Annotated in this window: 52 protein-coding genes (2 of these 52 running past the window's edge); 16 read left to right on the top strand and 36 right to left on the bottom strand. The window is 67.7% G+C overall.

Annotated elements, in window-relative coordinates; all coding sequences use genetic code 11:
* Positions 1-2,560 carry the 3' portion of a tetratricopeptide repeat protein gene (locus IAI54_RS16060; protein WP_235679069.1) on the top strand. 14 nt of this gene lie to the left of the window's left edge, so the window shows 2,560 of its 2,574 coding nt (coding positions 15-2,574); the start codon falls outside the window, past its left edge; the stop codon is at positions 2,558-2,560.
* Positions 2,561-2,628: 68 nt separating this feature from the next.
* Here IAI54_RS16060 and IAI54_RS16055 read toward each other — a convergent pair whose 3' ends face one another.
* Positions 2,629-3,828, bottom strand: coding sequence for an amidase (locus tag IAI54_RS16055; RefSeq protein ID WP_187973188.1), 1,200 nt, complete (start codon positions 3,826-3,828; stop codon positions 2,629-2,631).
* Between the two features lie 1,426 nt (positions 3,829-5,254).
* Between IAI54_RS16055 and odc2 the strand changes: the two genes are divergently transcribed.
* Both odc2 and IAI54_RS16045 read left to right on the top strand, forming a co-directional pair.
* Complete coding sequence (gene odc2 / locus IAI54_RS16050) at positions 5,255-6,388, top strand: ornithine/lysine decarboxylase (RefSeq protein WP_187968157.1); 1,134 nt, start codon at positions 5,255-5,257, stop codon at positions 6,386-6,388.
* Positions 6,389-6,503: 115 nt separating this feature from the next.
* Positions 6,504-7,064 carry a GNAT family N-acetyltransferase gene (locus IAI54_RS16045; RefSeq protein ID WP_187968156.1) on the top strand — a complete coding sequence of 187 codons (561 nt, stop codon included), beginning with the start codon at positions 6,504-6,506 and terminating at the stop codon, positions 7,062-7,064.
* 294 nt (positions 7,065-7,358) lie between these two features.
* Here the strand turns inward: IAI54_RS16045 and IAI54_RS16040 are convergent, their stop codons facing one another.
* Together IAI54_RS16040 and IAI54_RS16035 are read right to left on the bottom strand one after the other, a co-directional pair.
* Positions 7,359-7,787 carry a hypothetical protein gene (locus IAI54_RS16040; protein ID WP_187968155.1) on the bottom strand — a complete coding sequence of 143 codons (429 nt, stop codon included), beginning with the start codon at positions 7,785-7,787 and terminating at the stop codon, positions 7,359-7,361.
* A 769-nt stretch (positions 7,788-8,556) separates the two neighbouring features.
* Entirely contained in the window at positions 8,557-8,838 is a 282-nt protein-coding gene (locus IAI54_RS16035) for an SCP2 sterol-binding domain-containing protein (RefSeq protein ID WP_187968154.1), read from the bottom strand.
* 225 nt (positions 8,839-9,063) lie between these two features.
* Between IAI54_RS16035 and IAI54_RS16030 the strand changes: the two genes are divergently transcribed.
* From IAI54_RS16030 to IAI54_RS16015, 4 genes are all read left to right on the top strand, one after another.
* On the top strand, positions 9,064-10,662 hold the full coding sequence (locus IAI54_RS16030) for an acyl-CoA carboxylase subunit beta (RefSeq protein ID WP_187968153.1): 1,599 nt from the start codon (positions 9,064-9,066) through the stop codon (positions 10,660-10,662).
* A gap of 221 nt (positions 10,663-10,883) precedes the next feature.
* Entirely contained in the window at positions 10,884-12,050 is a 1,167-nt protein-coding gene (locus IAI54_RS16025) for an acyl-CoA dehydrogenase family protein (RefSeq protein WP_187968152.1), read from the top strand.
* Positions 12,051-12,303: 253 nt separating this feature from the next.
* Entirely contained in the window at positions 12,304-14,298 is a 1,995-nt protein-coding gene (locus tag IAI54_RS16020; protein WP_187973187.1) for an acetyl/propionyl/methylcrotonyl-CoA carboxylase subunit alpha, read from the top strand.
* Positions 14,299-14,441: 143 nt separating this feature from the next.
* Entirely contained in the window at positions 14,442-15,506 is a 1,065-nt protein-coding gene (locus tag IAI54_RS16015) for a dipeptidase (protein ID WP_187968151.1), read from the top strand.
* A 548-nt stretch (positions 15,507-16,054) separates the two neighbouring features.
* On the opposite strand, the gene IAI54_RS16010 is transcribed toward IAI54_RS16015, so the two are convergent.
* Entirely contained in the window at positions 16,055-16,777 is a 723-nt protein-coding gene (locus tag IAI54_RS16010; RefSeq protein ID WP_187968150.1) for a gamma-glutamylcyclotransferase, read from the bottom strand.
* A gap of 231 nt (positions 16,778-17,008) precedes the next feature.
* Here IAI54_RS16010 and IAI54_RS16005 point away from each other — a divergent pair, with 231 nt between their 5' ends.
* From IAI54_RS16005 to IAI54_RS15970, 8 genes are all read left to right on the top strand, one after another.
* Entirely contained in the window at positions 17,009-18,283 is a 1,275-nt protein-coding gene (locus tag IAI54_RS16005; protein WP_187968149.1) for an aspartate kinase, read from the top strand.
* A gap of 76 nt (positions 18,284-18,359) precedes the next feature.
* Positions 18,360-20,630, top strand: a complete 2,271-nt coding sequence (gene ptsP, locus IAI54_RS16000; protein WP_187968148.1) for a phosphoenolpyruvate--protein phosphotransferase — start codon at positions 18,360-18,362, stop codon at positions 20,628-20,630.
* A gap of 325 nt (positions 20,631-20,955) precedes the next feature.
* Positions 20,956-21,867 (top strand): AbiU2 domain-containing protein, encoded by a 912-nt coding sequence (locus IAI54_RS15995; RefSeq protein ID WP_187968147.1) that lies wholly within the window; start codon positions 20,956-20,958, stop codon positions 21,865-21,867.
* A gap of 102 nt (positions 21,868-21,969) precedes the next feature.
* Positions 21,970-23,049 (top strand): peptide chain release factor 1, encoded by a 1,080-nt coding sequence (gene prfA, locus IAI54_RS15990; protein WP_187968146.1) that lies wholly within the window; start codon positions 21,970-21,972, stop codon positions 23,047-23,049.
* Positions 23,042-23,920 carry a peptide chain release factor N(5)-glutamine methyltransferase gene (gene prmC, locus IAI54_RS15985; RefSeq protein ID WP_187968145.1) on the top strand — a complete coding sequence of 293 codons (879 nt, stop codon included), beginning with the start codon at positions 23,042-23,044 and terminating at the stop codon, positions 23,918-23,920. The genes prfA and prmC overlap by 8 nt, the downstream gene beginning before the upstream one ends.
* Positions 23,921-24,229: 309 nt before the next feature.
* On the top strand, positions 24,230-25,252 hold the full coding sequence (locus tag IAI54_RS15980) for a DUF4167 domain-containing protein (protein ID WP_187968144.1): 1,023 nt from the start codon (positions 24,230-24,232) through the stop codon (positions 25,250-25,252).
* A gap of 265 nt (positions 25,253-25,517) precedes the next feature.
* Positions 25,518-27,380, top strand: a complete 1,863-nt coding sequence (locus tag IAI54_RS15975) for a feruloyl-CoA synthase (protein ID WP_187968143.1) — start codon at positions 25,518-25,520, stop codon at positions 27,378-27,380.
* Between the two features lie 36 nt (positions 27,381-27,416).
* The gene (locus IAI54_RS15970) at positions 27,417-27,839 is read left to right on the top strand and encodes an acyl-CoA thioesterase (RefSeq protein ID WP_187968142.1); all 423 of its coding nucleotides are present in this window, start codon (positions 27,417-27,419) and stop codon (positions 27,837-27,839) included.
* Positions 27,840-27,993: 154 nt separating this feature from the next.
* Here the strand turns inward: IAI54_RS15970 and IAI54_RS15965 are convergent, their stop codons facing one another.
* The 5 genes from IAI54_RS15965 to IAI54_RS15945 are packed head-to-tail and all read right to left on the bottom strand — an operon-like array spanning position 27,994 to position 31,896.
* Positions 27,994-28,521: a MarR family winged helix-turn-helix transcriptional regulator gene (locus IAI54_RS15965; protein WP_187968141.1), complete on the bottom strand. Its 528-nt coding sequence runs from the start codon at positions 28,519-28,521 to the stop codon at positions 27,994-27,996.
* On the bottom strand, positions 28,518-28,985 hold the full coding sequence (locus IAI54_RS15960) for a DUF3237 domain-containing protein (RefSeq protein WP_187968140.1): 468 nt from the start codon (positions 28,983-28,985) through the stop codon (positions 28,518-28,520). The genes IAI54_RS15965 and IAI54_RS15960 overlap by 4 nt, the downstream gene beginning before the upstream one ends.
* Before the next feature lie 6 nt (positions 28,986-28,991).
* The gene (locus tag IAI54_RS15955) at positions 28,992-30,287 is read right to left on the bottom strand and encodes a TRAP transporter large permease (protein ID WP_187968139.1); all 1,296 of its coding nucleotides are present in this window, start codon (positions 30,285-30,287) and stop codon (positions 28,992-28,994) included.
* On the bottom strand, positions 30,274-30,819 hold the full coding sequence (locus tag IAI54_RS15950; protein WP_187968138.1) for a TRAP transporter small permease subunit: 546 nt from the start codon (positions 30,817-30,819) through the stop codon (positions 30,274-30,276). Before IAI54_RS15950 ends, IAI54_RS15955 begins: the two co-directional genes overlap by 14 nt.
* A 60-nt stretch (positions 30,820-30,879) precedes the next feature.
* Entirely contained in the window at positions 30,880-31,896 is a 1,017-nt protein-coding gene (locus tag IAI54_RS15945; protein ID WP_187968137.1) for a TRAP transporter substrate-binding protein, read from the bottom strand.
* A 147-nt stretch (positions 31,897-32,043) separates the two neighbouring features.
* Here IAI54_RS15945 and IAI54_RS15940 point away from each other — a divergent pair, with 147 nt between their 5' ends.
* Complete coding sequence (locus IAI54_RS15940) at positions 32,044-32,838, top strand: crotonase/enoyl-CoA hydratase family protein (RefSeq protein WP_235679068.1); 795 nt, start codon at positions 32,044-32,046, stop codon at positions 32,836-32,838.
* A gap of 27 nt (positions 32,839-32,865) precedes the next feature.
* Here the strand turns inward: IAI54_RS15940 and IAI54_RS15935 are convergent, their stop codons facing one another.
* The 27 genes from IAI54_RS15935 to IAI54_RS15805 form a co-directional block, all read right to left on the bottom strand.
* Positions 32,866-33,405, bottom strand: a complete 540-nt coding sequence (locus tag IAI54_RS15935) for a hypothetical protein (RefSeq protein WP_187968136.1) — start codon at positions 33,403-33,405, stop codon at positions 32,866-32,868.
* On the bottom strand, positions 33,402-33,827 hold the full coding sequence (locus IAI54_RS15930) for a hypothetical protein (RefSeq protein WP_187968135.1): 426 nt from the start codon (positions 33,825-33,827) through the stop codon (positions 33,402-33,404). Before IAI54_RS15930 ends, IAI54_RS15935 begins: the two co-directional genes overlap by 4 nt.
* Before the next feature lie 20 nt (positions 33,828-33,847).
* Positions 33,848-34,411 carry a rod-binding protein gene (locus IAI54_RS15925; protein WP_235679067.1) on the bottom strand — a complete coding sequence of 188 codons (564 nt, stop codon included), beginning with the start codon at positions 34,409-34,411 and terminating at the stop codon, positions 33,848-33,850.
* A 61-nt stretch (positions 34,412-34,472) separates the two neighbouring features.
* The gene (locus IAI54_RS15920) at positions 34,473-34,880 is read right to left on the bottom strand and encodes a hypothetical protein (protein ID WP_187968134.1); all 408 of its coding nucleotides are present in this window, start codon (positions 34,878-34,880) and stop codon (positions 34,473-34,475) included.
* Between the two features lie 2 nt (positions 34,881-34,882).
* Positions 34,883-35,635: a flagellar biosynthetic protein FliR gene (fliR, locus tag IAI54_RS15915; protein ID WP_420838228.1), complete on the bottom strand. Its 753-nt coding sequence runs from the start codon at positions 35,633-35,635 to the stop codon at positions 34,883-34,885.
* Positions 35,632-37,722, bottom strand: a complete 2,091-nt coding sequence (gene flhA, locus IAI54_RS15910) for a flagellar biosynthesis protein FlhA (protein WP_187968133.1) — start codon at positions 37,720-37,722, stop codon at positions 35,632-35,634. The genes fliR and flhA overlap by 4 nt, the downstream gene beginning before the upstream one ends.
* Before the next feature lie 196 nt (positions 37,723-37,918).
* Positions 37,919-38,185, bottom strand: a complete 267-nt coding sequence (gene fliQ, locus IAI54_RS15905; RefSeq protein WP_187968132.1) for a flagellar biosynthesis protein FliQ — start codon at positions 38,183-38,185, stop codon at positions 37,919-37,921.
* A 36-nt stretch (positions 38,186-38,221) separates the two neighbouring features.
* Positions 38,222-38,614, bottom strand: coding sequence for a flagellar hook assembly protein FlgD (gene flgD / locus IAI54_RS15900; protein WP_187968131.1), 393 nt, complete (start codon positions 38,612-38,614; stop codon positions 38,222-38,224).
* Entirely contained in the window at positions 38,611-39,057 is a 447-nt protein-coding gene (flbT, locus tag IAI54_RS15895; RefSeq protein WP_187968130.1) for a flagellar biosynthesis repressor FlbT, read from the bottom strand. The genes flgD and flbT overlap by 4 nt, the downstream gene beginning before the upstream one ends.
* Complete coding sequence (gene flaF / locus IAI54_RS15890; protein ID WP_187968129.1) at positions 39,054-39,401, bottom strand: flagellar biosynthesis regulator FlaF; 348 nt, start codon at positions 39,399-39,401, stop codon at positions 39,054-39,056. Before flaF ends, flbT begins: the two co-directional genes overlap by 4 nt.
* A gap of 41 nt (positions 39,402-39,442) precedes the next feature.
* Positions 39,443-40,492: a flagellar hook-associated family protein gene (locus IAI54_RS15885; protein WP_187968128.1), complete on the bottom strand. Its 1,050-nt coding sequence runs from the start codon at positions 40,490-40,492 to the stop codon at positions 39,443-39,445.
* A gap of 7 nt (positions 40,493-40,499) precedes the next feature.
* Entirely contained in the window at positions 40,500-41,960 is a 1,461-nt protein-coding gene (gene flgK, locus IAI54_RS15880; RefSeq protein WP_187968127.1) for a flagellar hook-associated protein FlgK, read from the bottom strand.
* A 32-nt stretch (positions 41,961-41,992) separates the two neighbouring features.
* The gene (locus tag IAI54_RS15875; protein ID WP_187968126.1) at positions 41,993-43,252 is read right to left on the bottom strand and encodes a flagellar hook protein FlgE; all 1,260 of its coding nucleotides are present in this window, start codon (positions 43,250-43,252) and stop codon (positions 41,993-41,995) included.
* 141 nt (positions 43,253-43,393) lie between these two features.
* Positions 43,394-44,065, bottom strand: a complete 672-nt coding sequence (locus IAI54_RS15870; protein WP_187968125.1) for a response regulator transcription factor — start codon at positions 44,063-44,065, stop codon at positions 43,394-43,396.
* 184 nt (positions 44,066-44,249) lie between these two features.
* Complete coding sequence (locus IAI54_RS15865) at positions 44,250-44,807, bottom strand: transglycosylase SLT domain-containing protein (protein ID WP_187968124.1); 558 nt, start codon at positions 44,805-44,807, stop codon at positions 44,250-44,252.
* Positions 44,758-46,059 (bottom strand): flagellar hook-length control protein FliK, encoded by a 1,302-nt coding sequence (fliK, locus tag IAI54_RS15860; RefSeq protein WP_187968123.1) that lies wholly within the window; start codon positions 46,057-46,059, stop codon positions 44,758-44,760. Before fliK ends, IAI54_RS15865 begins: the two co-directional genes overlap by 50 nt.
* The gene (locus tag IAI54_RS15855) at positions 46,056-47,369 is read right to left on the bottom strand and encodes a chemotaxis protein MotC (protein WP_187968122.1); all 1,314 of its coding nucleotides are present in this window, start codon (positions 47,367-47,369) and stop codon (positions 46,056-46,058) included. Before IAI54_RS15855 ends, fliK begins: the two co-directional genes overlap by 4 nt.
* Positions 47,366-48,682 (bottom strand): MotB family protein, encoded by a 1,317-nt coding sequence (locus IAI54_RS15850; RefSeq protein WP_187968121.1) that lies wholly within the window; start codon positions 48,680-48,682, stop codon positions 47,366-47,368. The genes IAI54_RS15855 and IAI54_RS15850 overlap by 4 nt, the downstream gene beginning before the upstream one ends.
* Positions 48,679-49,416, bottom strand: coding sequence for a hypothetical protein (locus IAI54_RS15845; protein ID WP_187968120.1), 738 nt, complete (start codon positions 49,414-49,416; stop codon positions 48,679-48,681). The genes IAI54_RS15850 and IAI54_RS15845 overlap by 4 nt, the downstream gene beginning before the upstream one ends.
* Positions 49,416-51,107, bottom strand: a complete 1,692-nt coding sequence (gene fliF, locus IAI54_RS15840) for a flagellar basal-body MS-ring/collar protein FliF (RefSeq protein ID WP_187968119.1) — start codon at positions 51,105-51,107, stop codon at positions 49,416-49,418. Before fliF ends, IAI54_RS15845 begins: the two co-directional genes overlap by 1 nt.
* Positions 51,108-51,242: 135 nt before the next feature.
* Complete coding sequence (locus tag IAI54_RS15835; RefSeq protein WP_187968118.1) at positions 51,243-52,202, bottom strand: flagellin N-terminal helical domain-containing protein; 960 nt, start codon at positions 52,200-52,202, stop codon at positions 51,243-51,245.
* A 174-nt stretch (positions 52,203-52,376) separates the two neighbouring features.
* Positions 52,377-53,342, bottom strand: a complete 966-nt coding sequence (locus tag IAI54_RS15830) for a flagellin N-terminal helical domain-containing protein (protein WP_187968117.1) — start codon at positions 53,340-53,342, stop codon at positions 52,377-52,379.
* Positions 53,343-53,550: 208 nt separating this feature from the next.
* Positions 53,551-54,288 carry a flagellar type III secretion system pore protein FliP gene (gene fliP / locus IAI54_RS15825; protein ID WP_187968116.1) on the bottom strand — a complete coding sequence of 246 codons (738 nt, stop codon included), beginning with the start codon at positions 54,286-54,288 and terminating at the stop codon, positions 53,551-53,553.
* The gene (locus IAI54_RS15820) at positions 54,285-54,860 is read right to left on the bottom strand and encodes a flagellar basal body-associated FliL family protein (RefSeq protein ID WP_187968115.1); all 576 of its coding nucleotides are present in this window, start codon (positions 54,858-54,860) and stop codon (positions 54,285-54,287) included. The genes fliP and IAI54_RS15820 overlap by 4 nt, the downstream gene beginning before the upstream one ends.
* Positions 54,861-54,874: 14 nt before the next feature.
* Positions 54,875-55,579 carry a flagellar basal body L-ring protein FlgH gene (gene flgH, locus IAI54_RS15815; RefSeq protein ID WP_187968114.1) on the bottom strand — a complete coding sequence of 235 codons (705 nt, stop codon included), beginning with the start codon at positions 55,577-55,579 and terminating at the stop codon, positions 54,875-54,877.
* Positions 55,576-56,106: a MotE family protein gene (locus IAI54_RS15810; protein ID WP_187968113.1), complete on the bottom strand. Its 531-nt coding sequence runs from the start codon at positions 56,104-56,106 to the stop codon at positions 55,576-55,578. The genes flgH and IAI54_RS15810 overlap by 4 nt, the downstream gene beginning before the upstream one ends.
* 11 nt (positions 56,107-56,117) lie before the next feature.
* Positions 56,118-56,357, bottom strand: the end of a protein-coding gene (locus tag IAI54_RS15805; RefSeq protein WP_187968112.1) for a flagellar basal body P-ring protein FlgI. 981 nt of this gene lie beyond the right edge of the window; only the last 240 of its 1,221 coding nucleotides appear in the window; its start codon lies off the right edge, out of view — the gene reads right to left on this strand; the stop codon is at positions 56,118-56,120.

The raw sequence follows: 56,357 nt of genomic DNA, 5'->3' as shown, positions 1-56,357 counted from the left end.
CGACCGGCGCGGCGCGGCGGGCCAGCCGGTGCGGGCGATCCTCGCCCGCCAGCCCGAGCGGATCCGCACCCTCTATGCCCTGACCGGCGGCAACCCGCGCGTCCTGGCGCTGATCTACCAGGTGCTGGAGCGCAGCGAGACCGACACGATCTTCGCCGATCTGGAAGCGCTGCTCGATCAGGTCACGCCGTTCTACAAGGCGCGCGTGGAGGAATATGCCTCGGCCCAGCAGCGGGCCGTCATCGACGCGATCGCGCTCAACTGGGATCCGATCGGCTCGGGCGCGCTGGCCGAAGCGACGGGCATCGAGGTCACCACCATCTCCTCGCATCTCAGCCGCCTGAAGCGGAGCGGCTTCGTCGAGGAGGTCGCATCCTCCGGCGCGCGGTCGGGCTACCAGCTCGCCGAACGCTTCCTCAACATCTGGTATCTGATGCGCCACGGCACCCGCCGCACGCGCCACCGGCTGCGCTGGCTGACGCTGTTTCTGGCAAGGCTCTACAGTTCCGAGGAACTCGGCCGCATGGCGCTCGAAGCGGACGGCGACGGCCCGACGCGCCGCTGGCACCCGCATTTCCGCGCCGCGTTCGACGAGGCGCGGCGGGAGGTTGCGCTCTCGGGGATTGGGCGCGCGCCCGGAGATTTCGACATCGCAGCGCCGTCGGGGCAGGGAGGGATCGATGCGGAGATCGTCGCGCAGTTCGATATGGCTGCCGAACACATCGAGGCCGGACGGTTCGAGCAGGCTGTCACGGTCTATGGAGACATTGCAGTGCGCCTCGGTGCCTCGCCGGAGCCGCAACTGCGAGAACTGGTCGGGAAGGCGCTGGTGAACAAGGCATACTGCCTCATCGCGATTGGGCGAAGCGAGGAGGCGGTCGCGGTCTGTGACGAGGTCGTCTCGCGCTTCGCGGCGTCGCCGGAGCCCGGCTTGCGCAAACAGGTCGCGATGGCGCTGGTGAACAAAGGGAACGCGCTCGACCGAGCCGAAGAGGCGATCACGACCTATGGCGACGTCGTCTCGCGGTTCGCGGCATATCCGGATTTGCGCGAGGAGGTCGCGCGGGCGCTGGTGTACAAGGGCGTCAGGCTTTGGACGCTTGGGCGAAGCGAGGAGGCGATTGAAGTCTATGGCGACGTCGTCGCCCGCTTCGCGGCATCGCCTGGGTCCGCATTGCGTGAGCAGGTCGCGATAGCGTTGGTGAACAAGGGCATCACGCTCGGCGAACTCGGTCGGAGCGAAGAGGCGATTGCAGCCTATAGCGAGGTCGTCGCGCGCTTCGCGGAGTCGCGGGAATCGGCGCTTCTCGAACAGGTCGCGATGGCGCTGGTGAACAAGGGAGTTATGCTCGGCGCGCTCGATCAAACCCAAGAGACAATTGCAGTCTATGACGAGGTCGTCGCGCGCTTCGCCGAGTCGCAGGAACCAGCGCTTCTCAATCAGGTCGCGATGGCGCTGGTGAACAAGGGAGTTAGGTTCGGCGCGCTTGGGCGGAGCGAGGAGGCGATTGCGGTCTATGGCGACGTCGTTGCCCGCTTCGCAGCTTTGCCGGAGCAGACCCTACGCGAACCGGTTGCGCGGGCACTAGTGAACATGGGAGTTAGGCTCGGCGCACTTGGACGGAGTGAGGAGGCGATCACGGCTTTTGACGATGTGGTCGCGCGCTTCGAAGCATCGCCAGAGCCGGCACTGCGCGAAGCAGTCGCGCGGGCGCTGGTGAACAAGGGGATCACGCTCGGCGCGCTTGGGCGCAGCGCAGATGAAGTCGCGGCTTATGACGAGGTCGTGGCGCGCTTCGAAGCGTCTCCAGAGCTGGCGTTGCGCGGGCTAGTCGCGCGGGCGATGGTGAACAAGGGGTGCGCGCTTGGCGAACTCGGGCGCAGCGCGGAGGAAGTCGCGGTCTACGACGACGTCGTGGCACGCTTCGCGGAATCGCCGGAGCCGGCGCTACGCGAAGCAGTAGCGCGAGCACTGGTGAACAAGGGTAACCTTCATTTCGACGAAACCGGAGACATCCCGGAGGCCGAGGCGGCCTTTCGGCTGGCGTTGGCGCTCGATGGCGGATCGGTGCCCGCCAGCGCGAATCTCGCCTGGCTGCTGCTCGCGAAAGGCGAGGCGGAGGCTGCCCGGGCGGTCGTTGCCGGGCTGGATGGGATGCCCGAAACTGGCCAACAGCTGCTGTCGGCGGGGATCGAGCTGGTGTCCGGCAATCTCGGCAATGCCTTCGCCGGCCTCGGCAAGGTTCTCGACGAAGGGCTCGACGACGGCGGATGGAGCTTCTTCGACGACCTGATGCGCTTCCTGCGCATCGCCGCGGCGCGGGGGCATGGGGAGGCGGCGATCGCCTGGTTCGAGGCGAGCGGCCATGCCGACCGCTCCGCGCCGGTTCATGCGGCGCTGGTGGCCGTCGTGCGCGGCGAGGCTTTCCTGAACGATGTCAACCCCGAGATGCGGCCGGCGGCGCGGCAGCTGTTCGAGCGGCTGTCGCGGCCCGGCCGGGCGACGCCGCCGCCGCCCGCGCCGAAGGCGCGGCGCCGGTCGTCGCGCAAGGGACGCTGACCCGTAGCGCGGTCGGGTATCCCTCACTCCCCGTCGATGAAGGCGCGCATGCGGGTGAGGGTGTCCATTCAGGCGCTCCCGGTGCTGGCGAGGATGGTGCGGGCGAGGCGGAGGAGGGCGCGGTCGCTGCCAGCGGGCCCGAGAAGCGAGAGGCCGAAGGGTCCGCCGTCGATCGCGCCGAGCGGCAGGGTGATCTGCGGGACGCCGGCGAGGCCGGAGAGGCAGAGCAGCCGCAGGGCGCGCTCGCGGTAGGCCTGGATGGCGTCGAAGCCGGTGTCGGCCAGCGGTGCGGCGCCGGGCATGGTGGGGAGCACGAGGAGGCCGTCGTCGCCCAGCCGGTCGGCGAGCGCGGCGCGGAAGGCGTCGCGCAAGGCGGTCTCGCGCTGCACGGTGGCGGCGTCGATGGTGGCGCCGAATTCGAAGCGCTCCTTCACGCCCGGCCCGAGCCTGCGGTCGCCCGACGAGATGAACGGGCCGTGGACGGCCCAGGCCTCGGCGGCCTGGATGCGGCGGAAGGCCCAGTAGAGATCGTCGATCGACTGCGGCAGGGGCGCCGCCGCCTCCGGCGTGCCGATGACGCGTGCGGCGGCGGAGACCATCCGCTCGTATTCGTCGCGCTCGGCGGGGCCAAGGACGAGGTCGTCGAGGGTGGTGATTCGCAGTGGCCGCCACGAGCATTCCCCAGCCCTCGAGTCAGTGGGCAAAAGAACGTCGGCCACCCGCTCGTAGGTCGCGACGTCCTTCGCGAACCAGCCGAAGGTGTCGAGGGAGGGGGCGAGCGGCATGGCGCCCTTGAGCGACACCGCGCCGTGGGTCAATCGCAGGCCGATCAGGCCGCAGAAGCTCGCCGGGCCGCGGATCGAGCCGCCGGTGTCGGAGCCGAGCGCGATGTCGGCGAGCCCGCCGGCCACTGCCGCCGCCGATCCGGACGACGAGCCGCCGGTGACGCGCCCGGGGGCGGCCGGATTGACGGGGAAGGGGTAGTGGGCGTTCTGGCCCATCAGCGAGAAGGTCAGTTCGTCGGTCTGCGTGCGGCCGACGAAGCGCGCGCCGGCTTCGAGCAGCGCCTGCACGGCGGGAGCGGTGCGCTCCGCCGGCTGTGCTTCGGCGAGCTTCTGCGGATTGCCGCCGCCGGTGCGCTGGCCGGCGACGTCGTAGATGTCCTTCACCGCCAGCGTCAGGCCGACGAGCGGCCCGGACGGCGCGTGCGGCGGCAGGGGCTCGTCGCGGTCGAGGAAGGCGTGGAAGGGGTCGGGCATGCGGGTCATCGTCTCTGCCGGTGAAACGTCGGCGCGAGCATCGTTCAGCGGATACGATTGCGCAAGCGGGGCGGCGGCGGCGACCGTCGCTTCGGCCCTGTCCACCGCGTCGCGGCCGAGCGCCCACTCGAGCCGGTCGAGCCCGCTGAGCTTCGGCCCCTGCCGCCTCCGGGCGCGGCGCAGCCCGGTCCGCAGCCGCGCCCGGAAGCCGGCGTCGAGATGGCCTTGCTCGACGAGGATGGCGGCAATGTCGGCCGCGTTGTCGACGACGCCGTCGTCGGCATCGTCGAAGGCCGCGTCCAGACGGGCGATCGCGGCTTCGACCTGCGGGTGGCAGGCCTCCTCGAAGCGCAGCGGCAGGTCCGCGTCGGCCGGGTCGCGCCAGGAGCCGTCGAACAGCACGAGGTCCATGTCGAGCGCGACGATGCGCCAGTCGGGCTGGAGCGACCGGTGCTGCACGAAGCCGGCCACGCGTTCGGCGAAGCCCGGCCCCGCCAGCCGGCCGATCCGCACGAGATCGCGGCCCACGCGATTGGGATCGGCGACCGTCACGCAGGTCTCGAGCGCCGCCAGGATCCGCTCGGCCTCCGCCGCGGTGATTCGCCGCTCCGCGGGAGTTTCGACGGAAGGGACCTGCGGCGGGGGCGACCGGCCGTCCGCCGCTCCGCCGCCGTCCAGCGCCACCGCCGCGGCGATGCCGGAGGCGTCCGGCGGGTGGGCCGTTGCGCCGGTGGACCGGGTCGCCGGACCCTCGGCCTTCGCCTGCAGCCGGCGCCGGCGCATGGGACGGAAGGCGTCCCAGATCGCGTAGACGGGCAGGCCGACCAGCGTCAGCGTCGCGGCGATCAGCAATGGCAACGGGATCTGCACGGGGAGGGCCGCCTGCTGACGGGGACGCGTCGGGGACGGCCGAACGGCCTCCCGGGATCGCCTTACGCTACGCCAACGCGCGGCCGAAAAAAACGATTGATTGTGACAGGCCACGTCCCTATATCCGCGCTTGCCCAAAGTCGCACGTGCCTGTGGGTGTCCGCTGGTCCCTCGAATGGCGAGGATATCGGTAAGGTAACCGGAGCTAACCCCTCCGGTCGGTTCGACGGCCAACCGCCGATCCGAGGACACCTTGAAGCAACGACGGTGCGGGCCTTTCTGGTTCTCTTCCGGTCGTCCAAAGACCGGGGTTACTGAAGAGGCACACCATCATTGCCGGCAGTGCGGTTGGGATCTCCCATCCAAGCCAAGGCAGACAAAGCGGAGAACGGCCGGGCGGTCGTGATCCATCGCCGCGAGACGGCATTGCGTGGTTCCGGGGTCTCCACCGGCTGGCTCCACGCCATCGACGTCTCGACTTTGTCCACCCTGTGTTCGCGCGGCTGACGGCCGGCGTCGCAGAGCCTGCTTGCGCGCGTCTCGATGGCGCGAATGGAGAGACCCGATGGCCACCCAGCGTATCCTCGACTTCCTCGCCACCCGACGTCCGGCCGGCCCCTGCCTGGTGGTCGACCTCGACGTGGTCGCCGAGAATTTCCGCGCCTTCGAGAAGGCGCTGCCGCAGAGCAGGATCTACTACGCGGTGAAGGCGAACCCGGCACCCGAGATCCTGCGCCTGCTCGCCTCGATGGGCTCGTCCTTCGACACCGCCTCGGTCGCCGAGGTGGAGATGGCGATGGATGCCGGCGCGCCGGCCGAGCGCATCTCCTTCGGCAACACGATCAAGAAGGAGCGCGACATCGCGCGCGCCTTCGAGCTCGGCATCCGCCTGTTCGCGGTGGACTGCGTGGAGGAGGTCGAGAAGGTGGCGCGCGCCGCCCCCGGCAGCCGCGTTTTCTGCCGCGTGCTCACCGACGGCGAGGGCGCCGAGTGGCCGCTGTCGCGCAAGTTCGGCTGCGTGCCGGCGATGGCCGTCGACGTGCTGCGCCGCTCGCGCGAGCTCGGCCTCGACGCCTATGGCGTGTCGTTCCACGTCGGTTCGCAGCAGTGCGACCTGACCGCCTGGGACCGCGCGCTGGGCGACGCCAAGCGGGTCTTCGCGACGCTGGCCGAAGAGGGCATCGTGCTCAAGATGGTCAACATGGGCGGCGGCTTCCCGACGCGCTACCTGCGCGACGTGCCGGTAGCGCAGGCCTACGGCCAGGCGATCTTCGAGGCGCTGTCGAAGCATTTCGGCAACCAGATCCCGGAGACCATCATCGAGCCGGGCCGCGGCATGGTCGGCAATGCGGGCGTCATCAAGTCGGAAGTCGTGCTGATCTCCAAGAAGGCCGACAACGACAACGTGCGCTGGGTCTATCTCGACATCGGCAAGTTCGGCGGTCTCGCCGAGACGATGGACGAGGCGATCCGCTACCCGATCGTGACCCCGCGGGACGGAGACGAGAAGTCGCCCTGCGTGCTCGCCGGCCCGACATGCGACTCGGCCGACGTGCTCTACGAGAAGACGCCCTATCCGCTGCCGCTGTCGCTGACCATCGGCGACGAGGTGCTGATCGAGGGCACGGGCGCCTACACGACGACCTACGCCTCGGTCGCCTTCAACGGCTTCGAGCCGCTCCGATCCTACGTGATCTGACGGCTCGCCGGCTGACCCAGCCGGACGCCGCCGGATCATGCCTGCCGCCGGGGGGAACGCCCCCGGCGACGGGTCCGCTCGTGGACTTTTCATCCGCTTGTGAAGGATCGCGCAGATGAACCCAAACCTCGCCATCGACATCGCTCCCTCCATTCTTTGCGAAGCCCCCGGCGACGTCGCCGCACGCGAGGCGCTGCTCGACCGGGCCATGGGGCCGGGGCGCAGGCGCAAGGCGTCGGAGAAGCTGCGGCGCGGGCGGCGTCCTTCGGAAGGCCTCGCCTTCTGCGCGAAGGACGGCGACGGCCGGCTCGTCGGCACGGTGCGGCTGTGGGACGTGACGGCGGGCGAAGGCGGCGCGCCGGCGCTGCTGCTCGGCCCGCTCGCCGTCGATCCGTCGGTCAAATCGAGCGGCATCGGCTCCGCGCTGATGCGGCATGCGATCGGCGAGGCGCGGCGGCTCGGCCACGGCGCGATCCTGCTCGTCGGCGACGCGCCCTACTATGCCCGCTTCGGCTTCTCGGCGGAGAAGACCGACGCGCTGTCGATGCCCGGCCCCTATGAAAAGGGACGCTTCCTGGCGCTCGAACTGATCGAGGGCTGGCTCGACGGGGCGGCGGGGACGCTGACGGCGGCCGGCCGCAAGGCGAAGGCGGAGCGGCGGCGGCTGGCGGCGTAGGCGCGGGACGGCGCCGGGACACCGGTTCCGTCATCGAAGGCCGGCCGGAAATGCGGGGACGGCCTACCGAATTCCGCCCGACGGGTGGGGCGGATTCAACGGGCAGGAATGCGGGGACGGTTTGCTCAATTCGACACCCTTCCCCTCCTTCCGGGTCGGTCTTCGGGTCGAATTGCTTAAACTGTCCCCGGATTTCCCCCCCGCATTTCCGCCAGCGCCTGCGGGCCGGGAAGCGGCCCTGCCGCCCGGCCTGTCGGGTCTCGGGATGGGGATCGGCGCGCCGCAGGCGCGGCGTCAGGACGTGTCGTGGACCTGCGGCAGCGGCAGGACGGGCAGGACGCGGCAGGCAACGTCCCGGCAGGCGGACCCGTCCGGCATGCGGTCGCGGCCGGGCGCCCAGGCGACGCCGCCCATCGTGGCGAGCACGGCCGAGAGCATCGCCGCGCACCAGCGGTAGCGCCAGGCGACGAGGGCGGCGTCGAAGGGACTGGCGTCGCCCGGCCCGGCGGCGGCCGCGAGTTCGTCCTCGACCACGGCGAGGTCGATCTGCAGCGCGTTTGCGACGCTCGCCCGCGCCGCCCGTTCGCCGCGGCGCAGGAAGAACAGCACCAGAAAGCGTACCACGAAGGACCGGCCGGCGGCGGCATCGGCCTTGGCGGCGAGCGACAGCAGGAGCGCGATCGTCTCCCGCAGCTTCCGCCCGTTTAGCCCCGCCCCGCGCATGTCTTGCCTCCTTCGACTGCGGCCAGACTGCGATGAGGTGGCAAGGGTGTGGACAGATTTTCTGCAAGGCGTTGATAATGCTGGCGGCGTCCGTCCTCCACCCCACGAGGTGGGGGCGGAGGTGGCGTCGCGTAGCGACGACGGAGGGGGGCGACGCAGGATGTGGCGACGAGGGCGGAGATGGTGGAGGCGACCGGGATGACGGCGACAGGCCTCGTCGTGCACCCGATCGCGGGCATGGACGGAGAGGCATGGATCCCGGATACGTCGTCCTTCGCTGCGCTCGGACGTCGTTCCGGGATGACGAAGGAGGAGGGTGCCAAGTCGGGCGAGGCAGGCCTGTGGGGTTACCGTCTCGGGGCGGCGGGGTCCCCCCCTCCGCCTCGCTGCGCTCGGCACCTTCCCCCCACTTCGTGGGGTTGGAGGACGGGCTGCGGCGCCGGTGGCAGCCTGTCCTCCACCCCACGCAGTGGGGGCGGAGGTGGCGTCGCGAAGCGACGACGGAGGGGGGGCGACGCTGGAGGATGCGGCGACGACCGTGACGACGGCCAAGACCGTGGAGCGGCGCCGGCGGAGGGACGGCGAAGACGCGCGTCGGCGCGCGCCTCGTCGTGCACCGGATCGCGGGGAAGAGCGGCGAGGCATGGATCCCGGATACGTGCCGTCTCGCTCCGCTCGACGGCGCGTTCCGGGATGACGAAGGTGGGGGCGCGGCGGTGAAGGGGCGGGGCGGCGACGGGAGGGGGGCCTCCCGTCGGGGAGGCTCGCGTCAGAGCGCCTGGCTGAGCGCCATGGCGGCGGACATGTCGCCGGCGACTTTCATCTTGCCGGTCATGAAGGCGGCGGTGGGGTTGAGGTCGCCGGCGATGAGCGACTCGAAATTGTCCTTGCTCATGGTGATCGTGCAGTCGGCGTCGCCGTTGCCGACCGCGGCAGACTCGCCGTCGATCAGAATGGCGCCGTCGGCGCCGAGGTCGATCTTCACGGACCGGTCGAAGCCGGAGCCCGAGAGGCGCTGGTCGATCTTGGCGGCGATCTGGTCGAGGCTCATGTCATTCTCCATGATGCGGCGAACGTCGTGCTCGCCCGTTGACGTCACGCGTCGGTGCGGTGCCGGTGACTGTCGCCTCCCTTACCAGCCGATTGACGTTTACGTCAACGTTGTCTAGCCTTGAACGATGCGGGAGGAGGAGCCGGCATTGACCTGTCAAAGCATTCTGCGCGGGGATTGTTTCGCCGCTGCGACGCCTTGCCCCGTTCCTTCGGCGGGTCGCTGATGCCGGCGCTCGTCTCCCGGATCGACACGCGCTCCGAAGGCTTCCGCGCCAATGCCGCGGCGATGGCGGCGAAACTGTCGGAGGTGCGCGGTCTCGAGGCGAAGATCCGCGCCAACTCGGCTGCGCGCGCCGACCGGTTCGCGCAGCGCGGCCAGATCCTGCCGCGCGAACGCGTCGAGCGCCTGCTCGACCGCGGCCAGCCCTTCCTCGAACTAATGACGCTCGCCGGCCTGCGCATGCACGACGACGACGGCGACAAGAACGCCATGGGCGGCGGCACGATCGCCGGCATCGGCGTGGTGGCCGGCCGGCGCTGCATCGTGTCGGCGTCCGACAGCGGCATCAAGGGCGGCACGGTGCCGCCGATCGGGCTGAAGAAGGCGCTGCGCCTGCACGAACTCGCCTTCGAGAACCGGCTGCCGCTGATCTATCTGGTGGAGAGCGGCGGCGCCAACCTGCTGCACCAGGCGGAGATGTTCGTCGAAGGCGGGCGTTCCTTCGCCAACCAGGCGCGGCTGTCGGCGGCCGGCATCCCGCAGATTGCCATCGTGCACGGTTCGTCAACGGCAGGCGGGGCCTACCTGCCCGGATTGTCGGACTACGTGGTGCTGGTGCGCGGCCGCTCGAAGATCTTCCTCGCCGGTCCGCCGCTGGTGAAGGCGGCGATCGGCGAGGACGCCGACGACGAGGATCTCGGCGGGGCGGACCTGCACGGCCGCGTCACCGGGCTCGGCGAACACGTGGCCGAGGACGACGTCCAGGCGCTGGCGATCGGCCGCGAGATCATGCGCAACCTCGCCTGGGACACGGTCTGCCCGCGCGCCGCCGCCGCACCGCCGCTGCATGACGCCGAGGACCTGATGGGGATCGTGCCGGCCGACGGGCGCCAGCCCTTCGACATGAAGGAGGTGATCGCCCGCATCGCCGACGGCTCGGATTTCTTCGAATTCAAGGCGGACTATGCGCCCGACACGGTCTGCGGCCACGCGGCGATCGACGGGCACCGGGTCGGCATCCTGGCCAACAACGGACCGATCATGCCTGCCGGTTCGCTGAAGGCGGCGCAGTTCATCCAGCTCTGCGACCAGGCCCGTACGCCGCTGGTCTTCCTGCAGAACACGACCGGCTACATGGTCGGCACCGCGGCCGAGCGCGAGGGGGCGATCAAGCACGGGTCGAAGATGATCCAGGCGGTGGCCAATGCCCGCGTACCAAAATTCACGGTGGTCGTCGGCGGCTCCTACGGCGCCGGCAATTACGGCATGTGCGGCCGGGGCTTCTCGCCGCGCTTCATCTTCTCCTGGCCGTCGGCCCGAACCGCCGTGATGGGCGGCGAGCAGGCGGCGACGGTGATGGAGATCGTCACGCGCGGAAAGGGTGGCCCGGTCGACGAGGCGGCGCTGTCGAGGATGACGGCCGGCATCCGCGCCGGCGTCGAGGCGCAGTCCACCGCGCTCTACGGCACGGCCCGGCTGTGGGACGACGGCATCATCGATCCGCGCGACACGCGCGCCGTGCTTTCGCTGTGCCTGGCGGTCGCGGCAGAGGGAGATGCAAGGGTGCTGCGGCCGAACGCGTTCGGGGTGGCGAGGGGGTAGATTACCGCCCGATGTCAGCGCGAGCGGGACCCCCTCTGGCCTGCCGGCCATCTCCCCCCCCAAGGGGGGAGATCGGCAGTTCGTGCACTCGCATCCGCTTTTCGACCGTGGCGATTTGAGCAACCGTCGACGAGGCTTCGATCTCCCCCCTTGAGGGGGAGATGCCGGCAGGCAGAGGGGGGTGTACCGGCACTCCATCGGAACGATTGGGAGGAAACCAGATGCACTTCACCGCCGAACACGAGAGCCTGCGCCGCACAGTGGCAAGGTTCGTCGAGACGGAACTCAATCCGCATGTCGACGCCTGGGAGGCGGCGGAGGCGTTTCCCTCGCACGAGGTCCTCAAGAAGATGGGCGATCTCGGCCTGCTCGGGGTCAAATACGATCCCGACTACGGCGGGCTGGGGCTCGACTTCTCCTATTCCATGGTGATGGCCGAGGAGCTGGGCGCGTGCCATTGCGGCGGCGTGCCGATGGCGATCGGCGTCCACACCGACATGTGCACGCCGGCGCTGAACCGCTTCGGCTCCGACCACGTGAAGCGGAATTTCCTCGCGCCGTCGATTGCGGGCGACGTGGTGGGCTGCCTTGGCGTCTCGGAGCCGGGCGGCGGCTCGGACGTGGCGGCGGTGAAGACGGTCGCGCGCCGGGACGGCGGCGACTGGGTGATCTCGGGCACCAAGATGTGGATCACCAACGGCATGGAGGCGGACTGGTGCTGTCTGCTCGCCAACACGTCGGACGGGCCCCCGCACAGGAACAAGTCGCTGATCTGCGTGCCGATGGATGCCGCGGGCATCACGCGGCAGAAGATCCGCAAGATCGGCATGCATTCGTCCGACACCGCGCAGCTGTTCTTCGACGCGGTGCGGGTGCCGGTCGCCAACCTGATCGGCCAGGAGGGCATGGGCTTCACCTACCAGATGCTGCAGTTCCAGGAGGAGCGGCTCTATTCGGCGGCGAGTTCGCTGAAGGGCTTCGACCGGCTGATCGACCTGACGATCGACTATACCGGCCAGCGGCAGGCCTTCGGCAAGCCGATCCTCGACAATCAGGTGGTGCATTTCCGGCTGGCCGAACTGCGCACCGAGGTGGAGGCGCTGCGCGCGCTGACCTGGAGCGCGATCGAGCAGTACGTCGCCGGCGCCGACGTGACGCGGCTCGCCTCGATGGCCAAGCTGAAGACCGGGCGGCTGGCGCGCGAACTCACCGATGCCTGCCTGCAATACTGGGGCGGCATGGGCTACACCGCCGACAATCCGGTGAGCCGCGCCTGGCGCGACACGCGGCTGGTGTCGATCGGGGCGGGCGCCGACGAGATCATGCTCGGCATCATCGCCAAGCTGGAGGGCACGCTGCCGGGCACGGGCAACCGGGGGCGGGGGTGAGGGTGGTGCGTATACGTATGTCTGCGCTTTGCGATACCCCCCTCTGGCCTGCCGGGCGTGGCGAGCCACCGGTCTCGCCCGTCCTTCGGCCCCCCCTCAAGGGGGGAGATCGGCGATTTCGGCGTCGTCGCTCGTCCTGCGTCGTTGTCGATTGGCGAAGCCGGTGGAGACAGCCGATCTCCCCCCTTGAGGGGGAGATGGCCGGCAGGCCAGAGGGGGGTGTCGTCGAGCGCGGACATATCCCGTGGCACCCATGATCCAGACCCTGCTCATCGCCAACCGCGGCGAGATCGCCTGCCGGATCATCCGCACGGCGCGGCGGATGGGGATCGCCACGGTGGCGGTGCACAGCGATGCCGATGCCGGGGCGCCGCATGTGCGGATGGCCGACCGGGCGGTGCGGATCGGGCCGGCGGAGGCGGCGCGGTCCTATCTCGACGCGGGCACGATTCTTGCCGCGGCGCGCCTGGCGGGGGCCGATGCCGTGCATCCGGGCTATGGCTTCCTGTCGGAAAATGCGGACTTCGCGCAAGGCTGTCGCGACGCGGGGCTGGTGTTCGTCGGGCCGCCGCCCGAAGCGATCCGCGCCATGGCCGACAAGGCGCGGGCGCGGGTGCTGATGGCGCGGGCCGGGGTGCCGGTGGTGCCGGGCTATGACGGCGAGGACCAGTCGGCCGACCGGTTCGCCGCGGAAGCGGATCGCATCGGCTTTCCGCTGCTGGTGAAGGCGTCCGCCGGCGGTGGCGGGCGGGGCATGCGGCGGGTGCGACGCGCGGACGATCTCGCGTCGGCGGTGGAAAGCGCGCGGCGCGAGGCGGAGAACGCCTTCGGCAGCGGCGGGCTGATCCTGGAACGGCTGGTGGAGGCGGCGCGGCACGTCGAGGTGCAGGTCTTCGCCGACGGCCGGGGCAACTGCATCCATCTCGGCGCGCGCGACTGTTCGGCGCAGCGGCGGCACCAGAAGATCGTCGAGGAGAGTTCGCCGATCGGCGCGGGCGTGACCGACGCCATGGCGCGCGACGCCGTCGCCTGCGCGAAGGCGGTGGACTACGTGGGGGCGGGAACGGTGGAGTTCATCGTCGGGGCGGAAGGCGGCTACCATTTCCTGGAGATGAACACGCGCCTGCAGGTGGAGCATCCGGTGACCGAGATGGTGACCGGGCTCGACCTCGTCGAATGGCAGCTGCGGGTCGCGCAGGGCGAGGCGCTGCCGCTTCGGCAGGAGGAGGTGGTCTTCGCCGGCCACGCGATCGAGGCGCGGCTCTACGCCGAGGACCCGCAGGCGGGCTTCCGGCCGCAGACGGGGACGGTGCGCGGCTGGCGGCCGCAGGTCGGCGCCGACGAGCCGGGGCTGCGCATCGACACCGGCGTGGAGGACGGGCAGGCGGTGACGCCCTTCTACGACCCGATGATCGCCAAGCTGATCGCGCATGGCCGCGCCCGCGACGAGGCGATCCGCAGGCTCGTGCGGGCGCTGGAGACGCGGCCGCTGTTCGGGCCGAAGACCAACCGCGGCTTCCTCCTCGGTCTGCTCGCGTCGCCGGAGTTCCGCGCCGGCGCCGTGACGACGGACCTGATCGACCGCTGGATCGCCGACGACGCGCCGCTGCTGCGGGCAGCTCTGCCTTCGCGGGAGACGGTTGCGCTGGCCGCCGCGTGGCTGGCGCTGTCGGCGCCGGGCGGCTGGTTTCGCTCGACGGGCGTCGCCGACTGCTCGGTCACGCTGGACTGCGACGGTTGCCGCTTCGAGACCACCGCGCGGATCGAGCGCGGCCGCCTGGCCAGCGTCCGCATCGTCACGGCCGACGGGGTCGGTGGAATCGAAGGGGTCGACGTGGCGATCGTCGAAGCACGGATCGAGGGGGCGCGGCTGCAGGCGGTGCTGGGGGCGGGAGCAGCGGACGGCGGGGCGCTTGCCGTCGCCACCGTCCATGCCGAGGGCCGCGACGTCTGGCTCGACCGCGACGGCCGGACCTGGCGCTTCAGCGAGCCGGACCGGCTTGCGGCGCGCGAGGCGGCGGCCGATCCGTCGCTGGTCCGCACGCCGGTGACGGGCGTGCTGCGCGCGCTGTCGGCCGCCGCCGGCGACCGGGTGGAGGCCGGGCAGACGGTCGGCATGGTCGAGGCGATGAAGATGGAGACGATGCTCGCCGCCGCGGCGACGGGCACGGTGACGGCGGTTCGCGCCCGCGCCGGCGATCAGGTGCGGGCCGGCGACGTGATCGTGGAACTCGACCCCGCCGGCTGACGGCGGAAGGGGCAGTCCGGTCGCCGTCTCCGGGACGCCACGTTCGCGTTTGCCCCGCCTGCCGGGCTCCGCTAGGACTGAAGGCCCGGCGCGCGCCGGAGAGCGGTCGCTCACGACCCGCAACGGAGACCGAACGTCTGCCCATGCCCCCATCCACGCCCGTCCCGGTCTTCGACGGCCACAACGACACCCTGCTCAGGCTGCATGCCGCCAAGGTCGCGGAGCCCGAAAGGCTTTTCCTCGACGGCACCCGCAAGGGCCACATCGATCTGCCGCGGGCAAGGCAGGGCGGCTTCGCAGGCGGATTCTTCGCGGTCTTCCCGCCGCCGCTCGGGCCGATCGACTTCTCGTCGCCCGCGCCGCCGCCCGGAAGCGACGAGCGGCTGCCGCCGGACCTCGCCCAGGCCGACGCGGCCGCAGCCACCTTCGCCATGGCCTCGATCCTGTTCCGGCTCGAACGCGCATCGGACGGAGCGCTGACGGTCTGCCGCAGTGCCGCCGACATCCGTTCGGCGATGGACCGGGGCTCGATCGCGGCGCTGTTCCACATCGAGGGCGCGGAGGCGATCGGGCCGGATCTCGCGCTGCTCGACGTGCTGCACGCCGCCGGCCTGCGTTCGCTCGGCCCGGTCTGGAGCCGCCGCAACGTCTTCGGCGAGGGCGTGCCGTTCCGCTTTCCCTCGACGCCCGACACCGGGCCGGGACTGACCGATGCCGGCAAGGCGCTCGTGCGGGCCTGCAACCGGCTGAAGATCCTCGTCGACCTGTCGCATCTCAACGAGAAGGGATTCCGCGACGTCGCGGCGATCACCGACGCGCCGCTGGTCGCCACGCATTCCAACGTGCACGCGCTCTGCCCCTCGGCGCGCAACCTGACGGAGTGGCAATTGTCGGCGATCCGCGAGAGCCGCGGCATGGTGGGGCTGAACTTCGCCACCGGCTTCCTGCGCTCCGACGGACGCATGGGCGGCGATACCGCGCTCGACGTCATGATTGCCCATCTCGACGCGCTGGTGGAAGCGCTGGGCGAGGACGGCGTCGGCTTCGGGTCGGATTTCGATGGCGCCCCGGTGCCCGCCGCCATCCGCGACGTTGCCGGCCTGCCGCGGCTGATCGAGGCGATGGAGGCGCATGGATTCGGCCGGGAGCTGATCGAGAAGATCGCCTGGCGCAACTGGGTGGGACTGCTCGAGCGGACGATCGGCTAGTTCAAAGGCCGCACGATGGCGAGGGTTCGTCCGTCAGCGGCGGAACGGCGTCGTCCAGCCGGATGCATTCGGTAGGGCCGCGCGAGGCAGCGCGGCCGAAAACCCTGGCCTGGAGCTTAACGCGACCCGCCCGATCCGCTCCGCCCGCCCTAAAGCGTGTCGCAATCTTTCAGAATCGCGCCGCACGCTTCAGGTCTTCGTCTTCGCGCGTGCCCTTCACCCGGGACCGGCGCCCACCTTCGGGAGACACGCTTCAGCAGGCGGGCACTCGATGCCGCCCGGCTCCACGGCGGATCAGTCGCGCGGCGGTAAGGGCGGCAGCGGCGGGGGCACCAGCGACGTCGGCGCCGCTGCCACGGTACCGAGCCTGCCGCGCTTCGAAAGCACCGGTTTCTCGTATGTACGATTCATCGTTCTACCTTCCATGGTTGCAACGGGCGGCCAATACATCAAAATCTGCAGCTGGTCTCCTCGAAATTTTTCCCGCCGGCGTCGTGCATCGGAAGTCGCCACAGGCGTCGATCGGAGCCCGGTCGCGACCGCTCCGTTCAGGCAGTGCAGGCCCCATGCAGGCGCTCGATGCGCTCGGCGGTGAGGTGCTGCAGGCGCCAGAGATGGCGGTCGTGGATGCCCATCTGTTCCAGGTGCTCGACGGTCGCGTGCAGATACTCCGCCATCGAGCCGCGGAAGCCGCAGGCGGTAGCGAGCATGTCGGCGGTGGCCTCGTCGTCGAGTTCGCTGACATAGCGGCCGCTCTTGCGGTTCATCGCGAAGGTCAGCGCCTTCAGCGGCCCTTGCGGTGTCGTCACCTTGATCCAGCGCGGCGGGAAGGCGGACGGCACCATGCTCATCTCGCGCCGGATCAGCCGGTCCATGTTGGCCTTGATCGCGTCGCCGGGCAGGCGAAACACCACGCCGTGGCACTGGCCGCCGCGATCGATCGCCAGCATCAGGCCCGGCTGCTCGCGGTTGCCGCGGTAGCGGTAGTCCCAGCCGAGGCAGAAGCGCCGGTGCCAGCCGCGCGCCAGCGCCGTGCGGCGCTCCACGAAGTCGAATTCCGGGTTCCAGATCAGCGAGCCGTAGCCGAACACCCAGAACCCGTCCTCGGGCGCACCGGCCATGATCTCGGCGACGGCACGTTCGTAGTCGGCATCGGTCGCGGGAACCATGCCGGGGAAGACCTGAAAGCCGGGATCGGGAATGTCGCGGGCGAGCAGTGCGACATGGTCCCTGGTGAGCCGCATGCGCCGGGGCGGCGTCTTCGCATTCATTGCATGCCTCGTCTGCGTGGTTGCGCCAGATAAGCCCGGCCGGACGCGCGGTTCAAGCACCCGCATGAGTGACGCTTCGTTCAGCGCCGAACGACCGCCCGGCCGGTGCTTGCGAAGCGGGGACGCTTTGGCTAAGGAAGCCGCGCATCCGCGCGGCGGCAAAGCCCGCCGCGCGCCCTTCAGTTTCCGCGACCGGAGAGGCCGCGACCCCCGCAAAGGCACATCGCTTCCATGGCGCGCATCGTGATGAAATTCGGCGGAACTTCGGTTGCCGACATCGCCCGGATCCGCAACGTGGCCAGGCACGTCAAACGCGAGGTGGACGCTGGCCACGAGGTGGCCGTGGTCGTATCGGCCATGGCCGGCAAGACCAACGAGCTGGTGGCCTGGGTGCAGGACGCCTCGAAGGCCGAAGGCGCGAATTTCAACATCTACGACGCGCGCGAATACGACGCCGTGGTGGCTTCGGGCGAACAGGTGACGTCCGGCCTGCTGGCGCTGACGCTGCAGGCCATGGGCATCCATGCCCGCTCCTGGCAGGGCTGGCAGATCCCGATCCGCACGGACAACGCGCATGGCGCCGCACGAATCCAGGATATCGACGGATCGTTCCTGATCAAGCGGTTCGGCGAGGGCCAGGTGGCGGTGATCGCCGGCTTCCAGGGCATCGGCCCGGACAACCGGATCGCAACGCTGGGGCGGGGTGGCTCCGACACCAGCGCGGTGGCCATCGCGGCCGCGGTGAAGGCCGACCGCTGCGACATCTACACCGACGTCGACGGCGTCTACACGACGGACCCGCGCATCGAGCCCAAGGCGCGGCGGCTGGCCAAGATCAGCTTCGAGGAGATGCTCGAAATGGCATCGCTCGGCGCCAAGGTGCTGCAGGTGCGCTCGGTGGAACTCGCCATGGTGCACAAGGTGCGCACCTTCGTGCGCTCCTCCTTCGAGGACCCCGACGCGCCCGGCATGGGCGATCTTCTCAATCCCCCCGGCACCCTCATTTGCGACGAGGACGAAATCGTGGAACAGCAGGTCGTTACCGGCATCGCCTACGCCAAGGACGAGGCCCAGATATCGCTCCGCCGCGTCGCCGACCGGCCGGGCGTCGCCGCCGGCATCTTCGGGCCGCTCGCGGAAGCCAACATCAACGTCGACATGATCGTCCAGAACATCTCCGAGGACGGATCGCGCACCGACATGACCTTCACGGTTCCGTCGAGCGACCTCGGCAAGGCGCTCGCCGTGCTCGACCGGTCGCGCGAAACCATCGGCTTCGAACTGGTGCAGCACGACACCGGCATGGCCAAGGTGTCGGTGATCGGCATCGGCATGCGCAGCCATGCGGGCGTGGCGGCCACCGCCTTCAAGGCGCTGTCGGAGAAGGGCATCAACATCCGCGCGATCACGACGTCGGAGATCAAGATCTCGATCCTGATCGATGGCGCCTATACCGAGCTTGCAGTGCGGACTTTGCATTCCGTCTACGGTCTGGATAAGCAATAGTCCTACCAATCGTTGCTCGGCCTGCCGCGTCCGCGATTCGCGCGGAGGCGGCCGAAGGCCGTGGGAGAAACGCCCGATGCGCGAATTCGCCGGCAGCCCGCGGGTATTGCTGAGACGGCTGCGCGAGCTGATGGCCGAGGCGGCGGAGCCGCAGGCCCGGCTCGACCGCATCGTGCGCGAGATCGCCTCCAACATGGTGGCCGAGGTGTGCTCGCTCTACGTGCTGCGGGCGGATTCGGTGCTGGAGCTCTACGCCACCGAGGGTCTGAACCCGAGCTCCGTGCATCTGGCGCAACTGCGGCTGGGGCAGGGCCTCGTCGGCACGATCGCGGCGAGCGCCCGGGCGCTGAACCTGCAGGATGCGCAGAACCATCCGGCCTTCACCTACCTGCCGGAGACCGGCGAGGAGATCTACCACTCCTTCCTCGGCGTGCCGGTGCTGCGGGCCGGCCGGACGCTCGGCGTCCTCGTCGTCCAGAACAAGACCAAGCGCCACTACGGCGACGACGAGGTGGAGGCGCTGGAGACCACGGCGATGGTCATCGCCGAGATGATCGCCACCGGCGACCTGCGCCGCCTGACCCGGCCGGGCATGGAACTCGACCTGTCGCGCCCGGTGACGATCGACGGGCTGTCCTTCAACGAAGGCGTCGGCCTCGGCCACGTGGTGCTGCACGAGCCGCGCATCGTCGTCACCAACCTGTTCAACGAGGACGTCGACACCGAACTGCGCCGGCTGGACACGGCGCTCGGCTCTCTCAGGGTCTCGATCGACGACATGCTGTCGCGGCGCGATGTCGCCAGCGAGGGCGAACACCGCGCCGTGCTCGAAGCCTACCGCATGTTCGCGCACGACCGCGGCTGGGTGCGGCGGCTGGAAGAGGCGGTGCGCAACGGCCTGACGGCGGAAGCGGCGGTGGAGAAGGTGCAGAGCGACATGCGCGCGCGCATGATGCACATGACCGATCCCTACATGCGCGACCGGATGAACGACTTCGACGACCTCGGCAACCGGCTGCTCAGGCAGCTGATGGGCCACGGACCGGAGAATCTCGCTGCCGCGCTGCCGCGGGACGCGATCGTCGTGTCGCGCTCGATGGGCGCGGCCGACCTGCTCGACTATCCACGCGACAAGCTGCGCGGGCTGGTGCTGGAGGACGCGGCGGCGACCAGCCATGTGGTGATCGTGGCCCGCGCGATCGGCATTCCGGTGACCGGCCAGGCCAAGGGCGCGGTGTCGATGGCCGAGAACGGCGACCCGATCATCGTGGACGGCGACGAGGGCCGGGTGCACCTTCGGCCGCAGCCCGACGTCGAGGCCGCCTTCGCCGAAAAGGCACGCTTCCGGGCCCGCCGCCAGGAACTCTACCGCGAGCTGCGCAGCCGCCCCTCGGTCTCGAAGGACGGCGTCAAGGTCGAACTGATGATGAATGCCGGGCTGGCGGTCGACCTGCCGCAGCTGGGCGACGCGGGCGCGGCCGGCATTGGGCTGTTCCGTACCGAGCTGCAGTTCATGGTGGCGGCCACCTTCCCGCGCGCCCAGGCGCAGGAGACGCTGTACCGCCAGGTGCTGGAGGCGGCGGGCGACAAGCCGGTGACCTTCCGCACCATCGACATCGGCGGCGACAAGGTGCTGCCCTATTTCCGCGGCTCGGAGAAGGAGGAGAACCCGGCGCTCGGCTGGCGCGCGATCCGCCTGACGCTCGACCGCCCGGCGCTCCTGCGCACGCAGTTCCGCGCGCTGCTGAAGGCGGCGGGCGGGCGCGAGCTGCGCGTCATGCTGCCGATGGTCACCGAGGTCTCCGAGATCCGACGGGCGCGGGCGATCATCGACCGCGAGGTCAGGCACCTCGCGCGCTTCGGCCACCTGCTGCCGACCAGCCTCGCCATCGGCGCGATGGTGGAGGTGCCGTCTTTGCTGTTCCAGCTCGACGAGCTGATGCGGGAGGTCGACTTCGTCTCGATCGGCTCGAACGACCTGTTCCAGTTCATGACCGCGACCGACCGCGGCAACGGCACGGTGGCCTCGCGCTTCGACCCGCTGTCGGCGCCGTTCCTGCGGGCACTGAAGTCGGTGCTCGACGCGGGGACACGCGCGGGCACGCCGGTGACGCTGTGCGGCGAGCTCGCCAGCCGGCCGATCTCGGCCATGGCGCTGATCGGCCTCGGCTTCCGCTCGATCTCGATGTCGGCCGCCGCCATCGGCCCGGTCAAGGCCATGCTGGTCGACCTGCCGGTCGAGACGCTGACCGCCCAGATGGGGCTGATCCTCGGCGACGGCGGCGCGACCCACGACGCCCGTGCGATGCTGCGGGCCTTTGCGGCGGAGCACGAGATCCCGGTCTAGATGGGCAGACTTCTCTGCTCACGAATGGATTTATCTTTTCGTGTGATCTTTGCAGAAGTCCCGCCCGAATGCTATGCCTTACTTTGCGGCACAGGAAGGTACTAGGCTATGTCAATTACCCTTCAAGAGAAGGTGGCTGCTCTTGATTCTGTCCATCGCAAGGCGATCGAGGCCGAAGCGGATCGGCTGTATCGGGAGTATCTGGAATATCGTAATTCAGTTGAAGCGACGACGGACGGATCGCTTCGTAGAGATATTCGCTAAAATTTTATTAAAGTGATTTGCGCTGTCGAATTTTCAATAATATAATCGTTGGGAAAAAATTATGGCTTCCAGTCAGAAGCAGTGTGTGAATAACCTTCAAGACAGGATTTTGCTTTGGCGGCAGGCATTCCAAGATTGTGAGATGGGTATTAACAATAGTGTTTCTGAGATGTTATGGGACTTTGCTGCATTTAGATCGATAGTGTCAGCGATCAGATTTTCCAATCAATATCGCGAGAAGAGCCCGCCGATCAATGGAATGCTCTTTGAGATGATTTCGAATGGCTATTGGTATAAGCTTCTCATGGGGATTAGGCGTCTTCTGGATCGCGCGCCCCTGCACGGTCCAAAAGGTGTTTATTCGCTGCGATCGGTCGTGGGCGATATACAATCTTGCCGAGATCGCCTCACTCGCCAAGTCTATGTGGAGCGGGTATGGGGCGCGCGCGGTACCATCGATGATCTTCGAGAAGATCATGAACGAAAATTACGTTCTGTGAGCGGTGCGCCGATTTGGGGCAATCCGGAAATTAGAAAGCATGAGTGTAGCCAAAGATTCTTTGACGAGTTGAGCAGCGTTTCCGAGGATAGACGCGCCTCTAATGATTATATTGATGAAAATGTTTTTTTGCGACTGGAGCGGAGGCTCTCTCGCATGGACGAAATAGCTGAACACGTTAACTCTCACATCGCTCATGCAGGAAGCGCTAAGAGCCGTGAGGGAAAGACGCTTCAGAATTTTAACTTAGATCACGCGCGTGATGCCATCAAGGAGCTGAAGCAAGTTGCTGATTTTATAGGAATATACTTTGCATGCGAGCACAGTGGTGATTTACCGGTATTTCAAGGCGATCAGTTTGAAGGCCTAGATCGAGCCCTTGTATCTGCGTCGGACATTGAGAAGTTAAGAGACGAGTGGGTTCAAATTGGCAGGGACATAGCATCATGGTCGCTGACCGCCCGCGAGCTTTGAGCGATTTCGGTGCCGCAAATCCAGAACCCCCTCTGGCCTTGCCCTTAAGGCTTCCGCCCCCCAGCATTGCGTAGGCCGGATAAACCGGTAAATAGCCCAATCATGACCACTCTCCCCGCCGACCGCATGGACCAGGTCCTGAAACGCCACGAGTACATCGAGGCGCAGCTGGCGGCCGGGCCGGATTCGGAGACCTATGTCCGGCTCGCCTCGGAATATTCCGAGATACAGGACCTCGTCGTGCAGGTGAAGGCGCTGCGCGCGGCCGAGCGGGAGCGGGACGACATCCGGGCGATGCTGTCCGACAAGGCGACCGACGCGGAGATGCGCGAACTGGCCGAGGCCGAGCTCGACGAGGTGGTGGAGCGGATCGAGGCGGTCGAGCAGGCGATCCAGCTGCTGCTCCTGCCCAAGGACGCGGCCGATGCCCGCAGCGCCATCCTGGAAATCCGTGCCGGCACCGGCGGCGACGAGGCCGCGATCTTCGCGGGCGACCTGTTCCGCATGTACGAGCGCTACGCCGCCGACCATGGCTGGAAGGTCGAGGTGGTCTCGGCGAGCGAGGGCGATGCCGGCGGCTACAAGGAGATCATCGCCACCGTCTCCGGCAAGGGCGTGTTCTCGAAGCTGAAGTTCGAATCGGGCGTGCACCGGGTGCAGCGCGTGCCGGCGACGGAAGCGAGCGGGCGCATCCATACGTCGGCGGCGACGGTCGCGGTGCTGCCGGAGGCAGAGGAGATCGACGTCGAGATCCGCAACGAGGACATCCGTATCGACACGATGCGCGCCTCGGGCGCCGGCGGGCAGCACGTCAACACCACCGATTCGGCGGTGCGCATCACCCACCTGCCGACCGGCGTGGTGGTGGTGCAGGCGGAGAAGTCGCAGCACCAGAACCGGGCGCGCGCCATGCAGATCCTGCGCGCGCGCCTGTTCGACATGCAGCGTACCAAGGCGGCAGACGAGCGCTCGGAGGCGCGGCGGCTTCAGGTCGGGTCCGGCGACCGCTCGGAGCGCATCCGGACCTACAATTTTCCGCAGGGGCGGCTCACCGATCATCGCATCAACCTCACCCTCTACAAGCTCGACCGGGTGATGGAAGGCGACCTCGACGACGTGATCGGCGCGCTGATCTCCGATCACCAGACGAAGCTCCTCGCCGAGATGGGCGAGAATGGCTGAGACGCCGGCCGGGCCGGGCGAGCCGCTCGACGCCCTTCTGCGGCGACTGCGCGGAAGGCTTGCCGCAGCCGGCGTCGAGAACCCGGCGCTCGACGCGCGGCTGCTCGTCGAGCATTCCACGTCGACCGACCGCATGGATGCGATCCGCGATCCCGGGCGCCCGGTCCGGTCGGACGCGGTGCAGGCCGCGGAAGCGGCCGTCGCGCGGCGGCTGGCCGGCGAACCGGTCCACCGGATCATCGGTCAGCGCGGCTTCTACGGGCTGACGCTCCACCTGTCGCCGGACACGCTGGAGCCGAGACCCGACACCGAAACGCTGGTCGACCTCGTGCTGCCGCGTCTGCGCGCGGTCGCGGCCGAGCGCGGACATTGCCGGATCCTCGACCTCGGCACGGGGACCGGGGCCATCGCGCTGGCGCTGCTGTCGCAGATCCCGCAGGCTCGTGCGGTCGCCAGCGACATCGCTCCCGGCGCGCTCGCCGCCGCCCGGCGCAATGCCGACGAAAACGGGTTGTCGGAGCGATTCGAGACCGTGCTGTCGGACTGGTTCGGCGATATTTCCGGCCGCTATGATGCAATCGTCTCGAACCCTCCCTACATAACGGCGAGCGAGTACGCCGCTCTCGCGCCCGAGGTGAAGGATCACGATCCGCCGCGGGCGCTGCTCGGCGGAGCCGACGGGCTGGAAGCCTACCGGGTGATCGCGGCGGGAGTGACACCTCACCTCGAGCCCGGCGGCATCGTCGGGCTGGAGATCGGAGCCAGCCAGAAGGACGGGGTCACACAGGTGTTCCAAGCGGCCGGACTGGTCCGGATCGATGCGGCCAAGGATATGGGCGGTCGCGATCGGGCGTTGGTCTTCCGCCTTTGATCCTCAGGATTGTGCCTTGCGAAAAAGTGCTTGGCATACGTTGCGATACCGGATAGTTTCCGGCCACCGGATGAGACGAAGCAGGCAGTGCTGATCGGTTCGGTTCCTCCAGGAAACAAGCTGCCGGCCGCGTGACCCGCGCACATGCTTCGTATGGGGTTCCTCCGGCCCATGGTGAGAAACCAGGAACGTGATGGCTGGGCCGGCGGCCGAGGCATGCCGCGGTGCTCGTAATCGGAAGGCGCTTCGGAAGCCGTTGTCGGCTGTGGCGCCCGCTTATTTCAACATGATTGAATCGAAGAGTATCGGATGAGGCCACAACAGCAGAACCGGCGCATGCGCGGCAGGAACAACAATAACAACAACAATAACAACAACCCCAACCGCAAGGGCCCCAATCCACTTACCCGCAGCTACGAAAGCAACGGGCCGGACGTCAAGATCAGGGGCTCCGCCCAGCAAATCGCGGAAAAATATGCCGCTCTCGCCCGCGACGCCCAGAGCTCGGGCGACAGGGTCATGGCGGAGAACTACCTGCAGCACGCCGAGCATTACAACCGCATCATCATGGCGGCGCAGGGCCAGATGCCCGCTCCCGTGCTGCGCGACCAGCGCGACGACTTCGACGATGAGGACGGCGACGAGGCGGGCGAGCAGCCCTTCGGGCAGCCGCAGGACGCGCGCCAGCCGGAAGCCCGGCAGAACGACGGCCGCCAGACCGAGAATCGCGAAGGCCGCCAGCAGGATGGCCGACACAGCGATTCTCGCCAGAATGACGGCCGGCAGGGCGACAACCGCGAGGGCCGCCAGCAGGACGGGCGGCAGCGGGACAACCGGCGGGAAGACGGCCGCCGCGACCGCGACGAGGCGAACCGCCGGGACGACGGGCGCCGCGAGGACGGCCGGCGCGACGGCGAGAATCAGCCGCGCGACCATCGCCGCGACCAGCAGCCCCAGCCCGTGGTGGCACGGGAGACGGCCGGCGACGTGCGCGCGAATGACGGCAGTGGCCCGCAGCCGGTGATCGAGGGCATGCCGGCCGAGGTCGCGCTCGAACAGGAAGCCATGGCCGGCCAGAAGACTGCCGGCCGCCGCCGCGGTCGTCCGCCCCGTGCCAAGGGCGGAGACGAGGTGGCTGCAGCCGCTCCGACGGCCGCTCCGGAACCGGCGGCCGCCGAGGCCGTAGCGGCGCCCGCAGCGGCGGAAACGCCTGCCGCAGCGGCTGACGACGCCGCGCCGCGCCGGCCGCGCCGGCCGCGCCGGCCGCGGGGCCGCGACGAAGGCGAGCAGGAAGCCGAGGGAACGGCCGACGAGACGGTCGCCGCGCAATAGACCGCGCGACGCGCGCTTCGCTCGTTTCGGAAGCGCGTGGACATGGCCGGGCAAGGCGCCGGCACAAAGAGGGGGCCGCAAGGCCCCCTTTCGTTTTCCGACGTCGCGCGGCCTTCCATCCCGCCGCGGTGTGGCAGGGCAGGAGGCTGCCGGGGCGCGCGCCGGCGCCCATGCGGAAGCACACGCGCGAACGGTCTTCGCCGAAGCTTGAAATTTCCGCCAGATCGTTATACTCAATAACATTATTTCTCGGGAGGAGATCAGCATGCCGGTCATCGCCGCATCCGGAGTGCGGGCGGTTCGCATGGGCGAACAGTCCGTGGCTTCGACACATGGCCCTTCCGGCGCCACCTATGTCGAGTCCGTCCTGCCGCTGGGCGACTATCCGCGCACGATGATCGACTGGCTGCGGCGCTGGGCGGCCGAGGTTCCCGAGCGTGTGTTCCTCGCCGATCGCGGAGAGGATGGAGCGTGGCGCAAGGTCACCTTTGCGCAGGCGCTGGCCCGAGCCCGCTCGATCGCACAATATCTGCTCGACAGGAAGCTCTCGGCCGAACGCCCGGTCGTGATCCTGTCGGGCAACTCGGTCGAGCACGGCCTGATCGCACTCGGCGCCATGATGGCCGGCGTGCCGTTCGCACCGGTTTCGCCGGCCTATTCGCTGGTCTCGAAGGACCATGCGAAGCTGCGCCACATCTTTTCGCTGCTGACCCCCGGCCTCGTCTTCGCCGCCGACGGCAGGCCCTTCGAGGCTGCGCTCCGGTCGGTGATGAACGACGATATCGGCCTGGTGGTGGCACGCCAACCCGTCGGCGGTCTTGCGTCGGACAGTTTCGAGGCGATGACCGCCACGGTCGCGACCGACGCGGTCGACGCCGCGGATGCCGCGGTCGATCCCGACCAGCCGGCAAAGTTCCTGTTCACGTCGGGCTCCACCGGCATGCCGAAGGCCGTCATCAACACGCAGCGCATGATGACCTGCAACCAGTTGATGATCCTGTCGGCGATGGCCTTCCTGGCCGACGAACCGCCGGTGCTGGTCGACTGGCTGCCGTGGAACCACACCGCCGGCGGCAACCACAATTTCGGCATCGCGCTGTCGAACGGTGGAACGCTCTACATCGACGACGGCGCGCCGACGCCGGGCGGCATCGACAAGACGGTCCGCAATCTCACGGAGATCGCGCCGACGATGTATTTCAACGTGCCGAAGGGCTACGAGATGCTGACCGAGCACCTCGGCCGCAATGCCGCATTGCGGGAGCGCTTCTTCAGCAAGCTCAAGCTGATGCAGTATGCCGGCGCGAGTCTGGCCAAGCACGTCTGGGATGCGCTCGAGACGCACGCCATCGCCACGACCGGCGAGAAGGTGCTCATCGTCACCGGCTACGGCTCCACCGAAACGGCACCCTTCGCCTTCACCACGACATGGCCGGTGAACCAGCCGGGCGAGGTGGGCCTGCCCGCGCCGGCGCTGAAGATCAAGCTTGTGCCGAATGCCGAGAAGCTCGAAGTGCGGCTCAAGGGGCCGAGCATCACCCCCGGCTACTGGCGCCAGCCGGACAAGACGGCCGAGTGCTTCGACGAGGAAGGCTATTACATGATCGGCGATGCGCTGCGCTTCGTCGATCCGGCCGACGTGTCGAAAGGCTTCATGTTCGACGGCCGCGTGACCGAGGACTTCAAGCTGTCGACGGGCACGTGGGTGAACATGGCCGGCGTGCGCGGGTCCATCGTGTCGGCCTTCGCGCCCTATGTGCGCGACGTGGTGCTGACCGGGCTCGACCGAAACCATATCGGCGCGCTGCTGTTCCTGGACGTCGACGCGACGCTGCGGCTCGCGCCCGAGGTGCCCGTCGCCGACGAGAAGCACCTGGCGCATCATCCGGCGGTGCGTCTGCATTTCCAGGACAGGCTGGACGCGCTCGCCCGCAAGTCGACCGGCAGCTCCAATCTCGTGGCCAGGGTGATCATCCTCGACAGGCCCCCCTCCATCGATGCACACGAGATCACCGACAAGGGCTCGATCAACCAGCGTGCCGTCATGCAGACGCGGGCGAAGCTGGTCGAGGATCTGTACACGGACCCGGCGCCGCTTCACGTGCTGGTGGCGAACCGCAAGGGCTGAGAGCGGGTCCGCATCGCGAAGGGGAAGGAAGCCGCCATGCTGGTCAACCGTCGCGACGTCGAGATCGAGTGGGGCGACTGCGACGCCGCGGGCATCGTCTTCTACCCGCGCTATTTCGCCCTGTTCGACGCCTCGACCGCCTATCTCCTGGAGAAGGCGACGGGCATGAAGAAGATCGCCTGGACGAAGGCCTACGGCATCGTCGGCACGCCGATGGTCGATACGGGTGCCAAGTTCATCCTGCCGTCCCGCTACGGCGACGTGATCACGATCGAGACGACCGCTGGAGATGTCCGGCGCTCCAGCTTCGACGTCAGGCATCGGGTGCTGAAGGGCGAAGCGCTGGCGATCGAGGCGCACGAGACGCGCGTCTGGGCTGGCCGGGATCCGGACAACCCGGACCGCATCAAGGGGTTCGCGATTCCGGACGCGGTGGCTGCGGCACTGCGGGGCGCATAGCCTCGTCGATCCCGTGGGGGACCGTCAGGAATGCCCTGATCGCCGACCAGACATCCGCATCATGGCCGACGAGCATGTGGCCGCCGTCACGGTAGATCACGAGGTGCGGGTCGGGGGCGGTTGCCGCGACGTGGCGGGCGACGGCTGCCGTGCGTCAGGTCTCCGGAAGCGGCGCCTCGCCCGTCGGCGGGCTGAGAAGCCGGTCGAGCAGTTCGATCAGGCGGTCGCGTTCGGCGGCGCCGCCGAGGCGCTCGATCAGGCGGTTTTCGTGTTCTGCCCACATGGCCGTCATCCTGCGCACGAAGCGGGCGCCTTCGTCGGTGAGGTGGACGGAATGGGAACGGCGGTCGGTCTGCGCCTTGCGGCGCTCCGCCAGTCCGCGCTTCTCCAGGTTGTCCATCAGCGCGACGAAGTTGGCCCGCTTGACGCCCAGCATCTCGGCGATCTCGGACTGCTTGAGCCCCGGCGTCTCGGCGATGATGGCGAGGACCGAGAACTCCGCCGGGCGCAGTTTCATGCGCGCGAAGGTCTCGATGAAATCCTGGAAGACGTAGAGCTGCGCACGTCTGAGCTTGTAGCCGATGATGGTGGCCATCGGCGGGACCTCGAGGCGGCCGGACGTCTTCGCGAGGGCGTCGATGCCCTTGCCGGCGCGTCCGGTCCTGGTCTCCCGCGTGGTCATTTCACCTCGTAGACCGAGATGACGACTGCCGCCGCCAGGCGCGCTCCAGTGCCGACGCAGATCAGACGGTTGAGCCAGCCGTAGCGCGGATCGCCGGTCTCGAAGCGCGGCAGCGTGCGCATGTAGTAGAGCGCCGGGTCGACCGGTTCGCCGCGCCCCACCGCCGCCAGCACGTCGGCCGGTCCATGGCGATAGCCGAAATTGCGGATGTCGATCAGCGCACCGTCATGCGTCTCGATCGCGTAGCGCGTGTCGAGTTCGGCATTGGCGTCCGCCATGATGGTCTGCCAGTCGGCACCGAGGTTCAGGATGCGGCCGGAGAGCCGCTCGCCCTCGACCTTTCCCCCGACGATCGGGATGATGCGCCGCTTGCCGCGCGGCGCGTCGCCGAGTTCCAATGGCTTTCCCAGATCGACGGTCAGGTCGCAGAGGTGGACGAGTTCGGGTCTGGCGAGGGCGGTCATGCGAAGTCACTTCATGGTCATGGGCAGGAAGAGCACGATCGCCGGGAAGACGATCAGCAGGATCAGCCGGACGATGTCGGTCATCACGAAGGGGAAGACGCCCTTGAAGATGGTCACCAGATTGACCTCGCGCGCGATGGTGTTGATGACGAAGACGTTCATGCCGACGGGCGGTGTGATCAGCCCGAGCTCGACCGTCATGACGATGATGACGCCGAACCAGATCGGATCGAAGCCGAGATGCAGGATCACAGGGAAGACGATCGGCACAAGCAGGATGATCATGGCCATCGCATCCAGGATGCAGCCCATGATGAGGAAGAAGCCGAGGATCAGCGCCAGCGTGCCGTAGGCGCCGAAATCGAGCGCGACGAGGAAGGCGGTGATCTTCTGCGGCGTCTGGGTGATGGCGAGGAAGTAGCCGAACAGCACGGCGCCGATCAGGATCGTGTAGATCGCGACGGAGGTGCGCAGCGCCTCTATCAGGCTGTCCATGATCCTGGCGACGTTCAGCCGGCCGCGCAGCACGCCGATCAGGCAGGTCAGCACGGAGCCGACCGCGGCTGCTTCGGTGGCGGTGGCGATGCCGAGATACATCGAGCCGATGATGGCGATGAAGAGGATCAGCACCGCCCAGACGTCGCGCAGCGATCGGATGGCTTCGCCCCATACGAATCGCTCGCCGGGCGGGAGCGAACGGCCGTAGGCGATCCGGACGGTGAGCATGTACATGACGATGGCGAGAATGCCGGGCAGGATGCCGGCGATGAAGAGCTTGCCCACGTCCTGTTCGGTGATGAAGGCATAGACGGCGAGGACGACCGACGGCGGAATGAGGATGCCGAGCGTGCCGCCGGCCGCGATGACCCCGCTCGAGACCCCGTCCGGATAGCCGACGCGGCGCATTTCCGGCAAGGCAACCTTGGTCATGGTCGCCGCCGTGGCGACCGACGAGCCGCAGATCGCGGCGAAGCCGCCACAGGCGGCGATGGTCGACAGCGCCATCCCGCCCTTCAGGAAGCCGAGCCAGGCGTGACCGGCGCGGAACAGCTCGCGCGACATGCCGGAATTGGTGGCGAAGACGCCCATCAGGATGAAGAAGGGGATCAGGCTCAGGTTGAAGTCGCTGATCACCCGGATCGGCGACTGGGCGAGCAGGTTGAGCGCCGGCTTCATGCCGGTGATGGCGGCGAAACCGCCGACGCCGACGAGGCCCATGGCGACGCCGATCGGCACGCGCAGCGCCATGAGGGCGAACAGGACGACGAAACCCGCAACGGCGACGAAATCAGCCTGCGACATCGGACTTTCCGTCGTTGACGGCCTGCTCGGCCGATTCGAATTGATCGAGCGACCCGCGTCCGGCCGCGATGATGACGATTCGCGCCAGCGCGGTGAAGATCGCGACCGTCGCGCCGGCGCAGATCAGCGCCAGGAAGGGCCAGGCAGGCAGGCGAAGGTCGAAGGTCGCCTCGCCGCTGCGGTAGGCGCTCGTGACCCGGTCGAACATCTTCCAGGACAGGAGCACGGTGAAGACGAGCAGGACGGTCCAGGCGAAGAGGTCGACGAGCCGGCGCACCGGCGGCGGCATCAGCTCGACGAGGACGTCGACCTTAATGTGCGAACCGCGAAAACCGAGGCTCGCGAAGCCCCACATGATGGCGACCCCGAGCATGAGGCGGGAGATGTCGAAGGCTTCCGGTATGGGAGAGGCGAAGCCGTAGCGACCGATGGCGGAAGCCACCACCAGCAGCGTGATCGCGGCGAGAAACAGCGCGGCGATGCGTTCGGTCGCCAGCGAGAATCGTTCGAGAGCCCTGATGAGAGCATCCATGCGTGTCAGCCGTCCCCAATGGACAGGAGCCGGCCCCTCGGCCGGCTCCCGCAGTCCCGATCAGTAGCGCGAGTTGTTGCGCTCGAGCGCGGCGACGAAATCGGCGTAGATCTTCTCCGGATCGCCGCCGGCCTTCGTGACGTCGGCCTTCCAGGAATCGATCAGCGGTGCGGCGGCGTCGCGCCACAGCTGCACTTCGGCATCGGTCGGCTTGTAGAGTTCGTGGACGCCCGAATCGATCATCTTCTGGCGGCCGGAGGCCTCGTTGTCGGCCCAGCCGGTCGAGAACTTCTGCGACCATTCCGGCGTGCAGTGATCGTCGATGACCTTCTTATCCTCCGGCGCGAGGCCGTTGTAGGTGTCCTTGTTGATGAGCAGCATCTGGGAGGACAGGTAGAAGGGCATGTCGAGGTGGTACTTCACCTCCGAATCGATGCCGAAGATGTAGATCGAGTTCCAGGGGAAGGTCATGGCGTCCGCCGTGCCCTTGGCGATGGCCTCGCGGGCCTCCGGCGCCGGCACCTGGACGCTCGCGCCGCCGAGCTGGCTGACGAAGCGGGCCATGGTGGCATGGGCCGGGCGGATGTTCTTTCCCTTCACGTCGGCCGGAACCCTGATCGGCGTCTTGGAGTGCATCGTGCCCGGATCATGCGGGTTGATCAGGCAGAAGTAGACGTCCTTCATTTCGGTTTCGGCGATCGGGTCGTACCATTCGTGCAGCGCCTTGGCGCCTTCCTTGGCATTGGTCGCCTGGAACGGGATCTCGGCGAGGCTGTAGATCGGGAAGCGGCCGGCCTGGTAGCCAGGGTTGACGTAGGCGATGTCGACGATGCCGTCGCGTGCCATGTCGTAGTGGTCGGGCGCCGCGCCGAGCTGCTGGGCGGGAAAGAGGGTGATCTCGATCCGGCCGTTGGAGGCCTGCTTGATCGATTCGGCCCACGGCTCCATGCCCATGGTCTGGGCCGGATGGGTGGCGGGCACCCAGTGGGACAGGCGCAGTTCGACTTCCGCCGCCTGCGCGGCGAATGCGGTCATGGAAACGGACGCGGCGAGAGCCGCTATGGTATGGCGATTCATTGGACTTCCTCCCTTTGCGTCATACTGACAGGGGACGGACGATCGCGCCAGCCCCGTGCTTGAACGACGCGAGAACGTTATGGTACGTAACAATATAATCAAGAGGAATTTTTCCGCCGGCCGCCGGCTGCGGGGGAGAGGAAGCACATGAGTTCCACCGTCGAAGCCGCCGTCGCGCCCGAGCGCGCCATGCTGGTCGAGATCCGCGATGCGATCGCGATCCTGTCGTTCAATCGACCCGACAAGCGCAACGCCATCAACGACCTGCTTCTGGAAGAACTGCGCGCCTTCTTCTCGAAGCCCCCGGCGGGGGTGCGCGCGGTCGTGCTGCAGGGGCTCGGCGGCCACTTCTCCGCGGGACTGGACCTTTCGGAGCAGTCGCGCCGCGAACCGGAGCAGGTGCTGTATCATTCGCGAAGCTGGCATGCGGTGATGGAGCTGATGCAGTTCGGCGGCCTGCCGATCGTCTCGGTGCTGACCGGCGCGGTGATGGGCGGCGGGCTCGAGATCGCGGCGGCGACGCATGTGCGGGTCGCGGAGCCCTCCGCGATGTTCCAGCTGCCCGAGGGCAAGCGCGGCATCTTCGTCGGCGGCGGCGCGACGGTGCGCGTGGGGCGCATCATCGGGCCGGACCGCATGACGGAGATGATGCTGACGGGCCGTCGCTACGACGCGCAGGACGGGCTGCGGCTCGGCCTCTCGCACTATCTGGTCGAACCGGGTGAGGGGCTCGCCAAGGCGCTGCAGCTTGCCGCCGAGATCGCGTCGAACGCTACGCTGGTCAACTATCTGATCATCCAGGCGATCTCGCGCATCGACGACATGTCGCGCGCCGACGGCCTGTTCGCGGAGAGCCTGAGTGCGGCGCTGTCGCAATCGGGCGCCGATGCCCTCGAAGGCCTCAACGCCTTCCTGGAGAAGCGAAGGCCGCGCTTCCGCTGAGCGGCGGCCGGTCCCGGCCGGTCCGCATCAGTGCCCGGTGCCGTGCGGCTTCTCGCCGTCGGCAGTGAAGGTCGGGCGGTTCTTGCCACCCTTCTGGTCGCGCCGCTTGAGCGCGTTGTCGCGGATCTGTTCCTTGGTCAGGTAGTCGATCTGCTCGATCATGACCTCGTGGATGAGTTCGTTGCCGACGCGCTTGTTGATGCTGTCCTTCAGCCCGTTGCGCAGGGCGTCCAGATCGACCCCCTGCACGCGCGAGAAGTCGATCGACGGATTCGAGAACAGGTAGGTGTAGACCTCGTCGATGAGGATCGTGTCGATCGGCAGCGCGAGCTTCTTCAACTGGTCGACGTCGGCCGCGTAGACGAACTTGGACAGGAAGTAGCCCTTGACCGTGCCTTCCTGCACCACGGGAACCGACAGCATGTCCGTCTTCACGAATTCCAGCTTGCCGTGATACGGCGACTCGCCCTCGGCTGCCGGTTTCTCGCCGTTCATCGAGTAGGACATGAAGATCGTCCCGATCGTGACGCCGATGATCCAGACCGCGGCGACGACGAACTTGATCATGCCGGGCGCATCCTGGTGAAGGCGTCGGAGCCGTAGGTCCCGTCTGCCTCGGATTGCTGGATGGCATCCTGGATGAGGCCGGCGACCTCGGTCACGGCCTTCAGATGGGCGGCGATGGCGGCCTGGTTCTCGGCCAGCTTGCCGCGCAGCCGGATGATGCCGTCGCGGTTGGCCTGAAGCACGTCCGGCCTGATGTCGCGGACCGCCTTGTTGAGCTCGTAGAGATAGCGGCTCTTGCGTTCGTTCGACGCCTGAAGGTCGAAGGTCACGTCGGTGCGGATCGCCCGCGTCTCGACGTCCACGGCCTCCTCGATGCGCGCGATGATGCCGGGGAGGCTGGTACCGCGCAGCCCTGCCTGCGGATCGATGCGCGGCCGCGGAACGTTCGCCGGAACCGGGGAGTAGAGGTCGTGTTCGCTCATCGCTCCGCTCCTTCCGATCGTCAGCGATCGTCCGCCGCACCGCCGGCGGCGTCGCCGGCGAGGTCGGCGACGCTGCGCATGACGTCGCGCTGGATCTGCTGCACCATGGCCACGGAGAGCAGGGACTGGGTGTCGGCGCGTTCCGTTCCCTCCGGGTCTCCGTCGATGCCCGAGACGGGGATCCGACGGTCCTGCGCCATGTAGTGGTCGGCGAGGATCCGGTCGGCGATGCCGATGCCGCCCGCCTTCGCCATCTGCTGGCCCAGTTCCTGTGCGAGGAAGCTCTTCCACATGTCGCCGGCGATACCGCCGCCATAGACGTTCTCCGCGTCCTGCGGCAGCATGGACTGCAGGAAGGTCTGCAGGACCATGGCTTCGAATTTCTGGAGCGCCTCGGGCGCCTGTCCGCGGTTCGACGCGGTGACGCCGCGCATGCCCGCCAGGTCGTCCGGGACGTCGAAGCCGACGGTCGCGGCGGCCTTGTCGGCCATCGCCGCGAGCCGCGCGCGCGCGGCTTCCAGTGCCTGCGGCTCGGCCGCGCGGGCCACGTCCATGATGATGTCGCTCGGAGGTGAGATGCTCACGGGCAGCCCTGGGGCACGGTTTCCTTGGCCGTTTTTCTCGCAGACCAAGCTTGCCGCAGGCTTACCCGCCCGGATCGTTGCGGGACGCCGGCAGGCCGAGCAGCCGCTCGACCGTCTCCAGCGCATCGCGCTCCTCCGCGATGCGATCCTCGGCACGAAGGGCGAGCCGGTAATCCTCCCCCACCCGATCGGTCCGCACCTGTTCGGTGGCGATCTTCTGCGCCTCCTGGCGGGCTGCCTCGAGATGGCGGTCGCGCCTGTCGTTCGCCTTCACGATCGCGCGTTCGTAGAGATCGGGAAAGAGCCGCGACAGCGAGGCGTCTGCGTCCTTGCCGGCGGCGATCGCGCTGGCTTCGGCTTCGGCGGCGTGTGCCGCACGCAGCTCGCCGGCCCGGCGCATCTCATGCATGGCCTTCAGCTGTTCCTGCACGCGCAGGATGCGTTTCAGCCTGTCGGAGCGGCTGGCCACGGCTACCGTCCCACCGTCATCGGCACGAACCCTTCCGCGAACAGGCGCAGCAGCGGGCCGACGCCGAGATACATCAGCAGCAGCCCGCCGACGAGCACGAAGGGCAGGGAGATGAAGTAGATCGGGATCTGCGGCGTCAGCTTGTTGAGGAGACCGACCGCGAGATTGACGACGATGCCGTAGGCGATGAAGGGGCTGCCGAGCTGTATCATCACCATGAAGCTCTGGCCCAGCGTGTCGACGAGGTCGGTCAGCGCCGAGCCGGGATTGAACAGCAGATCCGGCGGGGCGACGCGATAGGAATTGACGAGGGCTCTCACCACGTCGTGGTGAAAGTTCATGATGAAGAGCAGCATCAGCGCCGAGAAGGTGACGAGGTTGGTGATCGCCGCCTGTGCGTCGTTCTCCTCGACCGCGCCGGTGACCATGTTCCCGTAGCCCGTCATCATGGCGATGGAGGCACCGACGAACTGCAGGGCCAGGACGTACACACGGGTGACGAGGCCGATCAGCGCGCCGATCAGGAGTTCCGAAAGAACGAGTCCGGCGAGCACGGCCGGCTCGCGCGTGACGAAGGGCGTGAGACTGTCCCAGAGGTGGACGGTGATGGCGAAGGTGGCGCCGACGGCAACGAACAGTCGTACCTGCAGGGGTACCCGCACACTGGACAGGCCCGGCATGATCATGAAGCAGGCGCCGACGCGGCAGAAGGCGAGGAATGCCGCCAGGATGATCTGGTCGCCCGGCAGGATCACGAGAAGGAACCGAGCACGCGGATCTCGACGCCCTTGGCGATCTCGACATGCGAGAGCACCGGCAGCGTCGGGAAGAAGCGTTCGATGATCATGCGCACATAGGGACGGGCGTCCGGCGCGGTGACGATGACGAAGCGCTCGCCGGCGTCGAAATGCTTGCGCACGACCTTCGCCGCCTCCTGGCCGAACTCCTCGAGCAGCCGCGGGTCGATGTCGAACTCGCGGATCTCGCCCTTGGCGTCGCGCTTCAGCGACTGGTGGAAGGCGAGGTCCCAGCGGTTGCCGAGGCGCAGGACCTTGAGCACGCCGCCGGCGGTGAGATCGCCGCAGATCTGCTGCGACATGCGGATGCGCACGTGCTCGACGATCTGCTCGGTGCGGCGGACATGCGGCGCGATCTCGGCGATCGCCTCGATGATCAGATGCAGGTTGCGGATCGAGACGCGCTCGGCCAGCAGCAGCTTCAGGACCGCCTGCAGGCCCGGGTAGGAGATGTGGGAGGAGCAGATCTCGTCGGCGAGCTTCTTGTATTCGGGGTCGAGCCGCTCGATCAGCGCCTTCATGTCCTTGTAGGACAGGAGCTGCGGAAGATTGTTGCGGATCACTTCCGACAGATGCGTGAGCAGGACAGAGAGGTTGTCGGCGAAGGCATAGCCGTCGCGCTTGAGATCTTCGGAGAAGGTCTCCGGAACCGAATAGGCGCGCATGCCGAAGGCCGGCTCGCGCACCTCCTCGCCCGGCATGTCGGGCGGCTGGTTGCCGCCGAGCAGCACCATGACCTCACCGACGCGCATCTGGTACTCGGCCACCACCGTGCCGTGGATCTTGATCTGGTAGGCCTTCGGGGGAATGGCGAAATCGTCGGTCAGCCGCACTTCGGGGACGACGAAACCGTAATCGAGCGCGAACTTCTTGCGCATCTTGCCCATGCGGAAGGCGAGTTCCTGGTGTGAGGTGAGCAGGCGCGTCGACAGCTGCTTGCCGATCAGGAGTTCGATTTCGGCGGTCTTGAGCGACGACTTGACCGAGTTCTTGTCCTCCTGGACCTTCTCTGCCTCCTTCTGCTGCGTGGCGGCCGCCTCCGCCTCCTGGCGAAGCCTGGCGCGCCGCGGGATGACGTAGGCGACAACGCTCAGGCCACCGGCGAGAGCCATGAAGGGTAGGAACGGCAGCCCGGGCATGAGAGCCAGCCCCATGAGCAGTGCGGCCGCCACGTAGAGCGCGCGGGGATAGGCGGCGAGCTGGCCCATGACCGCCTGGTTGGCCGCGCCGCGCGTGCCGCCCTTGGAGACGAGGAGGCCGGCCGCGAGCGAGACGATCAGCGCCGGAATCTGGGTCACGAGGCCATCGCCGACGGACAACTTCACGAAGACGTCGGCTGCCTCGCCGATGCTCATGCCATGCCGGCCGTAACCGATGGCGATGCCGCCGATGATGTTGACGGCGGTGATGATCAGGCCGGCGATGGCGTCGCCGCGCACGAACTTGGAAGCGCCGTCCATCGAGCCGAAGAAGGAACTTTCCTCCTCCAGCTCGCGCCTGCGCGCCTGCGCCTCCTTCTCGTTGATGATGCCGGCGGAGAGATCCGCGTCGATCGACATCTGCTTGCCGGGGATCGCATCGAGGGTGAAGCGCGCGCCGACCTCGGCGATACGGGTGGAGCCCTTGGTGATGACGATGAAGTTCACGATGATGAGGATGAGGAAGACGATCAGGCCGATGACGAAATCGCCGCTCATCACGAGGTTGGAGAACCCGCCGATCACGTAGCCGGCCGCGTGCGTGCCCTCGTTGCCATGCGCGAGGATCACGCGCGTCGTGGCGATGTTGAGTGCCAGCCGCAGCATGGTCGCGAGCAGGAGGATCGTGGGGAAGGAAGAGAAGTCGAGCGGCCGCGGAATCCAGAGCGCCACCATCAGGATCAGGACGGACAGGGCAATCGAGATCGCCAGACCCATGTCGATCATGAAGGACGGGATGGGCAGGAACAGCACCGACAGGATCGTGACGATGCCCATCGCGAAGTAGACGTCGCGGCTGTTGCGCTCGGCTGCGGCCGGTATCGGCGTGATGGTCACGTTGGCCATCGGTCGGCGTCTCTCCTGGCTCTGCCCTCAGAGGGGGTGAATCCATCGAGAATGCGAAAGAATGCCCGCTGAAATCCTTGAGCTGTTTGGCCCGGGCGGCCCGGCGACGGGCATTCTTTCACATCCTCTCAGGCGACGCAGACTAGAGGCCCAAGCTTGCGCGAGGGTGAGCGTGCCGCGAGCGGGCTGCAGGCCGTCAGAACCCGTTCTGGATGCGCTGGAAGATGACGTTGGTGAAGGAGGAGAGCTGGGCGCCGACGAACGGCCCCGACAGTGCGACGGCGAGCAGGATCGAGATGATCTTCGGCACGAAGGTCAGGGTGATCTCCTGGACCTGGGTCAACGCCTGGATCAGCGCGATGGACACGCCCACGAGCATGGCGACGACCACCGCCGGGCCGGAGGCCAGGAGCACGGTCCAGATCGCGTACTGGACGATTTCGAGAGCGTCGACCTCGTTCATGCGGCTTCTCCGGCGGCCTTCGGGCCGGCCTGCGGCTCAGCTTATCCTGACTCCGGTCCCGATGACCACCTCGGCGCCGTTCTGCAGGACCGCCGTGACGCCGGAGGCGGTGATGCGCGTTTCGGCCACGACGCCGGTGGTCCCGTCGGTGTCCGTGACGGTGCGGCCGATGATGCTCGACGCCTGGCCGAGCAGCGACATCTGCAGCAGCGAATCGAGCTTGCTGTTGGTCTGCACGGTCTGCTCGACCTGGGAGAAGGTCGCGAGCTGCGCGACGTAATCGGTCGAATCCATCGGCGCGGTCGGATCCTGGTTCTTCATCTGGGTGACGAGGAGCCGCAGGAAGGATTCGTAGTCCACCGTGGTCGCGCTCGCCTGGCTGGCGGCGGTCGTCGTCGCGGTCGAACTGGTGACGGCGGGAACGGTCATGATGCGAGCGCCTCCAGCGCGTCGGGTGCAAGGGGAGGGGAGAGGTTGCTCTGCTCGGCGAGGATGGCCGCCTCGATCGGGAACAGGCTGCGGATCAGCTTGAGCGCGTCGTAGATGTGCTCCTCGGCCACCAGCCGGTCGGCATGCTTCAGCGAAGCGAGCACCTGTTCGTTGGTGAAGGTGGCGAGCAGCATCGGCAGCGAGCGCTTGAACATGTCGCGCGCTGGACCCGAATCGCCCGGGTTCATCAGCATGACCTGGACGATGAAGTAGAGCTGACGCAGCGGCGTCGAGGCCTTCTCCGGCTGCATGACGTGGTTCTCCAGCAGGAACTGCACGTCGTTGAGGAACTCGATCGAGGTCTTGCGGTCGACCCGCACCACCGCGCCGTTGATGTAGATCTTCTCGTTCGCCTTGAGCGAGATGCGCAGGGTGTTCTTCATTGTATGCCGTCCCTGATGATCTGCGAAACTTCGATCAGCCCGTCGAAATTGTCGGACTGGCCCTGCCGCACCGCCTCGCCCTCGCGCAGCAGCCACAGGCCGATCGAGATCAGATTGGCGCGCAGCTCGGAGGGCAGCTCGTTGTCGCTGCTGGCGAGATCCTCGATGAAGGTCGTCCAGACGCGGTTGAGGAAATGCAGCGCCTCGACGGCCTGCATGGAGTTCACGCCCTTGTCGCGCGCGGCGACCAGCAGGTCGATCGACCGCGACAGCAATTGCCGTTCGCGGTCCTTCGCGTCGGCGACCGAATCGGTTTGGACTTCGGCGTATGAGAACTGATACATCGTTCTTCCGTTTTCGATGCGCGCCGGACCGGCCGCGGTTGCTACAGCAGCCTCGTGAGGCTCAGTTGCTGGATCCGAGCCGTCAGGGCGTATGAGGTTTCGATCTGCGAGATCAACGCGTTTACGCGGGTGGACGCTTCGTACGGGTCGACGCCTTCCAGTTCGTTCAGGAAGGTCTTGAAGATATCGATCTGCATCTCGACGCGCTCGGTGGCGCTGGAGATGCGCTGCTCGGTGAAGCCGACGCGGGCCTGGGTCTGGGCCAGGTCGCCCATCGCCTCGCCGACCATCCGGACGGCCCGGTCGGCGACGGCCACCAGCGCCTGATCGTTGAGGTCGCCGTCGAACAGGTTGGCCACCATGGCGGCGGCCATGGTGAGCTTGCGGATGCCCTCGATGTTGGCGCTGACCGAGGTCTCGGCGGTTTCGTTGAGCGCGATGCGGGTGGTGATGCCCTGGTCCGAGGCGGCGGACCAGTTGGTCTCCCAGCCGGAGCCGAAGAACTCGTCGCTGAGCGCACCGTCGATGAAGGCGGTGATCTGCGCGCCGGTGACGGTATCGGCTGCCGGATCGTCCGCCGCGAAGCCGAATTCGGACAGGAAGGCGGCGTCGATGGCCGCCTTGGGGCCAGGAACGGACGCGTCGAAATAGTCGGCCATCGGGACGACGTCGGTGTTGACGCCGGCGAAGATGTGCTCGCCGTTGAAGCTGGAGTTGACGATCCCGGTCAGCGACTGAAGCATGGAGACGGCCGCCTGGCGGGTGGTGGCCTGGTCGGCATCACCCGATACGGCGGCCGCGAGCGCCGACAGGAAGGTCGACGCGCCCTCCGAAACCTGGCCGAGCGCGTTCTGCGTGGCCGTGAGGCGCGAGGAAACCAGGGCGTTCGTGCCGACGATCGTCTCCATCCGGACGATGTCGCGCGAAAGCGTGACGGCCTTGCCGGACCGCACGCCGATCGAAAGTCCGAGATCGGCGACCTTGCCGGTCTGGACCTCCTTCTGACCGGCGATCAGGTCCGACTGCATCTGCGTCAGCGAGTAACGCAGGGCGCTGCGGATGGCATCGGTGGAGACGAAATTGACCTTCATGATGCCATCACACCAGTTCCAGGAGCGCCGCCATCATCCGGTCGACGGTGCTGATGATGCGGGCGGAGGCCTCGTAGGAATGCTCGAGGTCGAGCAGCAGGGATATCTCCGTGTCGACGTTCACGCCGGTTTCGTTCGAGAGCGCCTCGGCCGAGCGAACCATCATGGCGCTCGCGTTCACCTCCGCACTGGAGGACTGCTTGCGCAGCCCCTCGATCCAGCCGATGGCGTTCGCGCCGAAATCGGCGAGGCTGACGTTGGCGGCGATGTCGGCCGCCGAATCGAAGACGATGGGCGCGTCGATGCGGTCGGCATAGCCGATCAGCAGCGTGGCGAAGGAGGCACCGCCGGCGGTGTTGGCGAGATAGTCGCCGCCGTTCGCACCGCCGTCGCGCAGCAGCACGGGATTGCCGCCCTGCTCGCTGTCGAAGGCCGGGTTGACCTTGATCATCGAGGCGAGGCCCTGCGTGACCACCCCGTCGGGCGGCAGGTCCGGCCCGCCGCTCCAGGTGAACAGACCCGCGAGCGGCGGCGCGCCGCCGCCCGTCTGGTCGAGTTCGGCGAAGGCGAGGATGGCGCCGCGCGCGATCTCGTCGAGCTGTGTCTGCATGGTCACGGCGACATCGTCGCGCAGCTTCACCAGAGCGCCGAGCGTGCCCGAGATCTCGCCGGCCGCCTGATCCGCAGCGGTGATCGGGATACCGTCGACATAGACCGGGTTGCCCGTCATGCCGGGGCCGAAGGAGGCGGTGGGCTCGAAGGTGACCGCACGCGGAACGGTCTCGAACAGGGTCGCGCCGTCGCCGGTCATGATGACCATGTCCTCGCTGCCGCGCGTGTAGGTCGAGATCGGCATGTACTGCGCGATCTCGGAGAGGATGGCGTTGCGCTGGTCGATGTAGCTGTTCGCGTCGCGCCCGGTGGAGGTCGCGGAAATGACCTGCCGGTTGGCGGTCTCGAAATCGGCGAGCAGCTTGTTGATGTCGTCGACGGCCGCCTTGATCTCGATGTCGGCGCCGGTGCGGACGGCCTGGACCGCGTCCGAGCCGTCGTTCAGCGAACGAACGAGCTGGCGCGCCGCGTCGATGGCCCCTTCGGCGAGATTCGAGCTCGACGGCGTGGCCGAGTAGAGCTGCAGCGCGTCGCGCAGGCCGGCGAGCGCGGTGGTGGGCGAGGAGGCGTTGTCCGTGCCGTTCACGGCGGTCGAGAGGCTGTCGAGCCCCGACAGCAGGCGCTGCTGGCCCTGCCAGTCCGACGAGGCGCGCAGGTTCTGCCTGAACAGGGCCTCGTTGGTCGCGCGACGCACCTCGGCGACCCGCACGCCGCCGTCGGTGCTCGCGAGAACGGCCGTCCGCCGGGCGTAGTCCGCATTGCCGGCGTTGGTGATGTTCTGCGAGACGACGCTCGTGCGCTTGGACGTCGCGAGCAACGCGCTCTGGGCGATGTTGAGCGCCGTTGTCAGCGACATCCGTCACCACTCTCCGGGCCGGGCATGCTGGTTTACCTCTTGAGATTCACGAGGATGTCCATCAGCTCGGAGCCGGTCTGGAACACCTTCGAATTGGCGGTGTAGCTGCGCTGCGCCTCGATCATGGCGGTCAGCTCCTCGCCGATGTCGACGTTGGAGGCCTCCAGCGCGCCGGAGCTGATGGAGCCGAAGCCGCCGGAATCGGCGAAGCCCAGGAAGACGTCGCCCGAGCTCGGGCTCTGGCTGAAGACGTTGCCCGAGCCGATGAGCAGCTGGTCGGGACTGCGCACGTTGGCGAGCGGGATCTTGTAGAGCGCCTGCATCGTGCCGTTCTCGAAGCGGGCGTAGACGGTGCCATCCTCGCCGATCTTGATCTCCTTCACCGCGCTGGCGGCACTGCCGTTCACATTGGCCTCGCCGGGCGTGTAGCTGGTGGCGAGCTGGCTCATCTGCGAAAGGTCGAGGATCAGCGTCTCGCCGCCCGGAATCGGGATCGACAGATCGGTAATGCTGGCGGCGTCGAGCTGGCCGTTCGTGCCGTCGAAGAGCAGCGTGTCGGAGGCGAGCGGACCGGACGCATAGGGGAAGCCGGTGTTCGCCGTGCCGTCGGCCTGGTTGAAGACCGCGATCTCCCACTCGTTGTCGGCCGTCTTGGAATAGTAGACGTCGAGCAGCACCTCGCCGCCGAGGCTGTCGTAGACCACCATCGACGTCTTGTTGGTGTATTCCGCGCCGCCGACGTTGGTAGAGGGCAGCTGAGCGGCGGCAACCTCATCCGCATTCGCGGGCAGGTTCGCCGTCAGGCTTCCCGCCGTGGTGGGGATGGCCGACATCGACTGCTGGACGACCGTCACCGGTTGCAGACCCGCGAAGGAATTGGCGACGGGGCTCGGATCTCCGTTCGCGAAGCTGTATCCGAGCAGGTAGAAGCCCGCGGCATTCACCAGCCGCCCCTGGTCGTCGGGAACGAAGGAGCCGGCGCGGGTGAGGAACGGCTGACCGGACTCGTCCTGCACGACGAAGAAGCCGTTGCCCTCGATCGCCAGGTCCGTGGCCGAGGGCGTGTACTGGATGACGCCCTGCCGGGACACCGAAGCGCGCACGTCGCTGACGATGCCGCCGGATGCGTAGTAGCCGTCCGACGAACCGATGACGAGGGTGGAGAACTCGATGGTCGACTTCTTGTAGCCGTTGGTGCCGGCATTGGCGATGTTGTCGGCGACGGTCCCCAGCCGGTTCGACTGTCCCTGCATGCCGGATACGCCCGTGCGCATCATTCCGTAGAGGCTCATGGAGACTTTCCTTCGCTGCCAGGGTCGCCCATCCTGCAGGCTAGCTTTCCGGACTTGTGCGAAACTGTACTCGAAGGTCGGCGAAGCCGTACTGCCGGGCTCCAGCGCCTCCTCACGACCGGCGCGGCGCCCATGGCGGGCTCAGACGTTCAGGCAGTAGCCGAGGAAGCGCTTCGAATCGATCGGGTCGACGCCCAGGCGCTCGCGCAGCTTCTTGCGCAGCTTGCTGACATGGCTCTCGACCACGTTCTCCTCGACCTCCTCGTCGAAGATGCCGTAGATCGCGTTGAAGACCTGGGTCTTGGTGACGCGGCGTCCGCGGTTCTGCGCCAGGAACTCCAGGATCCGACGCTCACGGCGCGGCAGCGGAAGCGGCACGCCGTCGATCTCGGGGTCGCGGCCGTTCATGAAGATGCGCAGGCTGCCAAGATCGGTCCAGCTTGCGGTTTCGTCGTGCACGCGGCGCCTGATCGCGGCGATGCGGGCCAGGATCTCGCGGATGTGGACGGGCTTGCGGATGACGTCGTCGACGCCGGATTCGAACAGCCGCAGCGTGTTCTCGAGCGAATGCTGGTCGGAGAGCGCGATCACCGGGGCGCCGGTCCGTTCACGCAGCAGCCGCGGCGAGACCGGATGATCGTCGCACTCACCGATGAGGAAGGCGCCGACCGACTGCAGATCCTCGGTCGCGGCACTGCTCACCCATTCGCCGAACTCGCTCGCGCGGAAGCCGGTGGTGGGGACGCCTTCCCTGCCGAAAAGCGATGTAAACCCTTCTTTTACGCGTTCACGTTCATCAACGATGACAATCATCGGTGCGCCCCCCGAATCAGTTGCTCAGCCCGCTGGTGAATGGGGTAACCGTTGCCGGGAATCGGCGACAACTGTCAGAAATCATGTGTCAGATCTGGGGATATTTGGTGGGGCTGCGCGCTTCATCGTCCACAGCTTGTCCACAAGCCGCCTTTAGCACCCGTGCGGCGACGAATACAACCTCTCAGTTGCAGAAACTTCTTGCGCCTTCGGTCCAACGTCCGAAGCCGGTGGCCACCATGTTGGCGATGACGCGGCAGACGTAGCGCTTCTGTGCGGGGTCGTTGTCGGGACCGGCGTGATAGCGCGCAACCGCCAGGGACCAGGTCTCGTGACGCTGCTTCAGCTGGACGAGAAAACGGGCCGCATAGTCGACGTTGAGGCGCGGGTCGAGCATCTCGGACAGGCTGGCGAACGCGTCTGCATGGTACCGGTGATTGATCTGCATGCAGCCGAGATCGATGAGGGTCTTGCCGTTGCGTCTGGCGGTCTCGAAGAGGCGTTCGGCCTCTTCCTGCGTGTGCGCGAAGACCGCCTGACCCTCTATGTTCAAGGCATACGGTTGAAGGCTCCCCTTGTGGCCGGTTTCCGTGAGCCCTACCGCATATAGTATGCCGACCGGGATGCCGTATGCCTTCGAGGCGCGCAGGATCTCCGCTTCGCAGGAATTGGCCAGGGCACTGGCGGTTGCACTAGATGTAAATGCCGCCACCAGCAGGGCGCGTCGCAGGAGTGCGCGCATCGCCGTTCTGACCTCCCTGTTCGTCGCCACGCGGACGTCCTCCGGCCGTGCCGCCCTCGCCCTGATGACCCCGTCCGGCGCCCTGCGGGAGTCCCCCGGAAGGCTCGCCCTGACGGCTGCCGGGACCGGCCGGTGACTGCGTCGACGCGACCGGCTGCTGCTGGATCGAGACGTCGTCCACCGCGAAGCCGAGGCCGCGCAAGGCAGTCAGGATGGCGTCCTTTTCGGACGAGAGACGGCGAAAGGCTTCGCGCCCTTCGACGCGAATCTCCACTGATAGTTGCTCTCCAACGATCCGCAGTCGAGCGTCCACGGAGCCGAGTTCGGCGGGGTTGAGCTGGATCCGGAGATCGCGGACGGGACCCGCAGGGGCATCGGGGGCATCCGCGGCGGAAGCCGCTGCCCGCTCCACGGCACCCTTCCAGCCGTCATCCGACGCGATGGTGGCTGCAAGATCCGCGACGGTGCGGCCGTTTTGCGACAGTCCGGGGGCTGGGGCGACCGTGTCGGCGATGACGCGGATCTTGATCTCGCCCGTCTCGGGAGCGGCGTTCTGACGGATTCCGGCCTCCGGCGCAGCCTCGCCGCGACGGCCTTCGCGCGACGGCCCGTCGTCCTGCTCTCCGCTCTCTTCCTGCGGTGCGGCGACCGGTGCAGCCGGCGCGGCGGCGGCATGCTCGGCCGGTCGGCCCGCGGGGGCGCCGCCCGGATGCAGGTCGCGGGGCTGCGCGATCGGGACGACGGCTGCCGCCATGGCGGCCGCGGCCTCCGGATCGACGTCGCCGGTGTCGCGGCCGGAGCCATCCGGTTCCTCGACGTCCGTTTCGGCCGTGCCGTCTTCTGCGTCGTGCGTCTGGATCGTCGCCTCGCCGGTGACGACCTCCGCCTCGCCCGAAGCGCCGGGCGTGGCGCCCGCCGGCGCGCCGTCCTCCCCGGCCGGTGCTCCGCGCTCGTCCAGAAGCGATGCGAGGATCTCGTGGAGGCCGCGTACGCGCCAGCCGGCAGGGCGCTCGCCCGCTGCCGGCGCACCGTCGTCCGCCGGTTCGACCGCCTCTTTCGCGCCTTCGGACGTCGCCGGGTCATCCAGGGCGCCGGACCGGTCGCCGGTGCCGCCCGCGGCGCCCGGTGCCGGCTTGCCGGAGCCGGGACGCCCGACGAGGTCGGCGAAACCGCCGGCGGCCTCCCGCGAAGCGCCGTTGCCCGGGCCGCCCGGCATGGCCGCGGGTCCGGTCGGGGCCGCGAGGTCGATCATGGCTGCTTCCCTCCGGACAGTAGGCGATCGACTTCGTCGAGCTTGGTGCGGACCGAGGTCATGAGCGCGTTCGATTCGGCCTGGTCGGCCGCTTCGCCTGCCGCTTCTGCAGCCATCTCGGCAAGTCCTGCGGGGACGGCCGGCCCGGCTGGTGCGGCCCGTTCGGCTGGCGCTGCTGCCGCCGATGTCTCGGCCGGGGCGGAAGCGTTCGGGGGCGGGGCGGCGACCGTGGCGGCATCCTCCGTTTCGTCGCCGCCCTCAGGCGGCGGCTGATCGCTTCCGGGCGGGGCGAGCACCTCCGCGGCAATGGCGCGCGCGGCCAGCAGCAGGCGACGGTCGCGCGGGGACAGCTGTCCGGGATCGACGTCCTTCAGCCGCGCCAGCACCTCCTCGATGTTCTCGGAGGTGATCGACGCGATGGCCTCGTAGAGCATGGCCCGCGGATCGGCGCCCTGCTCGGTGTCCTGCATGATGCTGCGCGCCTTCTCGGAGGCGAAGGCCGACCGCGCGATCTGGCCCTTGATCGTGCTGCGGCGGGCGAGCCGCAGGTAGATGGCTTCCTGCTGGGGCGGCGACATCAGCGAGACGATGGTGTCGATCTCGGCCTCGTCGATGTCGTCATGGAAGGCGACGAGCCCCTCGACGAAGGCGTCGGCGAACTCGCTGGCATAGGGCGAGCGCAGGAAGCGGCGCGTGTATTGTTCGGACAGGCGCAGGAAGCGGTCGGGCTGGCGCATCGTCAGCACCAGCGGCAGGGATCGCCGCAGGGCGGCTTCCTCGACCAGCGTGCCCGGCGCGAGGAGGCGTGCCTGGTCCATCAGCTTCAGCGCCGGGGCAGGGGACTTACCGCCGATGATCGAACCCTTGACCAGGGCGATGAAGGCGCCGGTGTCGTCGCGGCGGGCCATCGGATCGACCGCGTCGAGGATGGCCGCCGCGCGCGGCAGCTGGCCGCGCATGTAGGCCAGGACGCCCCTGCCCACGACGGCATCCTCGCCTTCGAGCTCGAGCCGCGACAGCGCCACTTCCACGGTCGTCGGATTGCCGCCGCTCATGGCCCAGACGAGCAGGGCCGAGAGGTTGCGCGGATCTTCGAATTCCTTCTTGCCGGCGCTGCGGAAGCGCGCATCGGTGAGTTCGAGCAGCTTCTGCTGCATCGGCAGCGAGGCGTGGTCGCCATTGGCGATCTGGTCCTGAACGATCTGCAGGGAGCGGACCATCTTGTAGGGCGCGATGTCGTCTTCGGCCTGCGCGGCCAGGGGCAGGCAGGCGGACAGAAGCGCAGCGGCGGCGTTCGCCCGCCAGTTCATCCCCCGGTCTCCAGCAGGATCTCGATGCGCCGGTTGGTGTCGGAGAAGGGATCGGCGGGGAGCTTCAGCTGGCGGTCGGCGTAACCGGTGATCTCCCGCACGCGCCGCTCGTCGAGTCCGCCGCGCACGAGCATGTAGTAGGCGCTCTGGGCGCGCGCGCTCGACAGCCGCCAGTTGTCGTAGGTCTCGCTGCGGAAGGGGCGGGCGTCGGTATGGCCGTTGATGACGATGGCGCCCGGCTTGCCGTTGAGGATGGACGCGACCTTCTCCATCGCCAGGACGAGGTCGCGGCGCGGCACCGCCGATCCGATCTCGAACATGCCGTAGTCGAGCTGGTCGGTCAGCGAGATCATGATGCCCCGATCCGTCGGCGTCACCGCGATGCCGCCGGTGATCTTCTCACCGGTCCCGAAGGCCTCGGCCAGCTCGGCCTCGATTTCCCGTGCCAGCCGCGCGGCGGCCGGATCGATACCCGGCTCGCCCTGCGCGACCTTCTCGCCGCCGGTCTCGCCCGCCTCCGCCTTGCCGCCGGGCTTGCGGCCTTCGCCCTCCCGAGCCTCGCCGTCGTCGGCGGCACCCATGCGCCTTGCGAGCTTGTCGGGGTCGGTGAAGACGTCCTGCGAGAAGGGATCGTCTTCGGGCGCCACGGCGACGAGGCCGGCGCGGGGGTCGGCGCCGGGTGCCGGGTTCTCGACCTTCGGCTGCTCGAACAGGTCCGGTTCGCCCTGCTGGTCCTGCTCCACCTGCTTCGACCAGAAGTCCGGCGCGAAGGGATCGCGGAAGGACTGGCCGCCCGAGGCGCCGGTGGCGGCGCCGGACTGGTTCGCGCCGCCGTCGCCCTTCTCGCTGAGGTTCTGCAGTTCGCCGGATTCGGCCGCGATCTCCGCCAGAACCGCGTAGGGATCCGAAAAGAGGTTCTCGTCGGACTGGAGCTCGACCTTCTCGCCGGCCTTGGAGCTCATCTCCTCGCCCTCGCCGGCGGTGGCGGGACCCTTCGCGTCGTTGGCCGTGGTCTCCTCGTCGGGTGTCTCGCTGGACCCCTGCTGGGTTTCCGGCCCGGCACCCGCCTCGTCCAGGCCGCGCCGGCTGGCGTTGCGGTCGGTGAGCTTGATCGGGTTGAAGTAGCTCGCCACCGAGACCTTGGTCTCCTCGTTGGCGGCGTTGATCAGCCACATCACCAGGAAGAAGCACATCAGCGCCGTCATGAAGTCGGCGAACGCGATCTTCCAGACCCCGCCGTGATGACCGTCGTGGTCGTCGCCGTGGCGCTTGACGATGATGATCTCTTCGACGTGATGATCCGCGTTGCTCATGGGACGGCCTCAGCCAGCGATTGCGACCATTCCGAAAGCCGCGTCTCGTAGAGGCTCTCGTCGACAGCCACCTGAAGGTCGAGTTCCTGCGTTTCGGTAAACTCGAGGCGGCCGGACTGCTCGCCGAGCCGGGCCTCCAGCATCTCGAACAGCGACAGCGGCCCCCGCACGCGGATCTGCACTGCGCCGGACTCGCGGATCGCCGCGCCGACGGCGGCGGCGAGACGCGTGACGGCCCTGCGCTGGAGATCGTCCGTCAGCACGGGGGCGAGCAGCCGGGCGACCACGTCGGAGGTGTAGGCGCTCAGGCGCTTCTCCAGCGCGGCGAACTCATCGGCGATCCGCATGCCGGCCGCCTCGCCCGCTTCCTGCCGCAGGCGCTCCAGTTCCTCGCCATGAGCCCGTTCGCGGGCATCGAGCCGCTCGGCGAATTCCGTTTCCAGCCGCGCGGCGAGGTTCGCCTCGGCCTGTGCGACCGCCTCGGCGACGAGGGCGTCGACATCGACGGGCACCGGCGGGGCGGCGAGCCCGAACTCGGGATCCGACAGACCGAATGGCGGGTCGAAACCTGCGCCCGGCATGCCGGACAGGGCGCCGGCGTCGAGCGGAAGAGCGCCGTCCGGCTGGCCGAAGGCGAAGTCGGGCATCGGCAGGGCGGCCGGAACGGAGCCGGGGGCGGTCTGCTTCGCCTTCGGCTTTCCGAAATCGACCAGAACGTCGGCCAGCGTGGGCATCAGCTCGCCATCGCCTCTCCGCCGACCCACTTGCGCAGGATCGCGGCCGTGCGTTCCTCATTGAGCTCGACCATGTGCGCCAGCCGCTCCTGCGGAGCCGGGCGCAACCGCATCTTGAGCTCTTCCATCACGTCGCTCTCGTTGGGCATGCCCATGCCGCCCATGCCGCCCATGCCGCCCATGCCCGCGATGCCGGGGAAGCCGCCGCCCATCCCGGCGAGGGGATCCGGCAGCGCCATGTTGTTCAGCGGCGAATCGAAGGGCAGCTGCAGATCGCCGAAATCGGGGCCGGCGACGCTCTCGCTCTTCGTCAGGGCGCCCGCGAGCGGCCGGAGCCCGAACCAGGAGACGAGGAAGGCCACGATGACGAAGGCCAGGGCATTGATCATCGACCCGGTGTACTGGCTCGCGGTCTCGAGGATGCCGGGGGAGGCGACCCCCTCGGCGACCGCTTCCTCGACGAAGGAGAGCGCGGTGACCGAAACCTTGTCGCCGCGCTCGCCGTCGAGGCCTGCCGCGGTCGCCACGACGTTCTCGATCTCGGCCACCCGCGCCTGGATCTGTTCGGCGGTGGCGCCTTCCCCCAGGGTCGCCGCGATCTGGTCGCGGTTCACCACGACGGCGATCGACAGCTTCGAGATCTGATAGCCGTTGCTGGTCGTGGCGATGCGCTTGGAATTGAGCTCGTAATTGGTGATTTCCTCGCGGCGTTCCCTCTCTTCCGACGAGGAGGGGTTCGTTCCGGCGTTGCCCTGGTCGGGGATGTTCTGCTCCACCGTCGCGGGCGCTGCCGCGCCGCTCTCGTTGGCCGTGTTGTTCTCGCGGATCGTGCGGATCGACCGTTCGACCTTGGAGTCCGGATCGAAGACCGTCTCCTCGATCTGGCGCGCGTCCGTGTTGACGACGGCCTTCACGCTGGCGCGAAAGTTGTCGCGGCCGAGGAAAGGGGCGAGCGCGCGGTAGATGTTGTCGGCGACCTGGCTCTCGACGGTCCGCTCGATGCTCATGGACCGGTTGATCGAACTGTTGGACGGATCGTCGCCGGTCGCCAGCAGCGCGCCGTTCGTGTCGAGCACGGTGACGTTGTCGGAGGTCAGACCCGGCACCGCCGCAGCCACGAGATGGCGGATGGCGTTGGCGGTCCGGATCTCGTCCACCCCGCCGGCGCGGATGACGACGGACGCCGTCGGCTGCTGCTCCTCGCGCCGGAAGCTCGCCTGCTGCGGCATGACGATGTGGACGCGCGCGGACTTGATGCCGGCGATCGACTGAATGGTGCGCGCGATCTCCCCTTCCAGGGCGCGTACCCGCGTCACTTCCTGCATGAAGGAGGTGAGACCGAGCGAGCCGACGTTGTCGAAGAGTTCATAGCCCGCGTTGGAACTGCTGGGCAGGCCCTTCTCGGCGAGGATCATCCGCGCCCGCCCGGTGAAGCCGGTGGGGACGAGCACGCTCGTGCCGTCCGATCCGACGTCGTAGGACATTCCGGCTTCCGAGAGCACGACCCCGATCTTGGAGACGTCGCTGCGGTCGAGGCCGACATAGAGCGTCTCGTTTGCCGGCCTGTTCAGGTAGATGGCGCCGACCAGGATCGTCGCCATCACCGTCGCGAGAATCCCGCCCATGATGGCGAGCCTCTTCGCACCGAGCGACTTGAGGTTTTCGGCGATCTTCTGAATTTGTTCCGGCACAGGCGACGGTTCCCGACTTGCAGGATTCCGAACCTAGACGCCGAAGCTTGTGCGAAAATGAAATCGGGCCGCCGCGCGGACGCGGCGACCCGACTGGAGGTGCGTCGCCCGGTTGCCCGGTCGGCGCCGAAATCCTTAGCGGAAGAGCGACAGGATGGTCTGCGAGTTGCCGTTGGCGATCGACAGCGCCTGGATGCCCAGCTGCTGCTGAACCTGGAGCGCCTGCAGGCGGGTCGATTCCTGGGTCATGTCGGCATCGACGAGAGTACCGATACCCTTGCTGATCGTGTCGGACAGGTTGGTGACGAACTCGTTCTGGAGGCTGACGCGCTTCTTGGCGGCGCCGAGATCCGCGGCGGCGTCCGTCATCTGGGTCAGGATCGAGTCGACGGCACGAACCATCGCGCCGATCTCTTCCTTGGAGTTCGTGCCGGACAGGGAGATCTCGGTGCCGGTGGCAGCCGTCGTCGAGCCCGTGTCGAGGAGGAAGTAGTTCTCGGCCGTGCCGGTCGGCGTGGCGAGCAGGGCGTCGGCATCGATGTCCTTGGTCAGGATGCCGTTGGCCGCGTCGTCGGACGAGGTCAGCGTGACGGCGTCGACGTCGACGTCGAGCGTGCCGATCGAGACGTTGCCGGAGGCGTCGCGGGTGAAGGAGCCGACGATCGACTTCGTGCCGGTGGCGCCGTCGTTGGCCAGCCAGTTCTCGCCCGAGAAGGAGGCCGACGTCGTGATGGAGACCAGCTGGTCCTTGAGTGCGGTGATTTCCTTGTTGATCTTCGACTGGTCGACGCCCGGCTCGCTGGCGGCGACGAGCTTGGTCTTGATCTCGTCGACGACGTCGATCGCCGCGTTCATGCCGGTGTAGGCCGTGTCGATCTTGGCCTGGCCGAGGCCCAGCGCGTCCTTGACGGTGCCGAGTGCCTTGTTGTCGGACCGCATGGTCGTGGCGATCGACCAGTAGGCGGCGTTGTCGCTGGCTTCGCCGACCTTGAAGCCGGTCGAAATACGGGTCTGCGTCGACTCCAGCGCCTTGTTCGTCATGTTCAGAGACTTCAGGGCCGTCATGGCCTGAACGTTGGTATTGATGCTCGACATGGGTGTCCCCTTACGTACGCTTGTACACGACATACCGGGCTGGACCGGTAAGACGGCTCGGCGTCATGCCTATCGGGAACCCCAGCGGGGCAGCGATCCGTCCTGAACGACAATGTCCCAGCCTTGTACAGCCGGGACATTGTTTTCCAGTTAAGTCGCTTAGTTAAGAAAGTTCTAACCGCGGAACAGCGACAGGATCTGCTGCGAGTTGCCGTTGGCGATCGACAGCGACTGGATTCCCAGCTGCTGCTGCACCTGGAGCGCCTGCAGGCGGGTCGATTCCTCGGTCATGTCCGCATCGACGAGGCCACCGACGCCCTTGTCGATCGTGTCCATGAGGTTGGTGACGAAGGTGTTCTGCATGTCGATGCGCTTCTTGGTGGCGCCGAGATCGGCAGCAGCATCGGTCAGCTGGGTGAGGATCGAATCCACCGCCCGCACCATCGAGGAGATCTCGTCAACGCTGTTCGTGCCGGTGAGTGTGATCTCCGTGCCGGTCGCCGCAGTCGTCGAGCCGATGTCGAGAAGGAAGTAGTTCTCAGCCGTGCCGGTGGGCGTGGCCTGAAGGGCATCGGCGTCGATGTCCTTCGTGAGGATGCCGTTGGCGGCATCGTCGGACGAGGTCAGGGTGATCGCATCGACGTCGATGTCCAGCGTCCCGATCGACACGAAGCCGGCCGCGTCGCGGGTGAAGGCACCGACGATCGACTTCGTGCCCGTGGCGCCGTCGTTGGCGAGCCAGTTCTCGCCGGAGAACGAGGCCGACGACGTGATCGACTTCAGCTGCTCCTTGAGCGCGGTGATCTCCTTGTTGATCTTGTCCTGATCGACGCCGGGCTCACGCGCGGCGACGAGCTTGGTCTTGATCTCGTCGACCACTTCGATCGACGCATTCATGCCGGTGTAGGCCGTGTCGACCTTGGCCATGCCGAGGCCGAGAGCGTCCTGCACCGTGGAAAGAGCCTTGTTGTCCGAGCGCATCGTCGTTGCGATCGACCAGTAGGCGGCGTTGTCGCTGGCTTCGCCGACCCTGAACCCGGTCGAGATCCGGGTCTGCGTCGTCTCCAGCGCCTTGTTCGTCATATTGAGGGATTTGAGCGCCGTCATCGCCGACGCGTTGGTCAGAATACTACTCGCCATGGGAAATGTCCCCTACTCACAAACGCAACAAAAACAGGGACATACCGGACTCTACCGGTAGAGCGGCACGGCGTCATGCCTTCCGGTGTGGCTCTCTCTCGCCTGCCGGCCCGCTCTGTTAATCATGTTCTGGCAGGGAAAATTTACCAAACCGATAACTCGCGGCCCGGATTCGAAAAAAGGTGTTAACGAGAGGTTAATTCGACCTTCAGTTGAAGGACCGCACCAGGGATCCCACGAGCAGGTTCCAGCCGTCGATCAGGACGAAGAACAGGATCTTGAAGGGCAGCGAGATCACCGTCGGCGGGAGCATCATCATGCCCATGGCCATCGTCACCGTGGCGACGACGAGGTCGATGACGAGGAACGGCAGCACGATCAGGAAGCCGATCTCGAAGCCGCGCCTGATCTCCGAAATCATGAAGGCGGGAACGAGGATGCGCAGGTCGACCTGATCTCCCGTCACGACCGTCTGGCCGCGTTCGCGGGCGAGGTCGGCGAAGAGGTTGAAGTCCTCTTCGCGGACGTTGTTCAGCATGAAGGTCCGGAAGGGATCGGTGATCCGCTGCAGCGCCTCCTCCTCGGTGATCTCGTCGGCGATCAGCGGCCTGACGCCGTTGTTCCAGGCCTGATCGAAGGTCGGCGCCATGACGTAGAAGGTCATGAACAGGGCAAGGCTGATCAGGATGAGGTTGGCAGGGGTGGTCTGCAGGCCGATGCCGGCGCGCAGGATCGAGAAGGCGATGATGAAGCGCGTGAAACTCGTCACCATGATGAGCAGTCCGGGCGCGATCGACAGCACCGTCAGGAGACCGACGAGCTGGATGACGTAGCCGATCGTCTCACCCGTCAGCTGCTCGCCAAGGGGACCGAGGCCGAGCTGCTGGGCCCGGGCCGCGGCGACGGATGCGGCAAGCACCGCAAGGGCGAGGGCGAGCCGTCTCATTCGAACAGCAATGTCCTGATCATGAGCTGGGTGGCGAGCCCGTCGCTACGGATCCGCGCCCGTTCCTCGAGGTCGGTCTTGAGGTGGCGGAAGCCGCTCGCGCCCTGGACCTGCTGCAGCGTAACCGTGCGCATGTAGGCGAGGATGTCCTCGTGGATCGTGCGCACCAGCTGCGGCGGGGGCGGTGCAGAGAAGACGATGGCGAGTTCCATGCGCACCCATATGTCGCGCGGTGCTGCAAGGTTGGTGGTCACGGGCTCCAGGGGCACGAGACGCGGGATCAGGATGATGTTGCCGTTCTCGTCGCGGGCCACGTCGTCGGGCGCGCCTTCTTCCGCATGTCCGCCGCCATGGGCGGCGGCCGCTTCCTCCGCCTCGGGGGAACCCGGGACGGGGTCGACCTGGATCTTGACTGTCTCGGCCGGCTCCTCGCCCTCGCTGCCCGATTTCAGCTGCATTCCCGAGAACCAGCCCCCGCCCGCCGCCGCGATCGTCAGCACGAGAAGGACGACGAGCTGGATGATCGTCGAAGGGCCCTTCCTGGCCGTGCTGTCGGTCGCTTCGGCGGCCATCGGGATCGTGCTCCTCAGAACGGCGAGACGAGGTCGACGATCTGCTGGCCGATCGGCGGCTGCTGGACCTCGGTGATGCGGCCGCGTCCGCCATAGGAGATGCGGGCCTCGGCGATGCGTTCGTAGTTGATCGAATTCTGCGCGCCGATGTCGGCCGGGCGCACGATGCCGGCGATGGTGAGGATGCGCATCTCGTAGTTGACGCGCACCTCCTGCGAGCCGCGGATGACGAGATTGCCGTTGGGCAGGACGTCGGTGACGACGGCGGCGACCTGCAGACGGATGTTCTCCGACCGCGCGGTGGCGCCGGAACCGGTGCTGTTGGACCGCGAGGACAGGTCGAGATCGCTCGACCCGCCCGTTCCGATGCCGTCCCATTCGTAGGCGCCCTTGACGCCGAACTTGCGGGTGGTGGTGCGCGAGCGGTCCGACTCGTTGTTGAGCGTCGCCTTGTCGTTGATCGAGATGTTCACCGTCATGATGTCGCCGACCGAGAGCGCGCGGGCGTCCTTGAAGAGCTGGCTCTGCTCGTCGTTCCAGAGGGAGAAGCGCTTGACCGGCCGCTCGGGCGGCTCGGGATAGGCATGTGCGGTCACGGCGGCGGGCTCGAGGCCCGAACCGACCGGCGAGAGGGCGGGCGCTCGACCGATCTCCTTCAGTTCGCCGGCACAGCCGCCGAGCGCCAGGCAGGCGAGCACGATGACGGGCGAAGGCTTCATGTCGGATCCTCGGATTTGGCGACGTCGGCGATGATGCTGGTGAGGCGCGCGGCGGACTTGCTGTCCATCTCGTTCAGGATGATGCCGGCCTGGCGGGAATTGAGCTTGAGCAGGATCGCGGCGGCGAGGTTCTCGTCGAGCTGCGACATGCGCTCGGCGGCGGCGTCCGGCCGCATGCGCGAATAGATGCCGACGACGCTGTCCTCGGCGCGGTTGATCACCTCGTCGCGGCGTGCCAGCCAGTCCTCGTACTCCGCCCGCTTGGCCTCCAGAGCGGCGATGCGCTCGTCGATCTCCTGGCGCAGCTTCTCGAGCTCGCGGGTCTGCACCGCGTAGCGGCGGTCGCGCGCGGCGTCGACGATGTTGGCGCAGAACTCCCGGATCTCGTCGGTGACCTGACCCGGAAGGTTCTGCGCGGCGGCCAGCGTGCCGGTCGCGGCCAGTGCGGCCAGGCCGATCCCGGCCGCCGTCGACGCGCCGACGAGGAAGGTGGCGGCGGACCTGAACCAGCGGGTTCGACGCGTCATCGCGGCCTCCGTCACTGGAACACGAGGTCGGCCTGCAGCGCGCCGGCCGACTTGATGCCCTGCAGGATGGCGATGATGCCGTCCGGCTTCACGCCGATGCGGTTGAGGCCGGCCACCAGCGTCTGCAGGTCGGGGCCGTCGAGCATGGCCACCTGGCCGCCGCCCTGGTCGGCCTCGATGACCGTCGACGGCTCCTCGGCCGTCTCGCCGCGCGAGAAGGGGGCGGGCTGGACGACGCGCGGCTGCTCGGT

Origin of the sequence: Aquibium microcysteis (genome assembly GCF_014495845.1) — a bacterium.
GTDB classification, from domain to species: domain Bacteria; phylum Pseudomonadota; class Alphaproteobacteria; order Rhizobiales; family Rhizobiaceae; genus Aquibium; species Aquibium microcysteis.
The sequence above is the reverse complement of the archived record's forward strand: the minus strand, read 5'-3'. Positions and strand labels throughout refer to the sequence as shown.

What these genes read in the sequence shown, in the direction of transcription:
- IAI54_RS16055 (WP_187973188.1), bottom strand. Translation starts at nt 3,828, where the DNA reads ATGACCCGCATGCCCGACCCCTTCCACGCCTTCCTCGACCGCGACGAG.
- odc2 (WP_187968157.1), top strand. Translation starts at nt 5,255, where the DNA reads ATGGCCACCCAGCGTATCCTCGACTTCCTCGCCACCCGACGTCCGGCC.
- IAI54_RS16045 (WP_187968156.1), top strand. Translation starts at nt 6,504, where the DNA reads ATGAACCCAAACCTCGCCATCGACATCGCTCCCTCCATTCTTTGCGAA.
- IAI54_RS16040 (WP_187968155.1), bottom strand. Translation starts at nt 7,787, where the DNA reads ATGCGCGGGGCGGGGCTAAACGGGCGGAAGCTGCGGGAGACGATCGCG.
- IAI54_RS16035 (WP_187968154.1), bottom strand. Translation starts at nt 8,838, where the DNA reads ATGAGCCTCGACCAGATCGCCGCCAAGATCGACCAGCGCCTCTCGGGC.
- IAI54_RS16030 (WP_187968153.1), top strand. Translation starts at nt 9,064, where the DNA reads ATGCCGGCGCTCGTCTCCCGGATCGACACGCGCTCCGAAGGCTTCCGC.
- IAI54_RS16025 (WP_187968152.1), top strand. Translation starts at nt 10,884, where the DNA reads ATGCACTTCACCGCCGAACACGAGAGCCTGCGCCGCACAGTGGCAAGG.
- IAI54_RS16020 (WP_187973187.1), top strand. Translation starts at nt 12,304, where the DNA reads ATGATCCAGACCCTGCTCATCGCCAACCGCGGCGAGATCGCCTGCCGG.
- IAI54_RS16015 (WP_187968151.1), top strand. Translation starts at nt 14,442, where the DNA reads ATGCCCCCATCCACGCCCGTCCCGGTCTTCGACGGCCACAACGACACC.
- IAI54_RS16010 (WP_187968150.1), bottom strand. Translation starts at nt 16,777, where the DNA reads ATGAATGCGAAGACGCCGCCCCGGCGCATGCGGCTCACCAGGGACCAT.
- IAI54_RS16005 (WP_187968149.1), top strand. Translation starts at nt 17,009, where the DNA reads ATGGCGCGCATCGTGATGAAATTCGGCGGAACTTCGGTTGCCGACATC.
- ptsP (WP_187968148.1), top strand. Translation starts at nt 18,360, where the DNA reads ATGCGCGAATTCGCCGGCAGCCCGCGGGTATTGCTGAGACGGCTGCGC.
- IAI54_RS15995 (WP_187968147.1), top strand. Translation starts at nt 20,956, where the DNA reads ATGGCTTCCAGTCAGAAGCAGTGTGTGAATAACCTTCAAGACAGGATT.
- prfA (WP_187968146.1), top strand. Translation starts at nt 21,970, where the DNA reads ATGACCACTCTCCCCGCCGACCGCATGGACCAGGTCCTGAAACGCCAC.
- prmC (WP_187968145.1), top strand. Translation starts at nt 23,042, where the DNA reads ATGGCTGAGACGCCGGCCGGGCCGGGCGAGCCGCTCGACGCCCTTCTG.
- IAI54_RS15980 (WP_187968144.1), top strand. Translation starts at nt 24,230, where the DNA reads ATGAGGCCACAACAGCAGAACCGGCGCATGCGCGGCAGGAACAACAAT.
- IAI54_RS15975 (WP_187968143.1), top strand. Translation starts at nt 25,518, where the DNA reads ATGCCGGTCATCGCCGCATCCGGAGTGCGGGCGGTTCGCATGGGCGAA.
- IAI54_RS15970 (WP_187968142.1), top strand. Translation starts at nt 27,417, where the DNA reads ATGCTGGTCAACCGTCGCGACGTCGAGATCGAGTGGGGCGACTGCGAC.
- IAI54_RS15965 (WP_187968141.1), bottom strand. Translation starts at nt 28,521, where the DNA reads ATGACCACGCGGGAGACCAGGACCGGACGCGCCGGCAAGGGCATCGAC.
- IAI54_RS15960 (WP_187968140.1), bottom strand. Translation starts at nt 28,985, where the DNA reads ATGACCGCCCTCGCCAGACCCGAACTCGTCCACCTCTGCGACCTGACC.
- IAI54_RS15955 (WP_187968139.1), bottom strand. Translation starts at nt 30,287, where the DNA reads ATGTCGCAGGCTGATTTCGTCGCCGTTGCGGGTTTCGTCGTCCTGTTC.
- IAI54_RS15950 (WP_187968138.1), bottom strand. Translation starts at nt 30,819, where the DNA reads ATGGATGCTCTCATCAGGGCTCTCGAACGATTCTCGCTGGCGACCGAA.
- IAI54_RS15945 (WP_187968137.1), bottom strand. Translation starts at nt 31,896, where the DNA reads ATGAATCGCCATACCATAGCGGCTCTCGCCGCGTCCGTTTCCATGACC.
- IAI54_RS15940 (WP_235679068.1), top strand. Translation starts at nt 32,044, where the DNA reads ATGAGTTCCACCGTCGAAGCCGCCGTCGCGCCCGAGCGCGCCATGCTG.
- IAI54_RS15935 (WP_187968136.1), bottom strand. Translation starts at nt 33,405, where the DNA reads ATGATCAAGTTCGTCGTCGCCGCGGTCTGGATCATCGGCGTCACGATC.
- IAI54_RS15930 (WP_187968135.1), bottom strand. Translation starts at nt 33,827, where the DNA reads ATGAGCGAACACGACCTCTACTCCCCGGTTCCGGCGAACGTTCCGCGG.
- flhA (WP_187968133.1), bottom strand. Translation starts at nt 37,722, where the DNA reads ATGGCCAACGTGACCATCACGCCGATACCGGCCGCAGCCGAGCGCAAC.
- fliQ (WP_187968132.1), bottom strand. Translation starts at nt 38,185, where the DNA reads ATGAACGAGGTCGACGCTCTCGAAATCGTCCAGTACGCGATCTGGACC.
- flgD (WP_187968131.1), bottom strand. Translation starts at nt 38,614, where the DNA reads ATGACCGTTCCCGCCGTCACCAGTTCGACCGCGACGACGACCGCCGCC.
- flbT (WP_187968130.1), bottom strand. Translation starts at nt 39,057, where the DNA reads ATGAAGAACACCCTGCGCATCTCGCTCAAGGCGAACGAGAAGATCTAC.
- flaF (WP_187968129.1), bottom strand. Translation starts at nt 39,401, where the DNA reads ATGTATCAGTTCTCATACGCCGAAGTCCAAACCGATTCGGTCGCCGAC.
- IAI54_RS15885 (WP_187968128.1), bottom strand. Translation starts at nt 40,492, where the DNA reads ATGAAGGTCAATTTCGTCTCCACCGATGCCATCCGCAGCGCCCTGCGT.
- flgK (WP_187968127.1), bottom strand. Translation starts at nt 41,960, where the DNA reads ATGTCGCTGACAACGGCGCTCAACATCGCCCAGAGCGCGTTGCTCGCG.
- IAI54_RS15875 (WP_187968126.1), bottom strand. Translation starts at nt 43,252, where the DNA reads ATGAGCCTCTACGGAATGATGCGCACGGGCGTATCCGGCATGCAGGGA.
- IAI54_RS15870 (WP_187968125.1), bottom strand. Translation starts at nt 44,065, where the DNA reads ATGATTGTCATCGTTGATGAACGTGAACGCGTAAAAGAAGGGTTTACA.
- IAI54_RS15865 (WP_187968124.1), bottom strand. Translation starts at nt 44,807, where the DNA reads ATGCGCGCACTCCTGCGACGCGCCCTGCTGGTGGCGGCATTTACATCT.
- fliK (WP_187968123.1), bottom strand. Translation starts at nt 46,059, where the DNA reads ATGATCGACCTCGCGGCCCCGACCGGACCCGCGGCCATGCCGGGCGGC.
- IAI54_RS15855 (WP_187968122.1), bottom strand. Translation starts at nt 47,369, where the DNA reads ATGAACTGGCGGGCGAACGCCGCCGCTGCGCTTCTGTCCGCCTGCCTG.
- IAI54_RS15850 (WP_187968121.1), bottom strand. Translation starts at nt 48,682, where the DNA reads ATGAGCAACGCGGATCATCACGTCGAAGAGATCATCATCGTCAAGCGC.
- IAI54_RS15845 (WP_187968120.1), bottom strand. Translation starts at nt 49,416, where the DNA reads ATGCCCACGCTGGCCGACGTTCTGGTCGATTTCGGAAAGCCGAAGGCG.
- IAI54_RS15835 (WP_187968118.1), bottom strand. Translation starts at nt 52,202, where the DNA reads ATGTCGAGCATCAATACCAACGTTCAGGCCATGACGGCCCTGAAGTCT.
- IAI54_RS15830 (WP_187968117.1), bottom strand. Translation starts at nt 53,342, where the DNA reads ATGGCGAGTAGTATTCTGACCAACGCGTCGGCGATGACGGCGCTCAAA.
- fliP (WP_187968116.1), bottom strand. Translation starts at nt 54,288, where the DNA reads ATGAGACGGCTCGCCCTCGCCCTTGCGGTGCTTGCCGCATCCGTCGCC.
- IAI54_RS15820 (WP_187968115.1), bottom strand. Translation starts at nt 54,860, where the DNA reads ATGGCCGCCGAAGCGACCGACAGCACGGCCAGGAAGGGCCCTTCGACG.
- flgH (WP_187968114.1), bottom strand. Translation starts at nt 55,579, where the DNA reads ATGAAGCCTTCGCCCGTCATCGTGCTCGCCTGCCTGGCGCTCGGCGGC.
- IAI54_RS15810 (WP_187968113.1), bottom strand. Translation starts at nt 56,106, where the DNA reads ATGACGCGTCGAACCCGCTGGTTCAGGTCCGCCGCCACCTTCCTCGTC.